Below are 57,671 nucleotides of genomic sequence, written 5' to 3'. Positions count from 1 at the left end.
CGAAGAATACAGCCATGAACTGGATCCCGACACTTGGTCCGTGGAGGAAACGAAGCATGAATAACAACACGGCGTCAATCGTAGTAGTCGTGGCCAAGAGCGATGCAAACGCCATCGTCGAGGTCTACGGCAAGCCGGACCGTAACGATGACAGCAACGTTCTTGGCTGCCGGCGGTTGGCCTATCGCGACGGTTTCGCCGACGTTGAGTCCGCGTTGAGCAAAGCGATCAAGGCTGGAGTGCCGGTTGTCGGAGACATCGCACCCATTGCACAACAGCCCGAACTCGGATTCTGCGCCGTGAATGGCCATTACTCGGAATGGCCGCACGTTCATGGAGAGCCATGTGTGCGGCTATGCCGCGACGCCGAATGGCGATTCGTCGTGGATCGGAAGAGCCTGCAGCAGGTGCGCGCCTTTCTCGAAATGCACGAGCTTGCGTTGCAGACCCTGCAGCAGCGAAGCCATCGAGCAAAGACAAGGAGGACGCCATGACCACGCGTGACCTGATGCTGGACATTGCGCGCGAAGCCATCCTGGCACGCGCCGCCAGGGACGGATACCAACCCGGCGAATACGTGCCCGAAACCGACCACGAGGGATACGTCATCTCGCTCCTCATCGCGTTGCACCATTGGTGCCATGCCTACGGTCATGATTGGACTGCGGAATTGAATCGCGCCCAGGCGCTTTTCGAGGAAGATGTCGAAGAATGCCGGGAGCAACGCACCGCAGTCTCATCAGACTGATGCCTATGTTCTTGTCAACCTGACCTGAACCTCATTCCATCAACCCCAACCAAAGGGCGGAGTCTGCCTATTCTTCGGCGGCTCCGCCCTTTCCTCTTGGAAAGGGACTTTAATGATCGCCATCGAACCCAGCCTCGGCAGAGGCAATATCAAGGTGGGGCCCATCCTCACTTTCAGTCTACCGTCGCGTTTCAGTTGCCCAGGCGCCACGCAATGGTGTCTCGACCACTGTTACGCGGCGCGCTTCGAGCGAATCCGGCCGGACTGCCGGCGGGCCTATTCGCGTAACGTCATGCTCACGTGGAACCCCCGGCGCTTTGTCCGGGCGATGCTCAAACGCATACCGAGAGATCTTCTGGTATTGCGCATCCACGTGAGCGGCGACTTCTATAGCCGGTCTTACATCCTCGCGTGGCTTCGTATCGCGAGGAAGCGTCCACGAACTCAATTCTGGGCGTACACGCGCTCCTGGACCGTGCCCTCGTTATTAGCGGCACTGGAGCAGTTTCGCATACGGCCCAACGTCCATCTGTTTGCGTCAGTCGACCCCGGCATGCCGGACCCGCCACCTGGTTGGCGTGTTGCTTACCTGGACATCGATCCGCGCGCTCACGGCGTTCCCTGCCTGCACCAGAGCGGTATCGCCAAGTCCTGTTTCGAGTGCCGCTACTGCTTTTGCGCAGGTAAGGGAAACGTCGTTTTCAAAGTTCACTGAAACGAAACCGCGACGCCCCGAAGGAGCTAGACACGCCCTTCGGGGCGTCAGCATTGGAGGATATACACGATGAAAATCAATTTGGATATCGTCCGCAGCGTGCTCAGAAACGCGCTTGGACGGGACAGTTTTGTTGGCTCGTTCGTCAAGCGGGTCGAGGAAGACCCGAACTGCGCCACAGCATGTATCACTGCCGACGGCCGAATGCAATACGCGCCGAAGTTCGTGGGCCGCTACGTGACTAGCGAGGAGGACCTGTTTTGCCTCGTGATGCACGAATTGATGCACCCGATGTTCGGCCATTTCGTTCACGGCGCCGGTGAATTGGAAAACGTTGCCGCGGACATGGTCATCAACGCGAGCATCAGCCAGTTGTTTGCTCGTGCTTCCGGCGAGGGCAGTCTTTTCAAGAAGTTCTACGAACCGCACGGCATCCATGGACTGCTCAGGCCCATGAGCCGGATGCGCGACAGCAGGTACGACTCACTTTACGATGCTTTTTACAGCTATGGGCGACGGCATGACAAGTGGCTCAGCACCGGCGAAGTCATTCAGACTTTGAAGGTTTTGACGCCTACCGTTGATGTGCACGCTGTCGTCTTGCTAGGTAGCCACGGAGCTACTGGCGGTAAGGACGGAGAAGCGAGCGCTGGAGTCAGCCTTCAAGGTCTGTCCGCAGAGGATCTCGGGCGAATGGCCGAAGACCTCAAAAAAGCAGTCAAGCGCAATCTCGGACCGAACGCCGGCTACAGCATGAACCTGTACGAACTGTTCTTTGATGCCCTGAAGACGCACCTGTCCATCAAGAAGGCGCTGCTTCAGAAGTTTGCTACACGCCAGAAGGTGGACAACTTCCGGAACACCATGCATCACGCTCGGGTGTGCGTTTCGCCCATCCCGATTCACCCCTCGAAACGTGACCTTGTTTTGCTCTCCGCCGGCATCGTGCCATTCCATTACCGGAACCGTGCGACCGGCGTCACGACGAAGAAACAAGGTCTGGCGGTGTACTTGGACGTGTCCGGGAGTGTGAACGAACACTTGCCGGAAATCATCGGTGTGCTGCAAAGCCTTCGCACGGACCTGACAACCATGTTTCTCTTCAGCAACCAAGTCGTCGAGGTCCCGTTTCATTCCCTGTTGCAGGGCGCCGTGAAGACGACGTATGGAACCGACTTCAACTGCATCGCCAACAGCATCTTCGAGCGCGCACTCGACAAGGCCGTCGTACTCACCGACGGCTACGCGTGCTTGAAACCCGAACTCCAGGATGAACTCAAGCGCCGAAAGGTTAGGATGATGACCGTGCTGTTCGGCGGCAAACAAGATTGTCCGGAATTCGAACCCATAGGGGATGTGGTCCAGCTTGAAGACGTGACGCACTAAGATGTGAGGCGTTTAGGTGGGCTAGGCGGGCGGGAGGTCATGAAGATTCCATCTCGTGGCCTCCCCTCCAGTCTTCTTGCTCAGCAATCTCACCTGGTGTCCCATACCGACACCGGCCCACGCAAGACAAGCACATTTCATGTGTTTCTACGCCTGAAATGACGAGCCTTTTCTCCTCGCATAGTTTGGGATGAGATTCGACTCCATAATCGAGCGGATCCTCCAGGGACGCGCCCTTCTTCTGCACGAACAGGGCTACTAATCGGCGATCCCTCAGAATGTCCTCGTGTTTTTCATGACGGAGTCCATCCCCAAAGAAATACGTGATTCCATACGGGTATTTCGCGCTGGACGGATAGCGAGTATTTGGATCAAGGCTAAGATACGCGCGGAGATTGGGAAGGCGATAGTCGTTCACGGCTTTCGCGATTTCCTGTTTTCGCGTGTACCACCAGAATGTGGTATTCGAGTGTTGAGTCACCAGGTTCGTGATGACAGGTATCTGCTCCGGCGCCGCGTCTCCCCAGTGTCCGATCTTGAGATATTGGAGATGTTTCAACCGCTCCGATAGGGGCTCTAGGAATCGTGGGTCACCCGTCTTCAGCGATTCCGAAGTAATCACGCCAAGGCGCAGCATGTTGTAGTCAAACGCACCGGCAAGCGGCAGGCCGTAACACCGCAGTTCGCAGAACTTGGTGGGACGGCAATCGTAATAAGCGAATCCCAACGCGAATCCCGTCATGTAATTCCGAAGTAATCCGCCGTTGGAGAACTTCGGACGCTCACTCCAGATACCGTCGAGACGGTCCCGTAAGAATCGCTGTAGACGGACCCGGTCGCCGAATACCCGCGTGTTGAGCCTGTTTTCGGCCTTGAAGCTGAGGTACTCGTGCATGACGCTCATCTTTGAAATCCCCACAGATCGTGGCCGTTCACTGCATGTGTCGCTATCCATCATAACTGGGCCGTCGCAAGTTCGTAAAGCCACTTGACCGAGCAGGACAGTTGAGCAAGGTCGAGTAGAAACCAGAAGGAGGTGAAACTATGGAATACAGAGTGACTTGGACCATCGACCTCGACGCGGACTCGCCAGAGGACGCAGCGCGTCGGGCGCTCGAGATACATCGGAACCCCGAATCCTGGGCAACGCACTTTGAAGTGCGGAACCCACAGGACCGTGTACAGGAAGTGGACCTGGGATATCCGGTCAAAACTGCCCGGGCGGAAACTGTGCACGTATTGGTCCCCATGGAGGACGGCATCGTGCGCGGCGTCCAAACGTTTCGCACCGCGGAAGCGGCGGCAAAGGCGGAGAAGAAGTGGCTGCGCGCCACTAACATCCGAGACGAAAAGGAGCGTGAGCAGAAATCTGACTGGGGCACCGGCATCGCCGTCTGGGAGTGTGACCTGAAAGGCTGACGCTGAAGAGTCAATCGACTGGCGGGAGACATCCACCTAACGGGATGTCTCCCCGCCGCTGTTTGAAAGCAACAAGAAAGGAGGTGATGAACCATGAACGTGTACGTAACCGTCGAAACCTGCCAGGGAATCGTATCGGACGCCCGGGTTTTTCGCCGAGCTGCTTCGGCGCGAAAAGCGGAGCAGGCTTGGCTGAAAGAAGCCGGTATCAAGGACAAAGATGACCGGGAAGCCAAGTCAGGCAACGGCACTGAGTTCTTAGTCTTCCAGACTGAACTCGAGCCATAGTGCTTCATAAGGTTGACTGAAAGCGTAGGCGTGGAGGCTCGGTCGCTGGATTATACGACAGGGGCACGGCAATCGTTAGCGATCAGGTCGACGCCGCACCGGAAGAAGAGCCATTCCAAGTGTTCGCTGCCACGCTCAGCGGCGTAATCTCGTTCCGCGCTTGTGATCGGGATCATCCAAAGGAAGTCGACCCGGTCGCCCTCGACCTGAAGCTCGTTAAACGAGGAATTTTCAAGGCGGGGCGGCAGAAACAGGCAGCTCGTGTACTCAGACGGCGTCTCGGTTAGCGGCACGTCATTGGTCCACGTGTGAAGCCAGTGCAGATAGTTGCCGGTTCGTGACGGATACTCGGCCAGCGCTTTGAGGACGGAAAACATCCACGGCTTAGGTTCTGTGGCGTACATGAGAAGCTCGGCGCGAGGCGCGGCAAACTCAGCGACCGGTATTGGGATGTTCTGGCGCAGGTCGCTCATTCCGCCGGTCACAAGCTTCCAGTACGGTCGTGACGCATTCGGCTCGAATTGGTAGATGTCCACGTGGACCGGTTGCTTGTCGGTCGAATGCGCGAGGGGTTTGGTCATGGGGCCAAAGTGGCGCATGTAGTGGTTCTCGCGCGCCAGTATCCGCGCCTCTGACACCATTCCGATGGTGTCGTGTTTGCCGTCGCTTCCCATTTTTGGTTCCTTCCTGGGCCTTTGCACCTGCTCGTCCCTCGTCAGTTTTTCGTCTCGCACAGGCTCGACGTCCTCAAACTGTGACTCTTAAGCGGAGTACACGAGGTCTCCGTTTCAGTTCGTGGCGAGTAGCTGGCGATAGGCAAGAGTCCGCAAGTACAGCCTCAACTCAGTGAAATCACCGTCTTAGACATTCCTCGGTTGGGATGTCTTTCAACTCACATCAACTGTTTCTGAACAGCAAGGAGGAAAGAATCATGATTCTGTCCAAACTCGGTATCTTTGGCTGGAAGGAAGCCGACGAAAATCTCGTCTTGGCCTCTCTCCTAACCGGCGATCCGTTGTTGCTCATCGGCAACGCTGGTTGCGCCAAAACACATGTGGCCAACAAGGTAGCGCAGGCCTTGGGACGCAAGTTCCTCGTCTACGACGCCTCGAAGGCCATGTTCGAAGACGTGCTGGGTTATCCAAACGTGGAAAAGCTCAAGCACGGTGTTGTCGAGTATGTCGCAAGTCCTGTGACAATTTGGGACAAGGAACTCGTGCTCATCGACGAACTTAACCGCGCGGTACCAGAACTTCAGTCCAAATGGCTCGAGATTATCCGGAGTCGCAAAATCGGAGGCTTCACGACAAGCGTGAAGTGGGTGTGGAGTGCCATGAATCCGCTCAGCTATAGCGCGACCCAGGCGCTGGACGACGCGCTCATCGGTCGCTTCGCGTTCTTCCTTTATCCGCCGGACGTACTTCAAATGGAAGAGGAAGACAGAATTCGGGTAGCGACCCATATCAACGGTGACGACGCGCCGAGCCTTGTCGAATGGACCGGCGGTGCCACTGCGGGAACTGTACCCAAAGAGGACGTGGAAGTCACCGGCTCATCAATGCGCACATTGCTCACGGCGGCTGGCGCACGTTTCCTCGGTCTCAAGCAACAGTTGCCCACATTGGCAGAGTTCCTCGCCAAGTTCGCGGACCTGCTCATGCGCGAGACCAAAGGTGAAGTGGCGCTCGACGGCCGCAGGCTCGGGTTCATCTATCGGAACCTGCTCGCCAACCGCGCCATCGAACTTGCAAAAGCGGAGGCGCATTGCGTTCCGGCTCCGGATTTCGTCGGTTCAGCACGATACGTCGTGCAGTCAAGCATACCGGTCGGACTGAACGACGCTTCGCTCAAGCGCGACGAAGCCGTGCACAAAATGGAGGTGTGCTTCGACCTGCTCAGCCACTATTTCGCCGATGGCGCCGAGTTGAATGCCGTGAACCTCATCTATGAGCTGTTCACGACAAGCGACCTGATGCGGAAAGTCGAACTGTTACTCGCACACGATCTCGGTGGGTTCGCCCTGTCCAAAGCGTGGACAGACCTCATGGCCGAAGACCGGGACATCTCACTCCTGGCCTACACAGCGCTTCAAGTCGAAGCGCGCCGGCCAGGAACGGTACCGCAGGAACTCTTGGCATCACTTTGCGCCAAGGTATCGCCGGAGACGCTGAGTACGGCCTGTGTTCCGCGGCTCGAGGACGATGCAATCGAGTACATCGAGGAGGTCGAGCGTTTGCTTGACCGCGACAGCGACCTCTCGAAGCTAATCGCATACCAGCGTGTCCGAAAGCTCATTGACTCGCAAAACGTCAACCCAAAAACTATCCGCGAAACCGGCCGCGCCATCGAAGAGGACCTTGAAACCTTCGAGCGCCTTCTTGCCGGCGCTCCGGATGCAAACAAAGGAGGTAAGGCCGCATGAGCGCGCTACAGACGTTCCGATTCCGGCTCGAACCTGATCCGGAAATTCCACGGTTCAAGCGCTTGCACTGGGAGCTAGTCGATGTACCGATTGCCGACGTGCTGACGCGAGGCGTGCATCCCTGGGACCCCGACAAGCACCCATCCATACTAGATGCTTTCGTTCAACGAATGAACTGCGAGGAAGCCAAAGTAACTGACCTCGTTCCGATGGGCCACAGTCACGACATCATCGCCGACAGCGGCTATATCTGGATAGACAAGAGTAGTAGCAAGTTCCAGAGAACGTTGAAGGCCGTCCAAGAGGGCATATACTTCGTGGTCGGCCTCTCGTACGTCGAACTGCTTGGCATTGCCAAGGAACGGTTGCGCGCCCGGTGGTCCCACGGAGTCGCCAAGACGCTCGCGGAGAAATCTCACTACGGGTTCCAAGCGTTGCGTCAGTTTCTGAAGTCCAAGGACAAGTCCATCAAGTTGTCCAGTTACGACGACATCGACGGCTACGACTTGGGCAGAATTCTCTCGCTGGAAGATTTTGAGCAGCATGACAAGTTGCTCGTCAGCGAGGGAATTCCAACGCAGAATTTCCGGTTGGCCTCGGCGCTGTCGCAATTTGCCGACAACGACGGACGGCTGCGCCTAGTCCCGGAAATTCGGGCACTGACTTTCGCGGTCATCATGAAGTCGGACAAGCCCCACGTCTGCGGCACGCACGTGCAGTGGCATGTGACACGAACAGGCAAGATGCTTACGTTTCGGCCTGATCTCGGTAATAACAGTGTCGCGAAACGGGCTGCTGCGGAGGCGTTCGCGATGCGCTATCGAGTTGACGACCGCCGATTCGTGTTCCGCACTACGGTGGACAAGCTCACAGAAATGCTCGAACGCAATGAGGGAGCTCCCACCTTTCCATCGTTGAACTACACATCAAAGCAAGGGCCTCCGACAGCGACCGCCGAGGTCGAGCCGTCTCGAGTGCGCGCCTTCCACATCGGCAAGTATCCGACAAGCAGGTGCAGCGGCGACATACTCCGGGAAGTGCTTCGTGAACACGGGGTCCCTATGACCGGGGCAAAAGACAAGCTGGTGAGCAAGCTCGCAGGGTTGATCGCGGACACTTACGCGAAGCATCAGTCCGATTTGGACCACTTCTTCGCAGAGCACCGTTTCCTGCGCATAGCGTCGGCGCCATCGAGCGCAGCCGACCTCCCGATCCTCGAAGACATGCGTTACCTGCGCAACTTGGTACTGACGGCATACGTCATCCGGCACCTTCGCGGCAACGCCATCCTCGAACCAAGCCACGAAAACGCTACGTACACTGTTGAGGAACTCGCCCTGGCGCTCCTTGAAGGCAAGCTCGCCTTCACCGGCGCCCTCCTCCGCGTCGCCTGACGCACAAAGAGAGACAACTCCCTCCGGGAGATTGCCTCTCTTTTTTTATTTCATCCGTAGTCGGGATCATCCCGACAACCTATTCTCGGCAAAGCAGTCGTGGGTTTAATCCCCGCGGGGCCTGGCCCCACCACACCGTTTCACGTGCAAGTCTCAAGCCTCGATCCATTCTTGCCCAACGTCCAGCCTTAGTACGCGACTCGCTATTACTTTGCAGCTGCCTACCAAACGGCCAGCATTACCAGCATATCTCTAGCAACCTGATCCGTCCGGCAACATCTCCCACGACAACAGTGTCCACAGCCCTTAACAGGCCAAAGGAGCGGATCGAAGCAAGCCCTTGGTAGGCGTGAAGAACCCGACCGTCTTTCAAGTCCCACAGCCTTACCGAACCGTCCATCGACGCCGATATCGCGGCGTGCCGCTCGGGCAGCGCCGCAACGCCCACGATTCGGTCCTCGTGTCCTCGCATTTCAACGAGAAGCTCACCTTTGGAAACGCTCATGACCCTCAGAATATTGTCAAATGCAGCCGACAGCCCCATAGTCTCCCCGGTTCGCTCGTCCTTCCATGCACTGAAGAGCAACGCGTCCGATTTGTGCGGGATGGAAGGATAGGGATCTTTGAAGCCATCCCAATTCACAAAACGAATCTCTCTCGGAGGTCGCTCCAGAGAGAAGATTGGCGGCCGAAGGACAAGAGTATCATTGTCCAAAAAGGCGAGACACGACCCTTCCGCTTTAATACACACCACGTTGATTCCCCGAGGAAATGTGTCGCGGCACTCATGCCCTTCGTCATTCCACAGCAGCTCCACCAGAATTGGCGGTCCCATACCGTTGAGAACGAGACGTTTGCCAGTCGGCGAAAACAGAATCGAGTCAATCCCCCCTCCAAGACCTTCGGCCCGAATCGGCTTATCCAGACTGTCGGTTCGAGACAGAAGAAGTGCTCCCACGTGCTCCATTGATATCACGGATGCCACAACAAGAACACCATCACTGCTCAACGCCGTAGCTTCAATGTACTCATCCGGGTTGCAGTGGATTGTATGTCGAATCTCACAATGGTGGTTCCCAAGGGCGTGTATTTCAACACGATCGGATGCGGTTCGAAGAAGTGTACTCCCGTCCCCGCTTAGCAAGAGGCCCTCATTGCTCCGAAATGTCCTCACTACATCCATTTACCGCTCTCCAAGGATGAAATCGATCTTCGTCATCCAGGATGACTATTGCACCTTGCCGGTTCATCAGCGCAACACGCCTTCCTGTATCCGAGGCCGCCAGATACAGTACCTCTGATCCAAGAGAAAGTGTTCCTTTCGTGCGAGTTCGCTGCGCCAGATCCCATACTCTTACAACGCCGGCTGAATCAGCAGAGATAAACTGATTTGCGTCCGTTGTAAAAGCCATCTGAACAATTGAGGCCGCATGATCGTCGAGAGTCACTACGTCCGTCGCAACAGGACAACCTGTGACAACAGCGATTCGGTTGCCTGTAAATGCGATCGCAAACCTGTCTCTACGTTCGTCAACAACGAAAGCGTATGTATCCTGGACATACTTTGGAGACCGGGCCAGGACGTGAACAGAAGCGTCGGCGCGGTCGATGCCTAAGAGGTCGCCGGAGGTTTCCATCATGACAAAGCATCCCTTAGGCGTCCAGTAGCCGAACCGATGGGGAAAGCCGCCCATAAACTCATTATCGGTTTCTAAGGACTTTTTCGCCACGTTGAAAACCAGCCAACGTAGCCGAGAAGTGTTGTCTGAAAGGATAACCGCCACCTCTGAAAACTCTGCGCCGAAACTGGCGGCTTGTACCTTTTGCCCACGCGGCGGTATGAAATGCCATTTTTCGGATTTCCGCACGAGCGAAGCCACCTGAACTGCATCAGCATCCCAAAGAAGTACATGGTTCCCCGTATGGGATACCGAGATTCGGTCCCTTGGCGAGAAGTCCGTGTATACGACCCGACTCTTAAGTTCGCTCTGGCGCCCGACGCCGCGGTACAGGACTCTTCCGCCATTAACAGACAGAAGACCCTGGCCATTCTGAAAAATGCACAACGGCTTCTCAGGAACTGGAAACGTCTTTTTCACGTAGCCCACGCCGTCGCTGGCCTTGCGCCATGCCGTAACACTGGGTTCTTCTGTGGCCACCATAAGTGTCTTCAGATCTTCGGACATCGAGAACGAGGAAACGCCAGCCTCATGAATAAGTACCTCGCTCGAAACACGAATACCATTGCGCGTCCCGCCTCGTGCCGAATACGGGACGAGACAGGGTCTTGGCGGCTGGATGAGCGAAAGTGTGCGTCCAAGCACTTTGGCGTACTTAGAGTCCTCCTCTTCAAGCAGCAACGACAACACACCCCAGATTTGGTGCGGGTCACGTATAAGGATGTGGAACGCGCCCGCGAGTGACATTCGCAGGGGCACCAATGGACGGGCGAGTTCGTGTGGAAGTCCACTAAAGTCACGCAGGAGCGACTCAACTGTGCCGAGGGTAACGCGCTTGCTGAGATAGCGAGCATCTAGCAGGAGTCCCCGCAGATCTCGGGACCAATTTGCCCCCAACAGATGATGACCAATGAAACTCCATATATAGCCGTCGTCTTCCAGTTCCCACCAGGGAAGGCGCCCACCCTTGCCAGAAATTCCACTCTTGATTGGCCATTGCCTGTCCGCGTAAGCGCGAAGGATCGTTCGGTGCGCGTACTGCGATGCCGTCGCGTCATCGTAGTACGCGCGAAGAAAAGCGTGTATGACCTCGTGAATCTGGATGAGTTGTTTGTCCCAATCTACCCCAAGCATGGCAAGGTCGTTTAGCCGCCCAATAGTCTCTCTGGTCTCGCCTGGGTCGGCTCGCCAGATCGTCTCCAATGCGGAAATGGGTATCCGGGTATTCTTGGCTGTCGCGGCCAGCAGGCGAAAGTCGCGAAACTCAGAAACACTCAGATACTCATTTATGGCGACATCCAGGACGTTGAAGAGCACGGTCTCTCCGCCTTCCTCAGCCTCATGAAGCGGCGTGAAATCCTGGAGATACTTGCGCAATCGTTTGAAGCGCCCCGACCCTGGCTTCTCGAAGCGATTTATGATTGTCCCGGCCGACTCAGGCTTCTTGTTGAGTAGACCGCCAACAATCTTGAGCGCTAAAGGAATGCCCGAACAGTGCACGGTAAGCTCATCTAATAGCTCAGTCGGCAATCTGCCGGAATCGGCCACGGAGTCCGTAAGTACGGCTCGTGCGTCATTGTCACTCATTGAAGGCAGGTGTACAAGCTGTTTCGGCAGTTCGACGTCATCGAGGACCCGGCGGTTTCGGGACGAAGCAAGTATGCAACAGTATTGGCTCAGCGACTGGAAAGGCGTCACCTGCGCGGCGGAATGCACGTCATCCAATATGACAAGCACTCTCTTCCCCTTCGTTAACTTCCGTAGATCTGCATTTGCAGTGGGGGACTGGCCTAGGAACGCAATGAGCTCGGCTTTCTTGGCAGCAATTGCGAGCGGTGTCGTTTCTTGGCCCATGGTCAGGAAGCATATTGTACTCCCGAAATGCATGCGCAATATGACTGACCGCGCCATCTTGTTCAGTAAATAGGTTTTTCCAATTCCTGGCGCCCCCCAAAGCCCGAGGAATCGGGGGGGTGTGCCCGCTTCCGATTCTCCAGCTTTTTGGCGGGGGCGTCTCGAAACCATGGAATCTTCGTCGCGACTTGGTTGCGGAAGATACGCGAGAATGCGACGCTCCAGTTCGCTACGGACCTGCTCTCGAGATAGGGTACCCCGACCGAAAGGAATCCGCCACGTCCCTTGACGCAATGGGCGGCCTTTGCGATGCAGGTGCTGCAGCGCACATCCGAAGTATTTCTCTAGAATCCTTCGTACTCCTGCGTGCTGGGATGCTCCTCTTTCCGTAGCAGACTCTTCTTTGTCGTCGAGGAAATTGATAACAAGATGCTCGGCCAGTGAAGGCTCAAACAGTGTCAGGACGTAGTGGAGATGATCTGTGGGAGAATGGAATCGGTAAACATATAGCGCCGGGAAAGGGTTGTCACGGTTTCTCAGCCACTCACTCCGAACCTTGATATTCAAGTCGGAGATCCTCCGGCGAATCATTGATGATCCGGACAGGGGGACGCCCATTAGACCCAAAAAGACCGTCTCCATGACAAGGAAGTTGCCAGTCGGCCATGCGCTATTACCGCAGATGCCTATCAGTGCTTTATGTAGTTGGCTGGACGCTCCAAATCCCAAGCGCTCTAAGCACGTTTGAAGCAGAGCGGTCTGGTCAGTACCGGGCATCTTCGTGGTCCTATGGCTGATATACAAATACGTCTTACCTGGACGGCCCTCGTTGCGTAGGCCAAGCGAAATTTTAAGGAACTGTGGCCCGGAGAATCTAACACCACGAGCAGGCTACTATTCGACGCCCCTTCTTTCCGTCCGTTCCCAAAAATCCTGTAGCGCACGAAATATGAGCCCCTCTTTCGTCCCAGCGCACGACGACGGCACGCAAACGCCTGCGTACAATTGACTTAGGACGCACACGAACTGCCAGCAAGCGGCCAATTCAAGGATTACTAAGCAGGTAAATTATCCGATGCCGGTCGAGGTGAGAGATACTGGTCAATTACCGCTGCTCTTGGGAATCCCAGAGCACCAAAAGGCGTTCGTGGGGCGCCTGTTAACGCAAGTGTGCCAAAGCGGGCCAACGCTCTCTCGCGGTCCAATTACTCGACCTTCCGCAATGGGTGATGCCTTCTCCGAACCAGGTCTGAATGAACTTGAGAATGAACCTCTGATGACCGTCGAATTTGCCCGACTCTTCGACAGTCGTTTTGTCGTAATACTACAGGAGCACCTCCTTGACAGGCGGTTCGTAAGCAAGAAGCGCACGTTGCCTCGAACGCAGGTCGGGCAGGTCATCATTCTCGACGGAACGACCGGTGACTGGCGCGCCGAAGGTCTTTCCACGATCCGCTATGTGCCCGTTTGGGCGCTCGTGCGTAAGCATATCCAGATGACCTACGACCAACTCTCCTCCCAAGGCAGGGCTGCTGCGTACTGCACAATCGATGAGCTGGAAGAAGCCTATCTGAAATTTGGACAGGGAATCTTTCAGCGCTTTGAAACTGAAGTATTTCCAGGCGACGAGTACTGTGCAACCCCAAAGCAGATCAACGAATCCCTTCAATACGTTAAATCAAAGCTGGCATCACCCTTCACCGAGGTAATCTCCGTCCCAACCCCTTACTTCATAAACGCTGCGCCAGGTCAAGTCTTTTATTGCCCAAGCCCGTCCGTGCTCGACTGACCTTTCGCTTCGGATTCATTCCGAACTTGTTCGAAAAGCTTCGGGTGACGCCGCAATGCCCCGCAAATACTCTGATAACGCTGCTTTGTAGAAGCGGCAGAAGTCATCAGCTGGTTTCAGTGGGTTGCTTCGAAGCGCCAGCATGTTGGCGTTCGGTGCGATCAAAACTCGAACTCGTGATAGATGGAGCGACGCGGTGGCTCAAAGATCAGTACGAGCTGTGAATGTAATGCGCAAAGCAAGTACAGCAAAACCGAACTCGAATAGCCGCCAGAGCTGCGGCAGTCGCCGCATTAAAGAAAGCGGTAGAAGTTACCTGGAAACTTCAGGGAACGGCGAGAGTGCGCGTCTTCCTAATAAGCTCTGCGATTCCCGGCGCAGGAGGGATAAATGAAGGATCGGACCACGATGATTCCCTCGATATACGTATGCCGGCGCATAACCCATTCTGGGGCAGAGCTGGCGACTGCGAACATGCCAGCGCGGTATGCCCCTTACATGAATCTTTGCTTGTCACGGCTGTGCGAAATGCTCGTGTGTGCCATTCCCAAACAAGATCTGATGCGTATTGGGGATGCACTCATCCTTGCTTCCAAACTTCACTCCGGCATCTTTCGCAAGACCGGTGAGCCTTATCTGGCCCACCTCCTGGATACCGTACGGCTTTCTTTTCTTGCCGGTATCCACGAGGCCGATCTTTTGATATCTGCAGTGCTCCACGACTCGCAAGAAGATGCAAGTGACCGAATGCCGGCGGACGGGTTAAACGCGTATGGGCTGCCGGATCGCGTAGTGACGTCCGTGGCCGCGCTGAGCAAAGTTGGATCGCCACATCCCACTGAATACTTTGAGCAAGTCCGTAGGTTTCGTTCAGCACGCGTGCCCAAATTAGCCGACAGGCTGAGCAACTTGCGTTCGATGCGCGGCGCGTTCTCCGTTGAGAAGATGCGCGAGTATATACGCGAAACTAGCGACGAACTGATTCCCATTTGCGGTACCAAGTCCGGCGGACTTGGCCGGTATACCGACGCCGCGCGAATCCTGGAACACCAAATAGACGAATCAATTAAGGCGGCTACCGCGTTTATCGCGGCAGGGGGTGGCCGCCATGTTTGTTAGCTGCTATTCCGATAACGCTTTCGCGTGGCGCGGTATTCGTGAGGGCCGCAAGCACGTGCTCTCGGAAAAGTCTGCCCATCTCCGCCGTAGTGGTCGCTCCGCTCCGATCTACGGGCATGCTAGTTGCATTAGAACGTTTGTACCTAAGCCTGTTCGTCGAAGCTTCAGCTACGAAGGTTCCCCCCAAACGCCGCAGCTTTCGGTTTTGGTGCTTTCTGCGTCGTTTGTTGTTATGGGCGTTGCTAGCGGTGCACGCAAGCTGAACGTATTCGCAGATGCATGCAACCGTTTTCGCGCATGCATGGTGAGTTCCCGGAGGAGCGGGCTATGAGCATGTCGACAGGTTGCAATGCCTATCGCGTCGCACTGTTCGAGTCCGAGGTACAGGCAGTTGCAGGGGACGCAGTTCATTTCGCACCACTTGAAACAGGCGGCGAACTCTATGGGTATCGCTCGCGCGGAAGCGACTTCATTATCGCGTTTGCAACGCCACCCGGCCCGCATGCCGTGCATGAGGCATGCTTTTTTCGAAAGGACCTCACTTCGTTACTTACAAGCCATAGGTGGATTGTCGACAATTTTCGTCTTGGGTTATGGGGTGCGTGGCATTCACATCACTATTTGGGCCTGAGCACTCCGAGTCAGCGCGATATCGAAAGCGCCGCCGCAATCGCAAAGAAGAATGGGATGGATGAGTTCCTTATCTTTATCCTGACTATCGGCTCGAACGAGTCGCATCGCCACGGCGGGACGAGCAAAGTCAGTTCACCGGCGGTGCGGCAGCTGCGGTCCCACGGATCGCGCGATCTTGTATGCGTCAATTCTTTTGTGTTCCATACAGATTCGGAGTTGCTGTCGCCAATATCCGTCGAATCCATCCCGTTCACCAGTCCCCACCGGCTGGCTCTTCAGGCTTCCGACGGAAACCGTGCGGACCTTCACTTCGACAGTTCCCCTCATCCAAGCGACTGCATCTGCTTCGCGACACCAGACTCTCCGCGCGCGGAGGGCTCACTTCCGAGCCAGCTCGAAGGAGACTTGCTCGCACTACCACCCCATTTGCGCGAATGCTGTGAAGTAACGGAGCAGGACGGCGAATTCTTTGTAACGATCCGCTTTGGCCCCAATTTGAAATTCCGCCTTAAGCATGAGAACAACAACGTTTCTGAGAGGATTCTGAATTTCGCCCAGTATCTATCGAGCGAGGGCTGGATCATGGCCGGTCCGCCTCTCCGCCATGGCCGTTTTACGATCGATTCGCTCATTCATGATCGCCCCGATGAGATTCGAGAACGATCCCGCACTGATCGTGTCCGCATCAATATAGACCAAGACGAGTACGAGGATGCGCCGGGAGAAAACCAACCGATGAACCGAGGAGACATATAGGCCATGTGGACAGCGCGGCAGGATAGCCGGATTCGGGCAGAGCGGGACGTCATGGACCGCCTCTTGCCGCACTTCGTGTTTTTCTTCTCCTGGAGTGCATCCTACGTAATCGGTCGGGAGTGGAGTGCAGGTTTTCGTCATTCCTATGAACTACGGCTTGAATTGGGCATTGGGTATCCGGATGAAGAGCCGTATTTGTACATCACATGTCCATCGCTGCTCTTCGATTATTACGGGGATCAGTTGGCCTGTCCATCTCACCAATTTCATACGTTGGGCCGCCGTGAGGAACTCGGCTGGACGCGGCTCTGCCACAGCAAGGACTGGGACCCCAGAAAGTCGTGTCTTGCCGTGATTCAGCGTGGTCAACTTTGGATTCACTTGTACGAGCAGCACCTTCGTACCGGTCAATCGATTGACGACATGCTTTGGGATTTGAGGAGGAGGTATACCCCATGAGTGACAACCCTAGCTCGAATACTTTTACGGACGAGATTCTCCGGGGCCTGGAAATTGCGGGAGAGGCGGAGAATCGGTTTCAGCGCGCAGGGCGGCGGTATGTGTACGACAAGGAGCGGAATCGCTTCCGCGAACCCAGTCCATCGGACAATCCCGAGTCTACGTTGAACGTGGATGTCGATGACCTGGGATGGGCGTGAACGATGACTCCCCGCGTAGTCTTGCCCCAATCTCTGCTGGACGACCTGCGCACGGCAACTGGTCCGGTCCGCTGGACGGCGCGGCACTGGGCCGGGGAAGAGGTCATTTCTCTCTTCGCATCAGAGGAATCCGCCCTCGGTAATCCGTGCGAAATCTCCGTACTATTCGGGCCTCTAGATACATTGACGGATGAGTCCTCGGTTGGTGCGATGCCGAGTATCGTCCTCTCGTGCCGGTCCGATTCCGCTCCCGCAGGGCTGCTTCCCGCCTCCCACATGGAATGTCGCATTAGGCTTCATAAGAACCAAGGATGGAAAGACGCTGCGCTCACAGTTGTCGATGATCGGGACATTTTCCATCGGATAAACGGGCTTCTTGAGACCGACGCGTTGCGCGAGGAGCACGTGGCGATTTTCGGTGTGGGCTCTCTGGGCGCCGAGGTGGCACTCGGGCTTGCAAAAGCCGGTGTTGGAGCGTTCACACTCCTCGACCACGACGTTCTGGAACCCGGAAACACATGCCGCCATCCCTCGCCCCTAAGCCACGTCGGCCGGCATAAGACCCACTCAGTAGAAGAACTCATACGAGACAAGAACCCGCGCGTACAGGTGGAGACTCACGAATCGCGTCTCACGTGGGCAAGCTCCGGGGAAGCCACGGAAATCGTGCACAGGAGTTCCTTGGTCATCGCTGGGTTGGACAACCACGAAGGCCGCGCCATCTTGAACCGCGTATGCCTTGATTCCGGGGTGGCATGCATCTTCGCAGGCCTTCGCCGGAGGGCCTACGGTGGCCAAGTCCTGATCCTGCGCCCGGGTAGCGGGCCGTGCTACAGCTGCCACGTCCATTCGCACCCGGAAATGGCCCGAAGTGAATCGTCGAGCAACGCCCCCGCCTACAGCGATCGTCCGGTGCCGATTGAACCTGGTCTTGCCACCGACATAGCGCCGGTCGCGACGATGGCGACTAAGCTCGCTATTCAACACTTGCTGCGGGACAAGAATTCGACGCTCCGCAGCCTGGATGAAGATCTCGCCGCGCCCCTCTACGTTTGGTTCAATCGCCGTGAAGAGAATACCTCCATCGCCGGGATCCCCCCAATGGGTTATAGCGTCGGCGGACTGGCCATCCTTCGTTGGTATGGATTACCTCTTGAGCGCGACCCGCACTGTCCCTCGTGCGGAGCGTACGAGCCAGCAACATGAAGAAGGAACAAATACAGACAATCCTCGGTGAAACCTACGCGGCGACTCGGTTACCTGCGTGCGGCGACGCAGGACTGCAGGAATTCTACGGTCGCCGTATCGCGGACGCTGTAGCCATGGAATTCTCGTCGCAACTCTACAGCGTAGCGTCTCAACCCGACGATTCATGCGCTATTAGCCTCCTCTGGTCCTTCTTCCCCAGTACCGCCCCGGAGTCAAAACAGAGCCGTCTGCGCCTCACAGCACGAGGCGCGGCCCATGACGCAGCTGTTGTCCAAGGGATTGATAACTGGCTATGGAAAGGAGCCTTAGCCGGTCTTTACGCGACGCAGCGCATAGATCCTGCGGAAGTTGATGTCATCGACTTCAGTGTGGCATGCGATGTCGTGCGCATGGAGCAGGCACTGACTCCAGTAACCACGACAGCCGAAAACCCGGACGTGCCATCGCTTCTGTACGAACCATTCCCGCTTATCCCCCAGACGAGCAACGGACTCCTTCTGGTGGACGAAGTGCTCAATACACTGCAGGAGCCCGTGCTCATCCACATCTGTGTTATGCCCGAGGATACTGCACCGCAGCGACACGCGCTAGCAAAACACTGTGCCTTGCTTCACGAAATTGGACGCTCGCACTGGTCGGCTGATACGTCGCATGAATGGTTTGGGGAGCCAGATCGCGGACGCGTCCGGCGGTTGCCCCTCCCGCACCGTGGAGAACCTTCCGCCGATCTCGTGATCAAGAACACTCAGCGCGTCCGAGAAAACATCCGCCGTCCATCTGTTCGATTTGACATTCGAATACTGGCGCGCAACAGGTCGACGGCATTACGCGTTGCTTCCGCTGTCGCCACGGCTGCGTTCAAAGACGGTTCGTATGCAATCGTGACGACCAATAGAGGCACGCCGGAGTTTGAAAACTTGATCCACGCAGTCTCCAAAGGGCACGTCGCATGGGTTCCGCCGTTCGAGTGCCTGGCCGCGCAAGGTACGCCTGTCTACTATCGTGATCTTGAACGTCTCCGCCAAATTGCGTCGCCGCAGGAACTTCACAATGTATTCATCTGGCCGGTTGCTGACATCAATTCTCCGTACTGCATCGAGCACAGCATGGATTCGACGGTAACTCCGTCAGAGCTGTTTATTCCCTTCGGATACCGCGTCATTGGTCCCAGAGGCGAACTGGGGCGAAAAGAGGGAGCGACGAATCCTGAGCGCTGCCTCAGCAATATTGCCTTTGGACAATCTGGAGTTGGCAAGACACTGTTTCTTGTCAATGGTGAATTCGAATTCCACAGTCACGACACTCCTTTTGTCTCGTTCGAGCCCGTCGCGGGAGAACAACCGGCGATTAAACTGCTACATGGCCATCCCGATTCCAACATTCGCCGGCTCGCCGAGAAGTTGCAGGTCTTCACGTTTGGACCAAACAGCATTTCCGAAGGAGTCTTCAATCCTTTTTGGCGTCCCAAAGGAGTGGACCTGGACAGAAAGGTGGGGCGTCTTGTCGAATGCTTCATGGGAGCGGTTCCCTCTTTTCCCGCATTCGAAGCGGCGCTCACCAACGCCATATACAAACTTTATAGAGTACATTCCGATCCCCAAGATCCACCACGTGTGGAAATGCTGATTCCCGAACTGCGCAAGCAGGTCAAGAAGTTAGGCTACTCACAAGACGTTTCGCAGGACTTGTTGTCTGCGTCGATTTCTCGCTTTGTCAAATTGTGCACCGGGGCTCTGGGCACTATCTTCCGGCCGGGTATAAACGTTCCTTCCATGGAGTACTTAATCAACGGCCATACGATAATCGAGTTGGACAGTCTCAATGAAGAGGAGCAGTCCATCTTACTTCTGTTATTTCTCCAGGCGATCGAGGAGCAACTTCTGGTTTCGCCCGACAACGGAAAATCGCCCCGTCTCGCCATCCTATTTGATGAACTCCACCTTATTGCAGGAAGTATCACGGCAGCGCCGCAGTCCGACCAATTTGTCGATACCGCAGCGAGAGTCTCCCAGCGCTACTGCCGCATGCTTCGCGAATACCGCAAGTTGCGAGTGTGCATTTACGGTGCCGACCAGAACCCCTGCAATGTGGCATACGATGCAGTAAGCCAGACTCAGACGATGGTCGCTTATCGGACGACTGATTTGAAAAGCCGTGAAATTCTGTCGGGGGCGATGCGGCTCTCTTCCTCGCAGACTGAGGCATTGGCCCAACTCAAGCCCGGTTTTGCCTATGTATCCACGCCGCACAGTCCGAGTGCGTGCCTGGTTAAGATGCGTGATTTCAGCAATGTGCCCGCCTTGCTCAGCAAGCCATCACCCGAAGTTTTGCGTGAGGCATGCCGCAATCAGCCTTGGCGGCGCGCAGCGAATGATGCCATCGCTGCCGCCCGCCTCCAGTTGCTGAGCGAAGCCACGACGGCATTCGCAACCATTCTTGTTCGGCGAAACCGCGAAGTCGAGAGAATACTGAAGGAGAAGGCGGTTTCGCTCGATACGTTGGCGCGGGTCCATGAAGAGTTCGACGACGAGTTCGAGGACTTCTATCACAATAGTTACCTCAGGTTGATTGGCGATGGTGATGGCGTCTCCCCGGGGTTGGAGGCTCGCCGCCTCCGGCTGCAAGACGAAATCGAGAATCACGCCGCGCCCCAGGCTAGAAACCTGCTCGACTTCATGAAAGGTGTTTTGAAGCGCTCGACGGATCCGGAGGACTTGTCATGAGAGATACATACTTGCCGACGCGGCAGGAAATCGATGATCAGAACGAACGGCTGTCCAAAAACATGGAGGACCATGGAGAGAAACTGAAAGTCACTGCGGATGACATCGAGACGATACGTCAATTGCGGGAAGACCTGGACCGTAGTGGCGGTACGACCGAAGGGTTGGACGCCGTGGACCGCGCGGTCGACAGCGCAGACGGGGCCGCGTCAGAAGTCTTTGATCAGCAAGACCGGGACCTCCAGGAAGTGCACGAGGAGAACGAGGAATTCCAGGAAGAACTCGACGAGGGCAAAGAGGCCGCGGACGCCAATCTTGACCGTGTCTCGGACACGCTGATTGAAACACAGGCGGCGATCGAGCACATGGAAGCGACCAGGGACGCTATCCAGGAGGACTTGAAACTGCTCAGCGAACAACTCGATGCGGCGAAGGATAGCCTCAAGCGGAGCCGGGAACTTGAGGCCGAACTACGCAGCGTGACCGACTGGAGACGTGAATAATGGGCGTACAAGGCCGGGACGAATCCCTTTCGCTGACCTACCTGCGGGAGAATTTTGACTCGCACACAAGAGAAGCGCGGTGCCGCGCGACACAATTGCGCGATGCGGTTGCGGCGCTGCCAAAAGTGGATCAGCGGGGACATTCGGAGTGCAATTTTGCAGAGGACCTCTACGCGCAGAAAGAAGAAATTGACCAACACGTGAGAACGCAACTGTCGCGATTCCAGGGGTATCGTACCTTCATCTATCGCGAACTCACTCGCCTCTCCCGGCAAGCGGGCGACGTTGGGCGAGCGGCCGGAGCGCTTCACCACGACGCACCGAAAGGCCACCTACACCAAGGTGAAGACGCCATTCTGCAAGACATTCGCTGGCTAGAGGATGTGCGCAAGACTGGGGCAACAGTTCTCGAAGGACTTGAGGCGGCCCTGGCGTTGAGCGCTACAAAACGGTGGCCCCTTGGTAAACCCCAAAAACGTTTCCGCGTTGCTCCTCAGTCTGGCCCTGCGCAGGTACCCATATTCTTGCCTCCCGAACCAAGCCTTGAAGCTGAGATAGAAGCCCTCAGCGGGAACGGCGAAAACATCGCCGACATGGGGCACGAAAGGCTATCACGATGACGAAATGTGTTCGCCCAGATTTCGCGGGGCCGCTGATTGCAGGCTCCATCGATAAGCGGGAGGTACTACTCCGGCCTGGCGGCGAGATCCCTCTGCTAAGTCTTCTGCCCGGTCACCATGTTACCAGCATCGACCGCAACCGGGGGGGCAACATGGTGGTTGCGGGTGATACATACGGGATGGTGCATTTGCTCAATCATAAGATGATGGTGCGCAGTCTGAACCAAGGGGCTGCGGTGCTGGATGTCCGCTTCACGAATGAAACTGACTTCGTTGCCGCAGACACGTCGGGGAGGGTACTCCTATGGCGTCCGCCCTACGCCCATCCGTCTGAACTTCCATTTGACGGCGATAGGCATGTCTCGGCCCAGGTCATGGCGGGCAATGATCTCATCTGTTTCCGCGCGAATGGGGGCATCGCGATGTGGAACGCCGGCGGTTTGACTGCCATCAAATGCACTTCGGACGTGATGCCGCCGATACCCTACAGTGTGGCTAAGGGTCTTTACTGGACGGCCGTGGGATTGGCGGTGTTCCCTGTTGCGGCCGGAAGACTGCTCTGTGTCAATCCGATGAACCTTGAAACGGAACTTCATTCGGTGCATGACCGAGATTTCTATGCTTTATTCGAATGGGAGGGAACACTCGCAACCGTAGCCTTTCACGAAAGCGTCCTGAAGCGTTGGCGAGCAAACCCTTTCCGCCAGGTATCCGAACTGGAAGCGCCACCCGAAGTCATTGCAGCCGGGCTGACAACGGATCTCCATGCGCCTCTGCTGCTGGTCCAGCTAGACGGCACCGCTCGCAGCTTCAGCTTCACCGAAAGTGCGCTAACACCAGTAGGCGCGCCGCTGACAGGCGAGTTTCGCGCTTTTTGCGGCGTTTCCTACCAAACCCACACAAGCGCCGCCACCCGGGCGCGGGACGCACAGGCTAAACAATGCGCTGCCGATGTGGCAAAGGCCGTCGCCGAGCAGAACCCCCGCCGTGCCGAGTCGCTGGTAAATCAACATCCTGGCGTCCTATCTGAGCCTGTCCGCTATGCACTGCTCGCGGACATTGCCGGCTTGGACGGTGATATTCGTAAGCAAGCGACACTTCGCGCGAAGTTGCTCCATACGATGCCTCAGTCACGCGCGGCCGTCGCCAGTCACTGGCGACAAGTGCATTTCCTTATGAGGCACATGCACTTCGAGGCAGCAAGCGAGGTCTTGAATGCTCTCCCCGCGACCAGCGACTCCGAGGAGGCAGCTACGATCTCGGAGGCAGTCTCGCAGCAGGCGCAGCAAATCGCATCCGGTACAGCGCTCGTCGCGATGGTTGAGGAAGAGGCGGTTGCGCACGTACACGTAGCGGCAGCGTTGGAGCGGCCGGTACGCACGCGCCTGCTTCTCAGCGAGTGGACGACCACGGATTGCTGGGGTACGTGCTTCGACGTGACAGAATGCGTTGACGCAATCGCTTCGTACCTGGACTGCCGAAGCGTCTCACTTTCCTACAAGCGTGAGCAGTTGCGCGTCATTACGCCAGACGCGATAGGGAGCGCAGAGGAAGGCGTTGTCATTGGCAGACCGCTCGGAGACGGTCACCGCTTGGAGTTGGTTTATCGGCTTAGGCAGGAGGATGGCCGGACGGATCTCATACCCGGTGTTGCGTTCACCCCGGCCCGAGAAGTCCGAGATGTGGCGGCTCACAACGATGCATGCGAACGCTTTATCCGGATGATCGCGCGCGGGGAAGACTACACGATCTGGCTGCGAACAGTTCAACAACACGTTGACCAGGCGCTAGGGAGCTTGGTCAACCAAAAACGTGCGTACTGGGATCGTCAACAATCATGAAGAACCGGACTTTCAAAGACTACATACGGGGCGGGTATGAGTTCGTCGAGCAATCGGAGCATGAAAGCTCCGTGACGGATGTGAGCAGGTACTTTCCAGGGAAGCCCGAGATGCGCCAAGCGACATACGTTGAGATACCGGCGGGTGAAGTGCTTCTCGATCGATTTACCGTGTGTGGCTGCATTGGCGATGATGCGGTCGGTCGTCTGTACCTTCTGGAAGACGCGGCCCTCGGCGAGAAAGTGACAGCCAGAATCTATGCGGGCATCGAGGAGCATGTACCCGACTGGTTTGTGGGGGTGAACCGGTTGAAGCACCGGATTCGTGATTATCGGCATGTGATATGTCCCCTGGAGTTCCATCGTGGCCGTTGGGGTGGGGGAAACCTCAGCATCCTGAGCATGGAGTTCCTCGACGGCGGCACGTTGTCCGACTGGAGTCGAGAGCCGCATCGGGAATCCCCGAATCGCCTTTGGGAAGCGCTGCGGTTCGTGCGGCAGGCGTGTTACGGGCTTGGAACGCTCGAAGACGCCGGAATCACCCACCGCGCTATCATCCCGGAGCATCTGCTCATCGCATCGGAAAATCTCAAAGTAGGCGGACTGGAGTACTGCGTCGACCTGCAAAATGCAGACGCGAACAGACTGCGCCGGATGCCTGAAAACTTCGCAACATACTTGGCGCCCGAACGGTTCGCAAGTCCTCAACAATGTGACGTCCGTGGCAGTGTCTATTCGCTGGGAGTCATCCTCTTTCAAGTGGCGCACCCGGAATTCCAACCGCCGTTCCAGGGATCGCCCAAACGGCTAGCAGTGCTGCACAACGAGGCGCCACCCCCGCCGTTACCGGGAGTACCTGACGAGATTCAGACTATTCTTCTTCGATGTCTTGAGAAAGATCCTAAGCGCCGCTTTGGCGACCACTGGTCGGTCCTGTGCGCGTTGGAGACGTGCTCTGCCTCCCATGACAACGTCCCAGAAATTGGGGACAACGCGTCTCGACCAAACAGTGTCGTACCCGGCGTTGAAGCATGGAAGCAGGCTCTCGACCACTACGAGCAAAACGACCTGAGAAAAGCTGCATCCCTGTGTCGGGAAACATTGACGGAATTCCCCGATCACGCCGGCGCTCGCGGCCTTCTCGATAAGATCGAAAACAGAGCTGCAGAGGCTGCGCGCATTTACTCCGTCATTTGCTCCGGGGAAGCGCGCGGAAGTCTTGAGGAGCAGGCGAACCTGCTCGCGCATGCCGAGGCCGTCTATCCGAACCATTACAGCCGGTCTGCCGGCCACGAAGCCTTCGTCAGGAGGTGTGAGCGCTTTCGCGACGCTGCGCGGGACACCGAAGAAGCTATGCAGCACGGACAACGCAATCTTGCACTCAACCTCCTGGAACATGCGGCGTCGCTAAGTCCCGGCAGTACGATCATCGCTGATCTGCAACTTCGCATACGGGAGGACTTGGCGCGGAAGCGGAATCGCCACGACCAGATGCACGACGCATTCATTCGCGGCGACGCGCGAACTGCCTTGCGTATGGCGGCATGCCTGGACGGACTGGCTCGACGCCGTAGAGGGGATCAACCATGAGTCAGGACGTGACGAAAGATGACAAGAAACCAATGTCTTGCACCGAAACTTGGCGATACGGCGCAGGTACGAGAGGCACGAGCCCAGACACGACGAAAGGCGCCTCCAAAACCGAATCGAAAGCGGAAGAACCCACGGGGTTTCCGAAGGAAGATCCGAAGAAGGCGAGTTCGAAATATTCCGACCCCAACGCTGGTCCGTCATCCGTATCAAAGTCGGCATCTGACGTCGAGGTCGACAGACTTTGGCAGTTGTGTGTAGGCGCGTTCGATGGTGGTGGTTTTGGCAAAGCAATGACCTTGTGCAAGGCGGTGCTGGAACGAGCGCCTACCCACAAGGGTGCCATTGAATTGCGACGTAGAATTGCGGCGCGCTACGACCAGACAAGCACCGCTTATGAGGCGATTCGCCGGGATATCGGACGCAAGAACGCGCTTGGCCTTTTCGAATTATTCAAAAAGTTTGAAGGCTTTTCCGAACACCCCCTGCGCCTGCTTGTCCTGACGGAATTGAATCAAACCTTCACGCGCGCGAAGAGGTTGACTGACGAAGCGAGTGCGGCAAGCGAGAGCGGCAATTTCAACGAGGCGCTCAATCTATACCGGCTGGCGTACAAAGTTGACCCCAACCCGGTTGTCCAATGCTCCATCGACCTGTGCAAGCAACTGATCGAGAGCAATTCGCGAATTCAGGTTCTGCGCGACTCGCTCGATCCGGATCCGAGGTAAGTCCATTCGATGCCGAAAGAACAGTACAGAACGGACGCTCCAACCGGTGCCAGCAGATACGAACGGCGTGACCCCGACTACGCCGGCATGTCCCTCTTGGCACTCTTGATGGCCATCACCTGGTTGGGAGACCGCGACGCCCTCTCGGAACTCATCCACTATCGGACGATCTTCCAGTTTGGTACCCAGCGAAGTCTCCTGTTGCTCGATTTCATTTCACGGCTGGTCGGCGACCGAATGGACCACGCAAGAAACAGGACAACGGAACTGTGGGAGCGGGCACACGATAGCACTGTCATGAAGTTCACATCGACGGTCGCCTTTTGTGAAACCGAGGAATCGAAAAAGGGCAAGAAGGAGGAGGCAGACGAAGAAGACGCCGACGTCGAGAGTAGGCCAAAGTGGCGCGTGGATTGTAGACTGTACTATAGGGCGCTCCTGAACGAGATTCTCTGCGAGAATGCTGTGACGAACGCACGGAGCGCGTTAGAGACGGAACTCGCAGCCGCCAGAGCTTTTCAGAAATTCGTTCTCCGCCAGCTCAATTTCGCCTACCTCGAGGCCTGCCGCAAAGCCGACCCCTTCGTTTCACGGTACACCTGGCATATCGATGGACGCGGTTCATTAACCGTACGGCTTCCCAAGTACCTGCATGGAAAAGATCGTAAACCGTGGCTGGAACGAAATGTCGATGACCCCGATCCCCAAAGGCCTGGGGAACGAGATCGCATTCAGGCGATCATAAGAGAGAAACTCCCTATACCACGCTTTTGTTCAATGGAGAAGAATGCCTACACCACGGTTCGATCTCAGTTGCCGGGAGCCGACGACAAACTAGAGAAAGCTATGCGACCCAACATGGTTGATTGTGTAGCGAAAAAGACCGCTGAATCGCTGGATCGCCAGCGGAACGCAATTCGCAAGCTCGGAAATCAAGATTTGGAAGCGCTCGTCAAGGCGTTGCTCGAAAACGCACTATCCGGCGAGCGAACGCTTGAATCGATCGCGGCGGAATTCGGCGTATCCAAAGCCACCCTCAGCCGATTCTTCGGACGGGACTGGAGCAAAGGTGACAAGGGCGTCGACACGAAAGTGCCCGATCTCGTTCGCATCGTCGCCGCCATAGTTAGCAGTGATGAAGTCTTTATGGAGGTGGCAGCCGAAGCTGGCGTACTTGGCGCCGCCCGTGAGATTGTGAACGGCGGCGAGCCCCTGCGACTGAAGGAGCACAACGATGAGTGAGAAGTTCTTCTTTGTTCCGCTTCTTATGAATGCACTCGCGCAGCAAGATGCCGCCGTGGCCTTGCGGGAGGCGTTTCGAACCGTCGTCTCACTGGGCCGCAATCCCAAATACCGCGAGGGTTTTGTCCGATTTCAGGAATTCATGGCGCTTGTGCAAGCAATGGCGAAAGAGCGGAAGGAAAGACCATCGGGCGCCCAGGACCATAGAGAAAAGATCGGGCTGCTAAGCGTACACGTACAGATGGACGAGGCTCACGAGTTGGCGCTTTCGCTCGCTGCTCAGTTCGACGTCGCCGAAATCGATGCGCTGCTCCGGGAACAAGAGTTCGTAATTGAACCAGGACTGGACAAGGTGGACATCTGCATTCAGCGAAATGATGGACCGCTGGAACCGGTGGTGTTCGGCGCGGGAACGGATCGCTCCACGGTGTCTCGGATTAATCCGGGCCATTATCGTCTCGTTCTCTCCACCGGTCGCGTTCTCTGGGAAGGCGATCTCAGCAAGAGCGACGTGCTCCTCGCGTACGCGTTTCCCGCCGTTCCGATGCGGCTCGCTGCTGACACTGGCGAGGACGCCGAAAGGACGACCCGCCGTTTCTCCATTCTTGGTGGCGAAGTCTCGGTGTCTTTGTATCCTGGCCGTCAGGCAGGGCGGATGGAGTTCCGGCTGTGCGAGCCAGGCGCGTAAATTCTAGAAGGCATACGCGACAGGTGGCGGTAGGCCGCGCGAAGGCAGTGCTGACTGTCGGCAGCGGTGACGATGCGGTTGCCGCAATTACGGAGATCATTGCCGTCGCCGTTCCACCTGCCGAACCGAACATGTTTCGATTCCGTGGAACCAGCAGGTTCGACGATGCCACGGCAGCGCATTACGAGTCGGTCTTGGCGCCGATCTTTCGGACCATCGCGAAGCAACTCCGCATACCTGTACCCAGCTTTGAGTTGTCTGTGTCGAACGCAGAGATAGCCGCCATGCAGGACAGGACCATTACCGTGGTGGGATACTCTGCGGATCTCCCGGTTTTCCTGGCTTGTATTTCGGCAATGCTGGGAATTCTGATCGAGGAACCTCTTCTCGCAACGGGACACATCGGCTCCCGGGGTGGCAACATCCAAATGGTGAGCAATCTTCCGGCCAAGCTGCGAGCGGCGTGTGGGTCACCTGAAGTTGAGGCGTTTGTGTACCCTGGAATCGTCACTGAGGACGCGTCCCTCACGGAAATAACTCCTGAAGAAGTGACCGCGGCAACGGATGCGATACGTTCAGCCGAAGACCATTTGTTCCTCCATGCCGCCCGGGATCTAGATGACCTGTTGCGAGCGGCCTTTTCCGACTACAGCTTGATCCTGTCCAGCCTGAAACATGGTTATTTTGATTTTGAGCATACCGTCAGTGCTGATGTGCCCGGGCTTTGCACTTTGACAAAGTCCATTGAAGGCCGATTCTGGATAACGCTGCGCAATGCTTTCCGTGACGGAGAAACCAATGTCATCAAGGAACTATTGGAAGCCCGAACTCGGTTTCACCTGCACCAACGTCGTTACTGTCCGGATTTTGGTCGTCGATTGTTTGAGCTTTTGGCTGCTTTGCCGCCAGTGACCAGAAATACGCGCGTCCCGTTTCCACTCCTGCCGAATTCCTTGTTGGCATCGCTCATCAAACTCGTCGGGCCAAACGGTGTAACCGACGTGCGATACCTGTTGGACGCCGTAGCCGGTGACCGATTCTCTACAGCCGAGATCTTTCCCCATAACGAGGTGACGCCGTCTACCCGCAGTACCGCTTCCGAACGGTTGGACGCCATCCTGGGTGAGATCGACGTCGACTACCTGTGGCGTAAAATCGGACGGTCGTACGATGAGGCGCGGCAGACGTTTCACTCCGACCAAATCATTGCGGAATCTACGTCCAACTGCATCGAGGTTGTGGGCGCATTCCTGAATCATACGAGGCTGTACACCGATACGGGCGTCAGGGAAATCGGCCGTGACGCGGTACTAGCTGAAGCGGTCAGCGTATTGGGGGAATCGTTTGCACGGCTGGGAGGCATTAATTCTGCCTACGCCGAAGCCCGAACTGCCACCCGCGGGGGACTGCGCTTTGTGCTGAATACCGTTGTCGATCACATGAAACTCAGGGAGATGGAAAAACACATCAACTACGTGTTCGCGGCCGGACTCAGTCAATTGAAGGTCGAAGAGCAGGTCGAAGTGATCGCCGAGTTCATTCAGCGATTGCAGCCCCTCCTTCCAGAAGGAACAATTACCGGGCGCCCCTCGGACTACGTGGAGAACGCCCGTGAACTGATACAGGTCTTTGCGCGCGCAAGTTCACAAGTCAAGCAACTGGTTCGGGCAATGTAGAAACAACAATCAGGAGGAAAGGACGCCATGGCAGTAATTCACGATCTAATAACCGCAACCAGCGAGATCGCAATCGCGCGAAACGTTGGGAAAAATCACGACAACGCACGGGAGTTGTACCGTCGGCGCCATGACAATATCGTCTCTTGGCAGGAATTCGAAGACGAAATTGCCCGCTATTATAGCTACCACTATGAGAAGTGCATTGTCCCTGGCGCAACAATGCCTGCTGCAATCGCTCGCGGTGAGGTGAAAGATCTTCTGGAACAGGAGATGCGCCGTCACCACAGCGATCTAGCCGGTGCCTATCGTGACGCGATCGATGGTACCAACGCCGGCATCAGGGGAGTGCTCGATCAGATCTGCGATGGCCTCAAAGCGAGAGCAATTGAACACTATGTTACAGAACAGTTTGACCGACGTGTGGTGCCTGTAGAACCGGCGGAAAGGGTGGAAATTATCCGCCAGTTTATTCAGCACTACGGAACGATTTTTAAGGACGCCATCGACCCGAACAGGGTCGAGCAGTATGCGCACCGCTATAAAGAGATCATCCGACTGTATTCGAACGGTCTCCGTGGTGCCTCCGCGTTGTTCCGCCGCATTTAGCCGAAGGGTATTGAGTTATGTCCTCTCGCCTCGCGCAATTGTTGGAGACGATCGATCCGGCGAAATCGATCGACGAAGTGCATCGCCGTGCAACGGCAGCATTGGACACATTTCAGTTTCCGAATTGTCCGCTGGCGAGCGCTGATGAATGTTGGTCTTGTTTTACGCGATTCTTCCGCCACGCAGAGAACACGATGCTTCGTGCCCGCGGTTCGTTTGCGGGTGACGCAAAAATGGATTTCAGCCGTGTCTGCTCGGCCCTCACAGAGGAATACGGGGAAAATGGACTTCGTGTAGCCACGCGGATGGCACTGTATGGAATTGAAGGCGGAATCCGTGCCGTTCTCCGTGCCATTGCAGTCCGACTCGCCAAGAGATTCAGCGACAATGAAATTAGAAACCGCATCGAGTTTCTTTGGGGCTCGCTGTCCGTTGACGAGAAGTTCGAGACGGTTCGGGAGTACCTGGCATCCGACTATAGCAACTTGCTGCCCGAGGATTTGAAGGAAGGCAGGGCGCCTGAAATCTACGCGAACCTTCCTCGATACCTCGAAAAGCACCCGGAGATTATCCGGAGGCTTCGCCGGGCCGTTCGTCAATGAGCCTCTCTCCAGAAACCTGAAACCCCATTGACCTTTCTGCCGCCTCCTGGTCGGAAAACAATAGGGAGGTCGGCTTTTGTCCCGAAACCAAGCATTAGTAGAGCAGGCGCGGCCATACTTCAGCGCCAGCCTGGCGAGGGCCTTCTTGGCCGGCGAGTCGGTCAAAGGATGCCAGCCGGACGTCGCTCCTTTCCCGGTCCAGCTCGAGCCGGTGTACTTGGACCTTTCCACGAGTACGGACTTGACTCCGCGGGGACCGTCATACGTCCGGGCGGAGCTTCCCGCCTGGAGCGACATATTGCGATATTCGGTGTGGCTGCCTCCAGGGTTTCAATGCGATTTCCTGCGTGCCGAACGCTTCCTCAAGCAATTGCAGGCTTGTTCCCACGCGTGCAGCTATGAAGTAGCCGGAAATAGAGATCGCATTGTCCTTTCGTTCTCGTGCCATCGCGACGACGCCGGATTGTTGGGGGCGGCATTCATCGGGGAGTTCTCGGACTGCCGCCTGACGCCTCAGGCGAAATCCCCATATAACGACATTCCGCTGGGCTGGTGGGACCGAATCGCCTTCCGTGACTACTATCCCGCACCCAGTTATTACGAGATCTTCACTCAACCTGCGGAGCTCGGGGTGTCGCCCATCAAATCGTTACTCAATGTGATGGCGTGCTTACCCGGCACGGCGCTCGGTGTCTATCAGGTGGTGTTTGCACCCACAAGGCAATCAGGATGGAAGCGGAATGTCGAGGTGCTCAGCGACTTATCTTACGCGCAAAAGACGTATGAAGGCATGCAGCCGTATCACCGGCAAGGGCAACTGCCCAGTTCGGATCTGACCGGGACATCACGCGAAATCGACACCAAAGCCCATAATGATCGTCCGCTCCTCTTTGCGCAGGCACGCACAGCCTTGTTTGCCGATGAATTGCTTGACGCCGAGCAAGCCTTGTCCTCCTTCTCGGGATTCATGGGCCTGATTCTCCACGGCGGGATGCCGCTCTCCTTTGTCGATCAGTCAGGATTCCGAAAGACTCATGGAACCGATGCGTTCCGGAACATGCTTGGTCTGAACGCAACGTACCGCCCTGGCTTTCTCGCGAACTCGCGCGAGCTTTGCTCCTTCATAAATCTGCCGCCACTGCCGCCTGTGGGACGCAATCGCCTTCCCATCGAATTACTCGACGGGTTTCAACCTCCCGTTCAAGACCTGTCTTTGGGAGTGTTGGTTGGCCATCGATTAGATGCCGGCACACAAGTCCCAGTGCATATACCCTGGGAGGTGTGCCACGGGCACATTCTTGGAGTCTCAGACCAAGGAAAGTCCTGGAGCATCTTGAATCAAGCTCTTCAGATCATCGCTAGTGGTCGCGGTATCGCGATAGTCGACGCGCATGGCGACTTGGCCCAACGGGTACTTGGACTTATTCCGGAATCCGAGATTGACCGAGTCGTGTATTTCGCGCTTGACGAGCCCGAATGGATACCCCTTTGGAATCCGCTTCGCCTGCACCCCGGACAAAACCCTAGCCGGGTCGGTGACGAACTGGTATCGGCTATGGCTCGCATCTCGGAGGGTTGGGGAGATCGGGTGGCGTACCTCCTCGCGCAGACTTTCGGAGGCTTGTTGCGACTTGGTGACGCCACGCTGTTCGACGCAACGATCTTGCTGGGTAAGGAATGCGCCGAAAAGGACCGGCTTCGCGAGAGAATTCTTATGGCCACGGACAATGCGTTGCATACCAAGTTTTGGGATACCGAGTATAAGGAGTATCGATCCCCTGAAAAGCAGTCGAGTCATCACAAGCTTGGGAAACTCTTGGGTAACGATCAAATCGCAAGAATGCTGGCACAAAACGTCAATTCCTTTGACTTTCGCCACCATATCATGGATGAGGGCCGAATCTTTATCGCGGATTTATCCACGGCGGGTCCCGAGGCCTGCGACGTCCTCGGCACGTTCTTCATGTCTCTTATCTTCCTCGCGGCCCTGAGCCGCCGCGACATACCGGACGAGTCCGCGCGCAAACCATTTCACGTCTACGTGGATGAAGCGCAGCGATTTGTCAGCGGAGCCATGACCGACGTCATTACGCAATGTCGGAAGTTCAAGACGTTTGCGTGCCTAGCCCACCAGGTGCTCTCGCAGTTCAAGGATGCCGATATCGATTCCCTCTGCTCGACCGGGTTTACGTCGGTTTTCAAGGTGCTGCACAAAGACGCTACGCGGCTTGTGGGGACCATCGGCGGGGATATTGACCCTAAATCGATGTCAAGCCTCAATCGGATGGAGTTGCTCCTCCGTGTAGGCAATGACTGGGTCCGAATCAAGAGCGTACTCGACGAGCGCAAACCAAACCGAGAGCTAGCCCGCAGAATCATCGATCGATGTCATGAGAAGTATTACGGGAAGTTGGCCGACTTGCCGCACGGAAAAAAGACCCTCACAAGTCTTCGAGTGAGGCCGGCATTCGAATCGGAGACAAGCAACGAGACGGAGGAGGACTATGCCTTTGATCGACTTCAGAAGAAGGGAGACAGCGGAGACGACGCTGAGCCGCGTACTGGAGCTGTCGGACCCTCTCCACATGCAGGACGTCATCGACGGGCCGCTGGACCGCGCAGCCAACGCATTCCTACGGGCGGTGAAGACTGAAGAAGGTTCACAGCTGGACGGACTGCCATTGTCCCGCGTTGCGGGGCAGATTCTACGCTGCCTTTGTTCGCACGGCATGCAGGTTCCCCGCGAGATTTCGCAGGAGCAAGCGGAGCGAGATGCGGTCGAGATCATTCAGCGACGCTATCCCGGGCCGGCAGGGGAAGAATTCGATGCGATGCTGGTGGCCTATGAAGCGCAAGGTTCGCAGGCCATCTCCTTCCTCGTCCTCTTCTTGGTTGGCGCCGTCAAGCAGTCGGAGCGCCAGAAGCATCTCCGCTGGGCTTTGAACGGCGTCATCGATCCGATGGATCGGCAAGCCCGAAAAGACATCATCTGCCTCTTGTTTGAAACCATCGGCAAACACCTGCCGCCCTCTATTACAGCGGGAAAGCCAGAGGACTTCGTCGACTCCCTGTCCCACTTGCTAAAGGACTACATCGAGATTCGCAACGAGCTCATTCGCAGTCTCCGCGGGGCCTAGCAATCGACGGAGTGAAACACCCCGTAGGGGACAACCGCTCATGTCTCTGGAGAGGAATTGTACCCTCATCCTGATAAAGGAGAAATAGCCGATGCGCATTATGCGGAATCCAGAAGACGAACGAGGAGTATTCGTAGACCGAGGCGAAGACGGCAAGGTGGACGAGTTCCAGATTTGCGAAATCGACGCCGCGATTCTCGGAATCGTCGACGAGAAAGGCGGACACTGGCTAGACTTTGAGCAGCACCTCTGCCCCAGCTGCCAACAAGACTTTCTGATTGATGCAACCATAAGTGATTTGATGGGCCGGAGTCGTCCATTCAATTCCATGATCGAGGGTCGCGTCCTGACTAACGACGAATTCGACGCAGACCCTCCTGGTCCCAACCCCGCGTTCATGAAATATTTCAATCTTGACGCTGACCTGCGTGGTCCCGACCGCGCATTCTTGCAGCATTACGATCCCTACGAGCGCCCACCTCTGGAGTAACTCCGCGATGCTTGTGCGCGATCCACGGAGTATTGAAGAAAAGGTGGCTCTGTTCCGCAAGCGGTTTTCTGGACTTCAGCACGTGTACGGGACGTACGATCGCCAATCAGGTAGGTCTTGGTCGGTTAAGGCGCCCGTCACCAACGACGTTATCCTGAATCACTTGCGGGGTCGGCAGCCTTATGGCGTTTATTTGCTGGTGGGCGACCGAACGCGTGCCGCCGTCGTCGATTTCGACTCCCATGACGCGAATCCCCCGATTGAGTTTTGTGCGGCATGCCACGCGTACGGTATGCAGGCCTACATTGAATCGAGCCGAGCGAAAGGATTCCATGTTTGGCTGTTTGGCGCCTCGATTGGTGTATTGGCGGTCAAGGTCAGGTCCGTTATCAGGCACATTCTTGACGAGATTCAGATAAAGAACGTGGAGGTATTTCCCAAGCAGGACCGAATTGACCTTCGACTCAATCAATACGGGAACTTCGTGAACACGCCGTTTGGGGGACGGGTTCATGAGGGGAGCACGGTGTTCCTCGATCCAGATAAAGGACTACGGCCGTTTCCGAATCAGTGGAAGTTGCTCGACGAAGTTCGTGTGGCGACCGAGAACGAATTTGATGAGATTATCGAACTAAACGACATCAAGCTCCCGTCAAGCAAGCCGGATACAACTGAGATCTCGCTGGGGGTGTTCCAGGCCGGATACTCGCTACCGCCCTGTGCGCAGCGGATGCTCGCAGAGGGTGTGACGCGGTATCAGCGGTTGTCCTGCTTCCGTCTGGCGGTGCACCTTAAACGCGTGGGACTCCCATTCGACGTTGTACTGGCCGCGTTGGACGTGTGGAGCCAAAAGAATCACCCTCAAGATGGCAAGACCATCATCACACCGGATGAAGTGTGGAGGCAAGTAGATGCCGCTTTCAAGGCACCGTACAAAGGGTACGGATGCGAAGAACCGGAGGTGACTCCATTCTGCGTAGGCTCGGACTGCCACGTATTTCGGGTTGTTGAAGTTCAGCGCCGCAGAAGGGTGTGAACCGCCGACTGGACTGCTGGCTAGACATCGGTGACTGGCCTCCCGTCGATACCACTGAAACGAAGGCGCTGTCAATGCCGCCTATGCAGTGAATCAACATCGGCTTTCAACACACAATTAGGAGGTCAAAATGGAAATCTTCGGCACTATGGTGGATCGGGTCGTTGTGCCCGAGGGGGAATACATCGCTGAACTCACGGCGTGCAGTGAACAAGCATCAATCCACGGCCCGGTGAACAAGTATGAGTTTCGGCTCATTGGTGAAGATGGCATCGACGGCCGGAAGGTGACCGGGCTTACCCCCACGACCATGATGGAAAACTCGAAGAAAGCGCGCTGGGGGGCTGCGCTGCTCGGACGCGTCCCAGAGATCGGCGAAAACATCAAAATGAAGGACGTGCTGAACAAACGTTGCCGCGTCGTCGTCGTCCACAAAACTGACGACAAGGGCCAAGTCTTCGCGAATGTCGCGGACGTTCTTCCGACCTCAATCCCTGACGACGAGGACTTGACCTTCTAAACCTGCCTTGAGTGCATTGGTTACTCAAGTTTTCGTGCAGCGGAAGTGTTGAGCGTGACGACAACAGGTCCGCCGGTGAAACTCCCGGCGGACCTTTTCAACGGATAAATACTCAAGGCGAATGACTCTGTAAGGACTCCGGTACGTGGCGTTTCGTTTCGAAAAAATTAAGGTATCTTTCGTGCCCTATGACGGTTCTCCCAACGCTCGAAATCCGTTTGATCACTTGTCCCAAGGAGAACGTGTCGCCCGGATACGACGCGTGCTGGCTCGTGTAGCATTGAGAAGGATGGGCGATAAACCGATGCTCGGCGTTACCGATTCTGATGCGGGTCTCCCTGAAGGCGTCGATGATGAGGAGACGTCATCGAATGCGTTCGAGACGCCCGTCACATCCGTTGGTTGCACACGCAAACCTAGCGACGCGCAGTCGTCAACGCGATATTCCTGAACGCAGCAATTTGACGAGACTTCGGCGCGATACTCACCAAGTTCCGCAACTTCCGCTCTGGAATATGCGCCGCTTGATCCGGGGGCAAGTCCAGAAGCAATTGTTGGATCTCCGGAGCTAGTTTGAGCAGATTGAGCAATTGAGTGATTCGCGCGCGTGACACGCCCATCTTGTGCGCCAGGTGCGACCGATTCCGAACCTCCCCATTTGCGATCATATCTTGAAGCGATAGTGGTTGTGAAGACCAGCGTGCGATTCACGAACTGCCTGTATACGTGCACGGGATGCCAGCCTTTGGCAAAAGTTCGCTGAGTTCGCATCACGCGGATCAAAATGATAAAACTGATTAAACGGAGATTGGTTAACATGATGTCAAGATCTCCCAGAAAGGTGCCTGTTCTTGATTTGTGGCGCGCTAGGCAAATCTATCCAGGAAAAAAGCAAGAGCCGTCGTACGATCTACGCCATTCATAATTAGGCAGTATGCAACCAGGCGATTCCTGGATCGCCTTACGGCCATCGGGCACCGGCATCATCCACATTGACAAGGAGTTAGCTGGGAACGATCTCACAGCCCAATCACGCAGAATAGTGATGGTAAATTCACTGCATTAATCTCGAGCTGAAACAGAATTTCGATCTTACAACCGAAAATCTTGTTTTCATTTAACACCAATTCCTATATTGAGTTACTACTATAGAATCTTTTTTGAAGAATCGATTTGACATTCTGCTCATCGTACGCTATAATGTGAATATACTTTCACTAAACGGGAGTTGTCATGGCCAAAGAAAAGCTAGATACCGAGGTTCGCCAGGAGCAGATCTTGGAGGCAGCGTTAGATGTGGTCTCCCGAAAGGGAATGAAGGGGCTCAATCTCGGGGCCGTTGCCAGACGCGTTGGCATAGTCCCTTCCGCGATCTACCGCCACTTCGAGAACAAGGACGGAATCATTGATGCTCTGCTTGGGCTCATCGAGTCTCGCCTGGCCGACAATGTTGCCACAGTTAGACAGGAAACGGAGGACCCATTAAGGGCCCTCGAGTTGCTGCTCAGGCGGCACGTTCGCCTGGTCCGTGAGAATGCGGGCATACCCCGAATCGTATTCTCCGAAGAGGTTTATGGTGCGAACTCTAAGCGGAAATCCCGGGTACACGAACTCTTACAGAACTATTTGGAGCGGGTGGCGGAATTCTTTAGAGAGGCACAGCAGGCTGGCCGGGTCCGCACGGACTTGAGCGCAGATGAACTCTCCGTGATGTTCCTTGGACTAGTCCAGCCTGCGGCGATCCTATGGCACGTGAGCGATGGCGGATTCGATGTGACCCGTCAGGCCGAAAAAGCCTGGGGGCTTTTCAGCGAAGCGATTGGAAACGGCAACGAAAAGGCGCTCAAGGCGGAAAGGCCGACGCCTGCAGCAAAGGAGAACTGACATGAACATGAAGAGTGGATTCACGATTGGCCTGATACTCACAGGTCTGGGGATCGTTCTTCCGTCCGGGGCGTGGGCGCACTGTGACACACTGTCCGGCCCTGTAGTCACGGACGCTCAGAAGGCCATTGAAACCCAGGACCTGGACCCTGTCCTGAAATGGATCAGGCCTGACGACGAAGCAGAGATTCGCTCCCTCTTCGGCAAGACCCTTCAGGCACGTCAGAAAGGCAAAGACGCTCAGGAGCTTGTGGACATGCACTTCTTCGAGACCCTTGTCCGGGTGCACCGTGCCGGCGAGGGCGCTCCGTACACGGGCCTGAAGCCTGCCGACACACCGGTTGAGCCGGGGATTGAGGCCGCCGAGAAGGCGCTCGAGTCCGAATCGAGTGGCGCCCTCGTTGAGGCTCTACAAGCCAAACTTGAATCGAATATTCACGAACGTCTTGAACGCACAGTTGAGGCCAAGAAGCACAAAGATGAGAGCGTGGCCGCAGGCCGGAAATATGTCGAGGCTTACGTGGACTACATCCACTATGTTGAGCGTCTTTATGTGGTGATGTCCGGGACGTCGGCGCACGGGCATGAGGCGGAGGCAAACGAACACGTAGAGGCCGCAGCGCCAGAAACCGCCAAAGCCCACCAGCATTAGACAGTGACTTGGGGTTCACGAGACCCCTGCATACAGGAGACAACGTCATGAGAGCAGCAGACATGCTCGAACACGAGCACGAAGCCGTGCTGGTTGTGATGAAGGCGGCGAGAGGCGAAGCGGAAGCGATCAAGGAAGTTGGTCAGGTGAATACCCAACGAATCGGCGAATTCGCCGACTTCTTCCGGAACTTCGTTGATCGCTGTCATCACGGCAAGGAAGAAAAGTACCTGTTCCCCAAGCTTGAGGAACGCGGTATGCCCCGAGAAGGCGGACCTATTGGCGTCATGCTCCAGGAGCATGAACTGGGACGAGCCGAAGTTCGCGCGATAGCCGAAGCGTTGACTCGGCTTGAGCAGGGAGACGGTGGTGCCGCAGAGGCCATCAAGCAGCATTTGCTTGCTTACGCGGACTTGCTCGAAGCCCACATACAAAAGGAAAACGGCATCCTGTTTCCGATGGGTGACCAGGTCCTGACACCTGAGGACCAACGGTCGCTAGTGGATGCCTTCGACGCCGTCGAGAGAGAAGAGATGGGAGAGGGCACGCACGAGCGCTACCATCAATGGATTCACGAGCTCGTTAAGGAGTAACGAAGCGGGGCGCCTTGTGCGCCCCGATTTCTTCGCACTTCATGTGAATGGACATTCACAAGAGGAAAGGCCAATGAAGACTTTAAGAAAGAAAAGACTTCTCGTGATCCCACTATTGGTGGTGGCTGTCGCGGGAGGGTATGCGTTCAGCCGAAATGGTTCGAGGAATGCCGAAGGCGCGGTTCACATATCGGGCAACATCGAGGTGACCGACGTCGAAGCCAGTTTCAAAGTGGCGGGTTGGGTGGAATCTCGTTTGGTTTCCGAAGGCGAGATTGTCAGGGTGAACCAACCGATTGCGCGTCTGGACAGCGAGGACCTTGAGCAGGAGGTAGCCATGCGGCGGGCAGAGGTAGCCGGTGCGGGTGCCAAGCTGGCCGAACTTGAAGCGGGTTCGCGGCCCGAGGAAATCGCTCGGGCCGAAGCTGCCGCAGCCCATGCCCAGGCCCGGTTGGACGAGCTTCTGGCTGGTTCCCGCACTCAGGAAATCGAGGCTGCCCGCGCGTCTGTACAAAGAGCCGAGGCCGAGAATACTCGCGCTGATGTGGATTACGCGCGCCAACGGCAACTCTACGAACAAGACGTCATATCCGCCCGGGAACGGGACAATGCCCTGGCTTCGTACGGGTCAACCAAAGCAATTCTGGCTGAAGCGCAGGAGCGTCTCCGGCTTGTGCAAGAAGGCCCCCGTCACGAACAGATTGCTCAGGCACGGGCGGCATTGGGCGAAGCCCAGGCGTGGTACGAACAGGTGGTATCCGGACCCCGCAAGGAAACCATCGAGCAGGCACGCGCGGAACGGATGCGCGCCGAGGAATCACTGCGCCTGGCGCAAACGCGATTGTCCTATGCCGCGATCGCCGCGCCACTCACCGGGATTGTTCTGTCGGATCATGTGGAACCCGGCGAGTACGTAACCCCAGGGGCGCCCATCGTCACCATCGGCGACTTGGAGAACGTCTGGTTGCGCGGGTACATCGATGAGACCGACCTTGGCCGCGTCAAGCTAGGGCAATCTGTCGCGGTGACTACGGATACCTATCCGGATAAGGCCTACGCAGGGGTCGTTTCCTTCATTTCTTCCGAGGCGGAGTTCACGCCCAAGAACGTCCAGACGGACAAGGAGCGCGTCAAGCTCGTCTATCGAGTCAAGATTGACATCCCAAACCCCGAGTTTGAACTCAAACCCGGCATGCCGGCGGACGCTGACATAGCGATCACGGGAGGGGAACGCTGATGGCTGCCATTCATGCGGAAAACCTCGTGCGCTCTTTCGGAACGCTGAGGGCGGTGGATGCGCTGAATCTCGAAGTCACGGAAGGAGAGATTTTCGGCTTAGTGGGCCCGGACGGCGCCGGCAAAACCACGGCGATGCGGCTGCTGACGGCCATTATGGCGCCCACGTCGGGTGATGCGTGGGTGGCAGGCCATCACACGGTCCGAGAGGCCGAGGCCATCAAGGAGGATATTGGCTACATGAGCCAACGCTTCGGGCTTTACCCGGACTTGACCGTCCTTGAGAACATTCATTTCTATGCCGACATCTACAGCGTGCCGCGGCGCGGCCGGGAAGCGAAGATTGAGGAACTGCTGGGATTCAGCAATCTTACGCCTTTTAAGAAGCGTCAAGCCGGCAGGCTCTCCGGAGGCATGAAACAGAAACTCGGACTCGCCTGCGCCCTGATTCATACACCGAAGGTCCTGTTTCTCGACGAGCCCACGAATGGCGTCGATCCGGTCTCCCGCCGGGACTTCTGGCGCATCCTCTACAAACTGCTACGTCAGAAGGTGACCATCTTTGTCTCCACGGCTTACTTGGACGAAGCGGAACGATGCAACCGCATTGGCTTGATTCACAAGGGCCGCTTATTGGCCGTGGGGACTCCGGACGAGGTCAAGACGCTCATGCGCGGCTCCATTCTCGAAGTACGTTGCGGGGATCCGCGTAAGGCGACCCGCACGCTCCAATTGCATTTCCCATCCGACAGCGTGGGCCTGTTCGGAGACCGGGTGCACGTGGTCACATCGACCCCACAGGAGAGTTCATCGGCCGTGAAAACGACCCTGGCGCGGGAGGGCATCGATGTAGCGTCGGTGCGAGTGATCGAACCTAGCCTCGAAGATGTCTTCGTCTCGGTCCTGGGTCATTCAGACGAAAAGGAGGCTGGCGATGTCCAGTTCAATTGAGAAAGCCGTCGTCGTACGGGACCTCGGGCGCAGATTCGGCGAGTTCCGCGCGGTCAAGGATGTGAGCTTTGAAGTGGCCAAGGGTGAGATCTTTGGTTTCTTGGGCCCCAACGGAGCCGGAAAGTCCACCACGATCCGCATGCTCTGCGGAATTCTGGCCCCAACCGATGGGGAAGGGGTTGTGGCGGGGTTCGATGTTCGGACCCAAGCCGAACAGATCAAGGCTCACATCGGATACATGAGCCAGAAGTTCTCTCTCTACGAGGATCTCACGGTTGAGGAGAACATCGATTTCTACAGCGGTATCTACCGGATACCCAATGAGAAAAAACGAGAACGGAAGGAATGGGCGCTCAAGATGGCCGGGTTGGGCGAGCACCGCCACATGCGAGCGGGCCTTCTGTCCGGTGGGTGGAAACAGCGCCTATCCCTGGGCTGCGCCATCCTGCACGAGCCTCCCGTGATCTTTCTCGATGAACCGACATCCGGGGTAGACCCCATCAGCCGGCGCCAGTTTTGGGACCTCATTTATGAACTCGCTGGCAAGGGGGTCACGGTCTTTGTAACCACCCACTATATGGATGAGGCCGAGTACTGCGACCGAATCGCGTTGATTTACCGAGGCGAACTGATCGCGATGGGTACCCCCGAATTGCTGAAGCGGGAAACAATGCAGGAAGACTTGCTCGAGGTTCATTGCCACCGCCCAAGTGAGGCCATGGAGTTGATAGAACAACTCGATAGTGTGAACGAGGCCGCGCTTTTTGGAAAGGGCCTCCATGTCGTCGTCTCGGACGCTGACGACGCCGATCGGGATATTCGCGGGGCGCTGAACGAGGCGGGGTTTGAGATCACGCACATTGAGAAAATCACGCCCTCGATGGAGGACGTGTTCGTGTCGCTCATCGAGGCCCGGGACAAACTTGAAGATACGCAGAAGGAAGTGGCGGCATGAAACCCATTCGTGTCTGGGCCATCGCTCGCAAAGAGTCCATCCATATCGTGCGCGATCCACGAAGTCTCGGCATGGCCATTGCCATACCAATGCTGCTCCTCCTTCTGTTCGGATACGCCCTCACGCTCGACGTGGACAACGTGCCGCTCATCGCCTGGGACCAGAGCGGCACACCCGCAAGCCGGGAGTTTCTAGCGTACTTCACCGGATCCCGGTATTTCGAAGTGCGCCAATTCGCTACCGATTATCGCGAGATCGAGGACGCTATCGATAGAGGCGATGCGCTCGTTGGTCTGGTCGTCCCGCGCGATTTTGCAGAAGGCGCGAAGTCTCTGACTCCGGTGCGGGTCCAGGCGATCGTGGATGGTAGCGACTCCAACACGGCCACGATCGCGATGGGGTATCTCGACGCGATTTCCATGGCGTACTCGCAAGACATCCTGATCGAACAGACCCGCCGCGTCGTGGGCAAGGCGCCCGGCGAGCCCATCGATTTCCGTCCGCGCGTCTGGTTCAACGCGGACCTAGAATCCAAGAATTACATCATCCCCGGCCTCATCGCAGTCATCATGATGGTCATCGCCGCTCTCTTGACTTCCCTGACGGTTTCGAAGGAATGGGAGCAAGGCACGATGGAGCAACTCATCTCGACACCGGTCACGGGGCCCGAACTTATTACCGGCAAGTTGTTGCCTTACTTTGCGGTCGGGATGCTGGACGTCCTTCTCGCCGTGCTCATGGGCGAGTTTCTTTTCGATGTGCCGCTGCGTGGCAACGTGCTCCTTCTGTTTGGCGTGTCGGCCGCGTTTCTGGCAGGAGCGCTGGCGCTTGGAATGGTGATCAGTATCGTAGCCAAGAGCCAACTGCTGGCCAGCCAACTCGCCATGATCCTGACATTCCTGCCGTCGTTTCTGCTGTCCGGGTTTATGTATGCCATCGGGAACATGCCGCCCCCTGTGCAGGTCATTACCTATCTCATCCCGGCGCGCTACTTTGTGGCGCTTCTGAAGGGGATATACCTCAAGGGTGTGGACCTGGAAGTTCTCGGTGTCGAGGCAGCGTTGCTCGTGGCTTTCGCGGGAGCCATGGTGTTCCTTGCCATCTCAAAGTTTCGAAAGCAGCTTGGGTAAGCAAGCTGCGCTGGAAGGTAACGCGATGTTCGAGCGAATCAAATACATGCTCATGAAGGAGTTCATTCAGATCTTTCGAGATCCGCGGATGCGGGCCGTCATATTTGTGATGCCCATTGTCCAGGTGCTCGTGTTCGGGTATGCCGTCACCACGGACGTAAAGCACGTGCCGATCGCCGTTTACGACTTGGACAACAGCATCGCCAGCCGCGAATTGACCGCCCAATTTACCGAAACGGAGTATTTCGACCTTGCCCGCCACATATCGACCGATATCGAAGCGCAGCATCTCATCGATCGTGGGGAAGTGCAGGCCGTTCTCCGCTTCGATCACGGGTTTGGAGCCGATCTGCGCAGTGGGCGGTCAACCCCGCTTCAATTACTTGTCGACGGTACCGATTCAAACACCGCGGGGATTGTCCTCGATTATGCGGCAAAGATTGTCGGGCGCTACAGCAACGACGTGCTCTTGACCCGTCTCGATCGTTTGGGTGGCGGCGCGTCTGGAACGGAACCGCTCGCCGTCGAGTCCCGGGCCTGGTTCAACGAGAATCTCGAAAGCCGGAATTTCTATGTCCCCGGCGTCATCGCCATCCTGGTTATGCTCATTACCCTCATGCTGACTAGCATGGCCGTGGTCCGGGAAAAAGAAGTCGGCACCATGGAACAAATCATGGTAACGCCGATTACGCCCGGCGAGTTCATACTCGGCAAGACAGTCCCCTTCGCCCTCATTGGCTTCGCCGATGTATTGCTGATCACCCTCGTCGCCGTGTTCTGGTTTCAGGTCCCGATTCGAGGAAACCTCTTGCTGCTGTTCGTGGCGACAGGGCTTTATATCATGACCACATTGGGGATCGGATTGCTCATTTCGACTTTGAGCAGCACTCAGCAACAGGCCATGATGAGTACCTTCTTTTTCTACTTCCCCGCTGTCCTGTTGTCCGGTTTCATGTTTCCGATTGCCAATATGCCCGTCATCGTCCAGTGGATGACCTACGGCAACCCTCTCCGTTACTTCCTCGTCATCATCAGAGGAATCTTTCTGAAAGGCGTGGGGCCGTCGGTTCTCTGGCCGCAAATGGCTGTGCTGCTCTTGATGGGGGTAGCAACGCTTTGGTTCGCCATGAGTCGCTTCAAAAAGACTACCGCGTAGTATCGAGGCGAAAAGCATGCTTCGTGAATACGATAAATCCGACATCCGGCCGCTGCCGGTACTTCTCGCCCTGGTCACGCTCTTTACGGGGTGTGCGACACCGGGCCAAATCTCCACACCGAGCGTTGACGAGTACGTACCGCTGGCGATGGGCCAGCACGTCCGGACATCTCCGGCTTCCATGGATGGCACCCTTGACCCGGACTTAGCCGCTTCATCAGGGGGGTTGTCGAAAGATGCCCTGTCATTGTCTGAGTGCCTAGAAATCGCCTTGAACCAGAATCCGGCGCAGTTCGCAGCCCGACACGGCGTGACAGTCGCTACCGAAACGGTTGGCATCGCCAAAGCGCTTTATTATCCCGAGGTCAATTTCATGTCAAGCTGGAACCGGTCCCTGCGCAGTTCGACTCTACCCGGCGGCGTTACCCAACTAGTTACACCAGATTCAAATGGCCCTACTAACGATTGGCTTGCGGGGTTTGCCGCACGCTATACGATTGCGGATGGAGGCCGCAGGGCTGCCGAGCTCAGACGAGCGCTTGCCTTAAACGGGGCCACGGAAGGAGACGTCAAACGCATACGGCAAGATATTGTCTTCGAAGTCCAAAGCAGCTTCTACCGCCCGGCCGCAGCAACGCAGGTACACAACGTCGCAGAGGAGAACCTCTCAAGGGCAAAGGCCCATCTCGATCTTGTGCAACGTCTCTATTCTGCTAACATCCTTGTAATACATGGCCACCAAATGGATGTGATCAGCCTTGTTTAACAACAAGTTATGTCATGGCCCATTGCCCCCAGGTCTGCCATTCCAATTTTACATTGTTGTGTCGTCTTTGTGAGCTCCAGTTCCAGTTGGCAGGCTTTTCGGTCGTGTTCATCGGTAATTTCTCGAGTGAGCCCGCCGTCAGATACATCGTCGAATTCCGCAGCCGCAAAACACCTTGCCTCTAGTTCGATTGGTCAATACATCGGATCTTTCTCGTCGCGGAGATACTGCTTAATTTCCTGAATCGTATCTAACTGAAGAATTCGCCTGACGAAGTCCTCGGCCTGTTGCAGGTGGGTTGAACGAATCGTGTTCTTGATCTCGAGAATCTCACTGGGACTGACACTAAGACTTCGAAATCCCAGCCCGAGCAACAGTTTTGTGTAGGCCGGGTTACCCGCCATCTCGCCGCAAACGGAAATGCTCTTGCACTTCGCTTTGGCCGCGGTCGCCAATGACGCTAGCACTTGCAGCACGGCCGGGTGTAGAGGCTCGTAATAGGACGCCACCTCGCTGCTCGTTCGGTCAGCAGTCAAGAGATACTGAACGAGATCGTTAGTGCCGATACTGAGGAAGTCAACTTCCTGGGCCAATCGCAAGATTAAGATCGCGGCAGACGGGGTCTCGATCATCGCGCCGATCGAAACGCGAGGATTAAACGGCTGGTGTTCGACTGCTAGACTTGCCTTCACGCTTTCGATGGCCGCTTTGACCGCGAGCAGTTCTTCCATGCCACCTACCATGGGAAAAAGGATGGAGACGGGGTGAGTCGCGCTCAGGCGAAAAATGGCGCGCAATTGAGTCCGCAAAATCTCAGGATAAGCCAGCAACAGCCGTATACCCCGGCACCCCAACGACGGATTGGCTTCGAGTGGAAGTGGAAAGTATTGGAGCAGCTTGTCGCTGCCAATATCCAATACTCGAATAACTACTTCGCGCGGCTTCAATCGGTCCGCAGTGCTGCGGTATATCTCGTATTGCTCTTCCTCCGACGGAAGATGATCCTGTACGAAAAAGGCGAATTCGGTCCGATAAAGCCCAATACCATCGGCATTCAACGTCGCAGCCGCCGCCGCATCGGCTGATTTGCCGATGTTGGCACACAGCTTGATCGCCACGCCGTCCCGCGTCACCGTGGGTAATTTAATCAGGCCCTGCAAATCCGTCTTATGGGCCTGAAGATCCGCTTCCAACTGATCATACTCGCGGAGAATTGCCGAAGTCGGATTGATAAATACGCGTCCCGCCAAACCATCTATGATAAGTCGGTCGCCTGTGCGGATCAGTTTGGTGGCGTCCGAAACGTGAATCAGTAACGGGATGCCTAACGCACGTGCGAGAATGGTGGCGTGGGCGGTTTGTCCGCCCTTTTCCACGACCAATCCGCGAATCTTCTGACTGTCTAACTGAGCCGTAACGGAAGGTAACAACTCGCTGGTGACAATCACACTGCCGCCAGAAAGGGTAGGAATTCCCGGCGACTGGCTTTTAGTCAGATTGTCGAGTAATCGTTTTCCGACATCTCGCACGTCTGCCGCCCGTTCGCGGAAGTAACGATCTTCAATCTGAATAAATAAGGAGGCCATTTTTTCAATAGCCTCGTCCACGGCGGTCTCAATATTAATCTTCCCAATCAGACATCGGGTACTGATCTCCTCACGGAGTGAGGGGTCGTGTAAAAGAAGAATTTGCGCCTCAAAAATCGCTGCCTCTTCCTTTCCAACTCTTTGCTGGACTTTTTTCTGCAAATCCAACAACTCCATCTCTACCTCGGAAATTGCGGCATCGAGCTTCTCCATTTCCTTTTGAGCCTCGGTCTCGCTTACCACTCGTCGCGGACCTGTCGCGTGTTCTGCGCAGGCGCACACCAGCGCAGGCCCTCGAGCCACGCCTGAAGATGCCACTTCGCCCAATATCATCGATGCAATTTGGCTGTTCTTGGTCATGTTCACCTCATTGTTTTTCCTCGATGTACACTGGAGCGATAGCGATCCTCTTGGGCGCGTAGTTTAGCGTCTTTAGCAGCCGATTCTCCTGTAAATGATTCCGGCCGACCGACAGATAGTTCGCTGCACGCCAGTAGGCGTCCATCTTGTCGAGCAGTTCCTGCGTGAGTATGTTTGTCTACACGGTTTAACCTTCTCCAGGTGTGGTCTTCGCTTTGGGCTTTGGCCGTGAGCGTTCAGCAGGCGGTTTCTTTTCCGTGTTCCCTAACGCCTCAGTCGGATATGTAATCGCGATGCCACGAACTTTGGCGAAGGGCGTGAGGGTATGAACCTGACGGCGAGTGACACTTGTGATCTCCTCGGTGCGAATCCCGCGAACGAGCAAGGCGTCTGCGATGAGTGAGCGATGACAGCGCCACGGCACCGCTTCAGCGCACATCAGGACGATTTGCTCCTTCTTCGCCAACTGGATCAATTCTTCGAGGCTCTGGGCGAATTCTGGCGTTTGCATGTAATCGGCATAACCGCGAAAGGAGGCATTGCGCCAGCCAGCGTTGATCGAATCGCGCTTCGCATAACGTAGGCCGCCGAGCCCTGGCATGTGTACGTATCCCAAACCGACCTTCTTCAACGAGCCTGGTAGCGAATCCTTGTTGAATTGCGGGTTGTGCCGGGACCGCGGCACCGTGCGAACATCCACGACGCAAGTTGCCCTGTGTGCCTCAAGAAGACGGATGAATTCCTCGATCGTGAGCGTGGAATGACCAGTCGTCATTACCAGCAGCAAAGGTCTTCCCCTCTGTCTGATTTTTCCGACGCTATTAGGGTCTCTCTTTATTCTCAGCGCGGTCATCCTGGTGTCACTCGTCTGCGCAGTCACCCTCGCTCCCGCAGATTCCAGCGGGCAGGGCCCGATTGGTCGCTAGCGTGGCTGCGCTGTCTGTTTTCGAATCCGATCGCAGGGAATCGAACGGAATACGAATCGGGTTCAGAAACTTATTGACGTCCTTGACCATTTCCGTGATGATGAAAGCGTTCGCATCGACGCTCTTGACGACCGCAAGTAGGTGGTTTACGTCCCGCCGCCGGCAGACCACAAAGAGCTGATGGACGGGCCCATGCATTCCCATACCCGCGAAGACGGTCACCGGCTGACCGGCCGCTCGAAGCTTGTCGGCCAAGGTGTTTCCTTCCTTCCTGGAGATCACTTTCAGTGAGACGTTTCCGAGTGCGAGCCTCGCCTCAACCAGGATGCCGACTACATTCCCGCTGGCGAAGCCAAACGCGTAGAACAGAATCAATGCCGGTGACTCTTTGATTTGACTCACGACAGCACTGACCACGAGAATCCAGATGATGACCTCCACGAATCCCAAAGAGAAGGCAATTAGTGTACGGCCTTGAACGGTCATCATGGTTCGAAGCGTCCCCATGGCGACGTCGAGAATTCGCGCAAAGAACACTAAAACGCCCGTTAACAAAATGCTGGTTTCCATCACGACCTTCCATGCCCTGAATAAAGGGGGGCCATAGAATCTACATTGCCCCAAAGGGGTATATCATATCCCTATGCAAATAGTGGTATGCCATCCCGTATCCAATATGCAACCGCTTGAAACCATCTACCTCTCCCGCCGAGACGCGCTGTGTGGGTCGCGAGCAGGGACGTCCTGTAGTGTTTCAAGGAGACTGGTTGTTTCGCTGTCAAACGTCCTATAGGCGTTGGCCGTGTCATCTTGGATTTCCGTTCATAGAGTCCAATGCCTTGCCGCTTCCGGCTGATAGATGATTTCCACAACTTCCAACGACCTGCGCGTCTTCCGGGTGTCCCATTCGACCACGTCGCCAATGCGGGAACCGAACAGCGCAATACCAAGAAAGGAAAGCACGGACACCCGTCCCTCCATAGGCTTGCTATCCGAGGGAAAAACAAGGTTGTAAACCCCCTCTTTCTGCGATTCGAGGTCGCGAACGCGCGCGATCGAGTTCATCGTGATCACGTCTGCAGGGATTTCCGATGGGGACAGTGTCGTCGAAGTGGTCAATTTCTCCTGAAGTCTGTCCCCCCTCGACCACTGACGTATGTCGCTTTGCGTCCTAATCGTATCGATCACCTCTCGCAGCCGCGCCCGATCGAATTCACTTATAACAGCCTCTCTTTCGCTCATACGATAACTCCTTTCGGTTGGACGACCCGATTGTCTACGAGAGACGACCATTACTACCGGATCGTCCGGCGCAATAGATTGCCGAAATCAGATAATTGGCAAAGGATTCCAGACTTTCGACGCATCCCGCACTTCTTCCACTCTGGGTCCTGGGAAATCGGAATGAGCGCGGAAGGACGGATCGAGGCACGCTGTCTAGCCTGCATCGCGGTAATGGTCGCCATTGCCATACGGCTATGTCCTCCCCGCAAGATTGTTGTGGGAAGTTCACGGTGGAATCCTGAATTCTTCCCGGGCTCGTCCGACCGCGTTCGCCAGTTGAGGCGGGAATGCCGGACGTAATTGGAGCTGCCTCAATGTGGCCGCAACGCGTTCCGGACGGCCCCAGTCGCACCACTCGACTCCATCCATGGTGACGGACTTGGTCCACGCGGTCGCCCGCTGCAGTAGGTCTCGCGAAAAGTCGTACGATCGCATTCCAATAAACACGTCATGAAGCGCATCGGCTTCCTCCCGGGAAGTCCCTGCCCCGGAGCGGACGCCTCGAAGCACCAGCCGCAGGTTGTGAATGCGCTCCATCATCTGGGGAAGCAGTTGCCAGCCGAGCTTCCAGAATGCTCTCGCCGTGCCGGCGACAATCATGGTGTTCCACAAACAGCCCATGGCAAGTAATTCCGTAGCCTCGTCATGTCCGGGTTTCTCGTGGAAATGCTTAACGGCGCGCGTCGTCCGCAGTGCACCGCCGGCGACTATCGTTCTCTTTGAACTCGAAGGTAGAATCCATCCGTAATCTGTCTCGGGCCGGGTTGCAGGTGCTCCGAACAGAATTAGGCGATCCTCATGAGCCCGAGCCAGCATGTACCCGCCCAAGGCGTGGCTGAGAAATGCTTTTTCCGGAAAGACGTAGTGATCCGAGGGTAGCACTAAGACGACAGCTTCCGGGTCTTCTGCCATGATGTAACTGAGTGGGACAAAGATCCCTACCGCTGTTCCGCAATCCTTGGGCTGTTCAATGACCTTCCCCGGCAGAGGGGGGAACTCGGTCTCGAGAAAGGAGCGGTGTCCTTTGCCTATGATCGTGATGATTTGCTCAGCTGGTACGAGTTCGGCCGCACGGTCCACCGTGTGTTTCAGCATCGAGCGGGTCCCCACGAACGTACAGTATTGTTTTGGGCGAGGTTCGCCAAGCCAATTTTCGATAAACGGGCGCATCCGGCTCCCATTTCCCCCGGCCAAGACGATCGCCCATCGGGACGCTGTTTCGCTGGGAGCGTCGATTCCCCAGGATTGCCTGCGGGTCATGTTTGCATTTCGGATCGTAGTCATGGCGTGGCTCCTCTTTACACTACCAGTACCGACATCGTGAACCTTGTTTTTGGCTTCCTAATTGATGCGCACTCCAACCTGTGCATCTACCCAAGAAAGCCTCCGCGTTTTCTCGTAGACGTTTGCGGGTAGTCATCGAACCTTGCCAGTAGCGCCGTAGACTGCCGTAAACAGTTGCATCAACGTCGTAAGCAACCAGACTTCCGGGCTTATCTTCTTCCAACGGCGGAAGGCTTCTTCGAACGTAGTAAACGTTCGTTTCCCAGCGGGAATAGGCGCCCGCACGAGCGTGCGTTTAGACGTACTGATCGCCTGCCGATTCTGGCTGGTACGTTATTGCCTCGATCAGAAATTGCGTCCGCCCTTTGGGCAAATCCACTTCGAAGGAATCCCCGGCTTTGTACCCGATCATCGCCGCGCCCAAGGGAGCGAGTACGGAAATGAGACCTTTTTCCGGGTCACGTTCCGAGGGGTACACCAAGGTGCAATCCAATAGCGCTCCGCTCGTCATGTCTCTCAGCTTGGCGCTGGAACGCATCGTGATAACGTCGGCGGGCATTTCAACTGGGTCAAGAACGACTTGGGCGCGCTTGATCTCTTTTTCAAGGTATTGAATATAGGCCAGGTCTCGCTTGTCGGGAGACTCCGAAAGAACCGATAGACAGTCCATGATACGGTGTCTGTCCAGTGCCGTAATGAAGATGTGCTTTTCCATGTGACTGCTCCTTTGACCTCTTCGCTGAATGGTTTGCCGGAAATTACAGATGGTAATCACCGGATGCCTCCGGCTGATAAAGCATCTGGGTAATCTCATACATCTGGGCATCCTCCCCCGCGTCCACGGTAAAGACATCACCCAATCGCCGGCCAAAAACTGCGGTTCCAAGTGGGCTTAGGATGGAGATGTTCTCGGGCGCTGAATCGGCGTTCCGCGGAAATACCAGGGTATAGACTCGGTCGGTACCCGTAGTGGGATTTGCGACCCGCACCTTGGAGTTCATGGTTACTACATCTGGCGGCACCTCTCGCGGACTCGTGACGCGGGCATGTTTCAGCTCATCGTCCAAGATGTCGGCGTATTTCTGATTCTCCTCTTTGCCGAAGGCACGCACTACCTTGATAAGTTCACTCAGGCGTTCCAGGTCGTAGCGGCTGATGTAAATCGCACGAGACTCCGCTACCGTATCGCTCTCCGGTTGGTCGACCGCAGGCGCTATACCGCGAAGCAGCACGGTCTTCATGTGCCGCGCGACCTTGGCGAGATTGTCCGACTGTAACGGTTCTGACCAATAGCCCATAAAGGCAGTTATCATGCCTTCGAGGCAAACCGCCATCTTCATTCCAGGAGTCCCCGTCTGCCCAGCTTTCTCGAGACATCGTCCGAAGATCTGTTCGACAAGATCCACATACTGCTGATAGAGCCGGTTGACCTCGGGTCCAAGACGCGCGGGCTCCGGCTGCAGACCCAAGTAGGCTGGAAAGCAGAAGGGCTGAAAGAACAGACGGTCATTCACGTAGTTGCACAAACGAAGCCGAATAACGTCGAGAGCCGCCGCCTCAGGATCACTGGCACGAGCTAAAGGCTCGATACGGCGGACAACAAACTCGCCAACTCGTTGAACGACTCGCCCGTAAATGTCTTCCTTGCTCTTGAAGAGGTTGTACAGCGTTCCTACCGAGATTCTCGCCTCGCGAGCCAAAGCTTCCATGGTCGTCTGCTGATATCCCTTCCATCCGAACACCTGTTCGGCAGCATCAAGAATCGCACTGTCCACGGGCTGTCGCCGCTTCTTGCCTCCCGCATTGATCTCTTGACCGGACATCATTTTTCATATCTCCGTAGAAATGAATTACAATTCATTATTGAATATGCATTCACTATACCTCAGTATCTACCCGTTGTCAAGCGCTCTCTGGCGTTTCGAATTAAGCGAAAGTATGTTCACTAAATTGCCATTTAATAAGTATATAAGGCTGAATCAAGGCATTGCTTTTGAAAAAAAGTACCGTAAATCCTTCATATTAGCAATAAATCAACTCTCCCGTGTCTAGGTCGGCCAGCTTGACAAGCTCTCCATCGCGCACCATAAACAATATAATGTGAATATAGTTTCACTAAATGATGGCGATATGACCAAAGAAAAGCTCGATACCGAGGTCCGCCCGGAGCAGATCCTGGAGGCGGCGTTAGTTGTGGTTTCCAGAAAAGGTATGAAGGGGCTGAATTTGGGCGCCGTCGCCCGACGTGTCGGCCTTCTCCCTTCCGCGCTCTACCGGCATTTCGAGCGTAAGGACGTAATCATCGATGCTCTGCTGGGGCTCATCGAGTGCCGCCGTTGGCGAGGAGCAGCTTGCCAAAGGTATAGATCATCCCCTGATCGTTAGTGACGCACGTGTTCTGTGCGTCCGGAGCTCTTGCCTGCCGGCCGATGTGGAGGGTCACCCCTTCGTCGTGGGTCTTACGCCAGATACTTTCCAAAGGCTTGCCCTTCCAGAGCCCCTTGGACAAGGGTGGGCGATTATAGGGGGATGTGACTCGGCGCAAATCACACAGATCGAGCCACTGGGGTCTACCTCGCGGATCCCGTCGATGGCGGCATCGGCAGTCATTCCGCCACCAACAATCAAATACGTGAAATGTGGCATTATTTACTCCGGTTCTTGGTTTCCGTTGAGCCCTTCGCCAACTTTAAGTCCTTACATCGGGAGCAGAGCTTGTTGATGAGACCTGTTCCGCGTTGCCAATCCTTTTTCTACCACAACTCAAAAAACATGAGGGTAAGCTGGGCTTCCTGGCCCTGGCCCAGCACAAGATTGACGTTCCTCCAGCGGCCTGGGGAACAGGATGGTCACGAGCAATGAGGAAACCTCGATCTCTGGGCATGAATGAGGTTTGTCGTCCAGTAGGTAGAGCCATCGCCGGGCATCAGGGCGTGCGGCAGGCCGCGCGGCCAGAGCCCGCCCACTATGATTCACAGGCCATCCGTCTCCGAAGGTGCTTCGTAGACGCGCTTGGCTCGGATGCAGGTACATAGCTCTGTCCAGTTCCTCTTTCGAACTCGATTGCAGGACAGGTGCGCATTGGCCTGTTGGTAGACACCGTCTTACGGGTATTGTCACCGTCATTTTCATACCAGCCCTCTCGTAAGGTTCGCCTGTGTCTTACGCCTGGGCGAGTAGTTGTTCGAGCACATACGGCAAGATGCCACCTGCCGAGAAGTAGGCGGCTTCGATCGGCGTATCAATCCGCAACAGGAGTCGCACCGACTCGCGTCGGCCGCCCCGGCGCTCGATGTGCAAGTCCGCCAGCTGGCGCGGGCGCACAGGCTCACTCAGCGCGAGGTCGAGTCGCTCGGTACCGTCGAGACCGAGGGTCTGTGCGTGCACGCCTTCCGGAAACTCGCAGGGGAGGACGCCCATCCCGATCAAATTCGATCGGTGAATCCGCTCAAACCCCCGAGCTATCACCGCGCGCACACCGAGAAGTCGGGTGCCCTTGGCAGCCCAGTCTCGTGAGCTGCCCGCGCCGTACTCCTGTCCCGCGAAGACCACCAGGGGCACGCCGTCGGCTCGGTATCGTGCCGCAGCCTCATAGAAGGTCATGCGTTTGCCGCCGGGTTGGTGGAGGGTGACGCCGCCTTCGACGCCGGGAACCATGCGGTTTCGAATACGTACGTTGGCGAAGGTGCCGCGAACCATGACTTCGTGGTTGCCTCGGCGCGCGCCGTAGCTGTTGAAGTCCTGCACGGGGACGTCGTGGTCGCGCAGGTACTCGCCGGCGGGCGTTTTGGCGCTGATCGCGCCGGCCGGGCTGATATGGTCGGTGGTGATGGAATCGTCGAAAATAGCCAGCGCGCGCGCGCCGGAGAAGGCCGCGCTGGAGGGCGCCGCCATCGAGGGATCGAAGTACGGCGGCTCGCGAATATAGAGCGACGCGGGATCCCAATCGTAGAGCAGCCCCGTCGTGATAGGTATCTGATTCCACGCGAGGTTCTGATTCGCGTAATCCGCATAGATGCGCCGGTATTCGACGGGATCGTAGGCGCTTGCAAGGAGCGCATCGATTTCCTGCATGGGTGGCCAGATGTCGCGCAGGTAGATATCGCGTCCGTCGACGGCTGTGATGGGCTCGCGCGTGAGATCGATGTCCACGCGGCCGGCAATGGCGAAGGCAACGACGAGCGGCGGACTCATGAGGAAGTTGGCCTTAACGCTTTGATGAATGCGCGCTTCGAAGTTCCGATTGCCCGACAGCACGCTTGCAGTAATGAGATCGTTTGCCGTGATGGTGTCCTCGAGTTCGCGGTCGAGGGGTCCGGAATTGCCGATGCAGGTCGTGCAGCCGAAGCCGACGACGTTGAAGCCCAGTTGATCAAGGTACGGCATAAGACCGGTCTTCGTGAGGTATTGGCTCACGGCGGGCGAACCGGGGGCGAGCGAGGTTTTCACCCATGGTTTCACGGTGAGCCCGAGCTCGACGGCCTTCTTCGCAAGGAGCCCCGCGGCAAGCATCACCGCGGGGTTCGAAGTGTTGGTGCACGAGGTAATGGCCGCGATGACGACGTCGCCATGGGCGAGTTCGACGGCCGAGGCTGGGGCTACGGCTCGGTCCGACTGTTCGAGATGGTTCGGCGTGTGGCGGTTATTCATCATCTCGCGCTCGGTCAGCGGGTTGGTTTCTTGTTCGCGCCCGTTCGGGCGCGTGTCTTCCGCTTGCTCGCCGCCGCCGGGCCGCGGCGCACCACCATTGCCGAGGTGTACTCTCACGCGGCGCGCGGCATCCGGCTTTCCGTACGCTTCGGGGCTTGCCAGCAAGGTGAGAAATCGTTCCTTCAACTGGCTGAGCGCGATCCGGTCCTGCGGACGCTTCGGTCCGGCAACGGACGGCTCGATCTCGGCGAGATTCACGTCCACCATCGTGGAATACTCACACTGGCCTTGTTCGGGGATTCCGAACATTCCCTGGGCCTGGAAATAGCGCCGAACCGTTTCGACATGATCGTCGGTGCGCCCTGTCGCTTGGAGATAGCGGCAAGTCTGCTCGTCAACAGGGAAGTAACCGACGGTCGCGCCGTATTCGGGCGACATGTTTCCGAGCGTGGCCCGGTCGGGCACGGACAGGCTCGCGGCGCCCTCGCCATGATACTCGACGAACTTGCCGACGACGTGTTCTTGCCGCAAGCGTTGCGTAATGTGCAGGACAAGGTCAGTGGCGGTCACGCCTTCGCGCAGGCGGCCGTGGAGATTCACGCCGACGACGTCGGGCAGGAGTATGTGGATCGGTTGGCCGAGCATGGCTGCTTCGGCCTCGATGCCGCCGACGCCCCAACCGAGGATCCCGAGCCCGTTAACCATGGGCGTGTGCGAATCGGTGCCGACGAGGGTGTCGGGGTACATCACTCCGTCTCTCTGGAGGACGCCTTGCGCGAGAAACTCGAGGTTCGCCTGATGGCATATGCCGAATCCGGGGGGTACGATCCGCAGGCCGTCGAATGCCTCCTTTCCCCACTTGAGAAAGCGGTAGCGCTCGCGGTTGCGGTGGAACTCCATCTCCATGTTGAGACGCAGGGCATCGTCGCGGCCGAAGTAATCGACCTGCACGGAGTGATCGATCACAAGATCGACGGGAACCAACGGCCGCACTCGCTCGACGTCAAGACCTCGGCGCGCCACCGCCGAGCGCATCGCGGCGAGATCGACGAGAAGTGGGACTCCAGTGAAATCCTGCAACAGTACGCGACCGACGACGAAAGGTACCTCCGCTGTGCGCGCGGCGCACGGCTGCCACTGGACGAGCGCTTCGACGTCCTCATCACGAATGCGGTGACCGTCCAGTCGGCGTAGCACCGATTCAAGGAGGATACGGAGGCTCACCGGTAACCGCGAGATGGTCGCGACCCCTCTTTTCTCTAACTCGTGAAGTGAGTAGTATGTGGTGGAAGCTCCAGAGGGGAGCGATAATTGCCGGCGTACATCGATCATGGTTATCCCTATTAGCGGCTATGTGTTTGAGAAGTATGCGATCTCGGTTATCGACTCCGAAGCTTGAGAATCTGCTGATCCCTCGTTTGTCGCCGTTTTCTGACTTGTAGCTTTGTTCCGCTGAAACGGCAGGGGGGCGTCGCCGGTAATTAAGCGGGCTGCACGATTCCAGGTAAAATAGTTCCATGCCCATTGGAGAAGGATCAACAAGCGGTTCTGGAACGCAACAATATACATGAGGTGGACGAAAAGCCAGGTGAGCCAAGCGTGAAACCCGGAGAGTCTCAGCGGACCGATCATTGCTACTGCCCGAGCGCGGCCGATCGTCGCCATAGTACCGTAATCGTGGTAATGAAAGGATGGCAGTGCTTTCCCCAGCAAACGACTCCGGATCACGCTGGCAACATAGTGCCCCTCCTGCATCGCCACGGGAGCTACGCCGGGAAGTGGTGCGTTAATCTGGTGCATGTAACTAGCCAGATCGCCGATCACGAAAACTTCTGGATAGCCGGGTATTGAAAGGTCCGGCATCACCGGCACCCGCCCCTGTCGATCAACAGGAATGCTCGCCGCGTCACCAAGCAACTGACCCAGCGCTGAGGCGCGCGTACCAGCGCTCCACAATATGGTTCTTGTGGAAATAGTCTCGGTTTGGCCACCCGTGCGAAAGGTGACGGCGTCCGGCCGGATGTCACTGACCAAAACACCGGTACGAACAGTTACGCACATTTTTTCCAAATGAGCTTTCGCCTTGCTGGAGAGCTTGGCCGGATAGGAGGGTAGGATCCGCTCCTGCCCCTCCAGCAATATAATCCGCGAATCACGTGGATTGATCGACCGGAATTCGTTCCG

55 protein-coding genes (2 of these 55 cut by a window edge) are annotated in these 57,671 nt (G+C 56.4%); 40 read left to right on the top strand and 15 right to left on the bottom strand.

What is annotated here, in order from left to right; genetic code table 11:
• The 5 genes from HUU46_07520 to HUU46_07500 all read left to right on the top strand — a co-directional run.
• Positions 1–64, top strand: the final stretch of a protein-coding gene (locus HUU46_07520; protein NUM53476.1) for a hypothetical protein. 506 nt of this gene lie to the left of the window's left edge; the window shows 64 of its 570 coding nt (coding positions 507–570); its start codon lies off the left edge, out of view; the stop codon is at positions 62–64.
• Positions 57–494, top strand: coding sequence for a hypothetical protein (locus HUU46_07515; GenBank protein NUM53475.1), 438 nt, complete (start codon positions 57–59; stop codon positions 492–494). The genes HUU46_07520 and HUU46_07515 overlap by 8 nt, the downstream gene beginning before the upstream one ends.
• The gene (locus tag HUU46_07510; protein NUM53474.1) at positions 491–748 is read left to right on the top strand and encodes a hypothetical protein; all 258 of its coding nucleotides are present in this window, start codon (positions 491–493) and stop codon (positions 746–748) included. The genes HUU46_07515 and HUU46_07510 overlap by 4 nt, the downstream gene beginning before the upstream one ends.
• A gap of 112 nt (positions 749–860) precedes the next feature.
• Positions 861–1,463, top strand: coding sequence for a hypothetical protein (locus HUU46_07505; GenBank protein NUM53473.1), 603 nt, complete (start codon positions 861–863; stop codon positions 1,461–1,463).
• 69 nt (positions 1,464–1,532) lie between these two features.
• On the top strand, positions 1,533–2,849 hold the full coding sequence (locus tag HUU46_07500) for a hypothetical protein (GenBank protein NUM53472.1): 1,317 nt from the start codon (positions 1,533–1,535) through the stop codon (positions 2,847–2,849).
• Positions 2,850–2,886: 37 nt separating this feature from the next.
• On the opposite strand, the gene HUU46_07495 is transcribed toward HUU46_07500, so the two are convergent.
• Positions 2,887–3,753, bottom strand: coding sequence for a hypothetical protein (locus HUU46_07495; protein NUM53471.1), 867 nt, complete (start codon positions 3,751–3,753; stop codon positions 2,887–2,889).
• A gap of 140 nt (positions 3,754–3,893) precedes the next feature.
• Between HUU46_07495 and HUU46_07490 the strand changes: the two genes are divergently transcribed.
• Complete coding sequence (locus HUU46_07490) at positions 3,894–4,268, top strand: hypothetical protein (GenBank protein NUM53470.1); 375 nt, start codon at positions 3,894–3,896, stop codon at positions 4,266–4,268.
• A gap of 93 nt (positions 4,269–4,361) precedes the next feature.
• A complete protein-coding gene (locus HUU46_07485) occupies positions 4,362–4,556 on the top strand; it encodes a hypothetical protein (GenBank protein ID NUM53469.1) in 195 nt (64 codons plus the stop codon).
• Positions 4,557–4,606: 50 nt separating this feature from the next.
• Here HUU46_07485 and HUU46_07480 read toward each other — a convergent pair whose 3' ends face one another.
• Positions 4,607–5,230, bottom strand: a complete 624-nt coding sequence (locus HUU46_07480; protein NUM53468.1) for a suppressor of fused domain protein — start codon at positions 5,228–5,230, stop codon at positions 4,607–4,609.
• 257 nt (positions 5,231–5,487) lie between these two features.
• Here HUU46_07480 and HUU46_07475 point away from each other — a divergent pair, with 257 nt between their 5' ends.
• Positions 5,488–6,978 (top strand): MoxR family ATPase, encoded by a 1,491-nt coding sequence (locus HUU46_07475; protein NUM53467.1) that lies wholly within the window; start codon positions 5,488–5,490, stop codon positions 6,976–6,978.
• Positions 6,975–8,372 carry a hypothetical protein gene (locus HUU46_07470; protein NUM53466.1) on the top strand — a complete coding sequence of 466 codons (1,398 nt, stop codon included), beginning with the start codon at positions 6,975–6,977 and terminating at the stop codon, positions 8,370–8,372. Before HUU46_07475 ends, HUU46_07470 begins: the two co-directional genes overlap by 4 nt.
• A 238-nt stretch (positions 8,373–8,610) precedes the next feature.
• On the opposite strand, the gene HUU46_07465 is transcribed toward HUU46_07470, so the two are convergent.
• Together HUU46_07465 and HUU46_07460 are read right to left on the bottom strand one after the other, a co-directional pair.
• Complete coding sequence (locus HUU46_07465; GenBank protein NUM53465.1) at positions 8,611–9,555, bottom strand: hypothetical protein; 945 nt, start codon at positions 9,553–9,555, stop codon at positions 8,611–8,613.
• On the bottom strand, positions 9,524–12,472 hold the full coding sequence (locus HUU46_07460; protein NUM53464.1) for a hypothetical protein: 2,949 nt from the start codon (positions 12,470–12,472) through the stop codon (positions 9,524–9,526). The genes HUU46_07465 and HUU46_07460 overlap by 32 nt, the downstream gene beginning before the upstream one ends.
• 508 nt (positions 12,473–12,980) lie before the next feature.
• Between HUU46_07460 and HUU46_07455 the strand changes: the two genes are divergently transcribed.
• The 21 genes from HUU46_07455 to HUU46_07355 all read left to right on the top strand — a co-directional run bounded on the left by HUU46_07455 (position 12,981) and on the right by HUU46_07355 (position 36,074).
• A complete protein-coding gene (locus tag HUU46_07455) occupies positions 12,981–13,694 on the top strand; it encodes a hypothetical protein (GenBank protein NUM53463.1) in 714 nt (237 codons plus the stop codon).
• Between the two features lie 390 nt (positions 13,695–14,084).
• Complete coding sequence (locus HUU46_07450; GenBank protein ID NUM53462.1) at positions 14,085–14,813, top strand: bifunctional (p)ppGpp synthetase/guanosine-3',5'-bis(diphosphate) 3'-pyrophosphohydrolase; 729 nt, start codon at positions 14,085–14,087, stop codon at positions 14,811–14,813.
• A gap of 327 nt (positions 14,814–15,140) precedes the next feature.
• Positions 15,141–16,202, top strand: a complete 1,062-nt coding sequence (locus HUU46_07445) for a hypothetical protein (protein NUM53461.1) — start codon at positions 15,141–15,143, stop codon at positions 16,200–16,202.
• A gap of 455 nt (positions 16,203–16,657) precedes the next feature.
• A complete protein-coding gene (locus HUU46_07440) occupies positions 16,658–16,861 on the top strand; it encodes a hypothetical protein (GenBank protein NUM53460.1) in 204 nt (67 codons plus the stop codon).
• 405 nt (positions 16,862–17,266) lie between these two features.
• Positions 17,267–18,067: a ThiF family adenylyltransferase gene (locus HUU46_07435; GenBank protein ID NUM53459.1), complete on the top strand. Its 801-nt coding sequence runs from the start codon at positions 17,267–17,269 to the stop codon at positions 18,065–18,067.
• Positions 18,064–20,793: an ATP-binding protein gene (locus tag HUU46_07430; protein NUM53458.1), complete on the top strand. Its 2,730-nt coding sequence runs from the start codon at positions 18,064–18,066 to the stop codon at positions 20,791–20,793. The genes HUU46_07435 and HUU46_07430 overlap by 4 nt, the downstream gene beginning before the upstream one ends.
• Positions 20,790–21,296, top strand: coding sequence for a hypothetical protein (locus tag HUU46_07425; GenBank protein ID NUM53457.1), 507 nt, complete (start codon positions 20,790–20,792; stop codon positions 21,294–21,296). The genes HUU46_07430 and HUU46_07425 overlap by 4 nt, the downstream gene beginning before the upstream one ends.
• Positions 21,296–21,916 carry a hypothetical protein gene (locus tag HUU46_07420; GenBank protein ID NUM53456.1) on the top strand — a complete coding sequence of 207 codons (621 nt, stop codon included), beginning with the start codon at positions 21,296–21,298 and terminating at the stop codon, positions 21,914–21,916. Before HUU46_07425 ends, HUU46_07420 begins: the two co-directional genes overlap by 1 nt.
• The gene (locus HUU46_07415; GenBank protein ID NUM53455.1) at positions 21,913–23,757 is read left to right on the top strand and encodes a hypothetical protein; all 1,845 of its coding nucleotides are present in this window, start codon (positions 21,913–21,915) and stop codon (positions 23,755–23,757) included. Before HUU46_07420 ends, HUU46_07415 begins: the two co-directional genes overlap by 4 nt.
• The gene (locus tag HUU46_07410; protein ID NUM53454.1) at positions 23,754–25,346 is read left to right on the top strand and encodes a protein kinase; all 1,593 of its coding nucleotides are present in this window, start codon (positions 23,754–23,756) and stop codon (positions 25,344–25,346) included. Before HUU46_07415 ends, HUU46_07410 begins: the two co-directional genes overlap by 4 nt.
• Positions 25,343–26,074 (top strand): hypothetical protein, encoded by a 732-nt coding sequence (locus tag HUU46_07405; protein ID NUM53453.1) that lies wholly within the window; start codon positions 25,343–25,345, stop codon positions 26,072–26,074. The genes HUU46_07410 and HUU46_07405 overlap by 4 nt, the downstream gene beginning before the upstream one ends.
• A 9-nt stretch (positions 26,075–26,083) precedes the next feature.
• Positions 26,084–27,316, top strand: a complete 1,233-nt coding sequence (locus HUU46_07400; protein ID NUM53452.1) for a hypothetical protein — start codon at positions 26,084–26,086, stop codon at positions 27,314–27,316.
• Entirely contained in the window at positions 27,309–28,004 is a 696-nt protein-coding gene (locus HUU46_07395) for a hypothetical protein (GenBank protein NUM53451.1), read from the top strand. Before HUU46_07400 ends, HUU46_07395 begins: the two co-directional genes overlap by 8 nt.
• A 23-nt stretch (positions 28,005–28,027) precedes the next feature.
• Positions 28,028–29,680 carry a hypothetical protein gene (locus HUU46_07390; protein NUM53450.1) on the top strand — a complete coding sequence of 551 codons (1,653 nt, stop codon included), beginning with the start codon at positions 28,028–28,030 and terminating at the stop codon, positions 29,678–29,680.
• Positions 29,681–29,707: 27 nt separating this feature from the next.
• Positions 29,708–30,289, top strand: coding sequence for a hypothetical protein (locus HUU46_07385; GenBank protein ID NUM53449.1), 582 nt, complete (start codon positions 29,708–29,710; stop codon positions 30,287–30,289).
• Between the two features lie 41 nt (positions 30,290–30,330).
• Positions 30,331–30,891: a hypothetical protein gene (locus tag HUU46_07380; GenBank protein ID NUM53448.1), complete on the top strand. Its 561-nt coding sequence runs from the start codon at positions 30,331–30,333 to the stop codon at positions 30,889–30,891.
• A gap of 298 nt (positions 30,892–31,189) precedes the next feature.
• Positions 31,190–33,544: a hypothetical protein gene (locus tag HUU46_07375; protein NUM53447.1), complete on the top strand. Its 2,355-nt coding sequence runs from the start codon at positions 31,190–31,192 to the stop codon at positions 33,542–33,544.
• On the top strand, positions 33,477–34,028 hold the full coding sequence (locus tag HUU46_07370; GenBank protein NUM53446.1) for a hypothetical protein: 552 nt from the start codon (positions 33,477–33,479) through the stop codon (positions 34,026–34,028). Before HUU46_07375 ends, HUU46_07370 begins: the two co-directional genes overlap by 68 nt.
• Positions 34,029–34,119: 91 nt before the next feature.
• On the top strand, positions 34,120–34,518 hold the full coding sequence (locus HUU46_07365) for a hypothetical protein (protein ID NUM53445.1): 399 nt from the start codon (positions 34,120–34,122) through the stop codon (positions 34,516–34,518).
• 7 nt (positions 34,519–34,525) lie between these two features.
• Positions 34,526–35,554, top strand: a complete 1,029-nt coding sequence (locus HUU46_07360) for a hypothetical protein (protein NUM53444.1) — start codon at positions 34,526–34,528, stop codon at positions 35,552–35,554.
• Between the two features lie 130 nt (positions 35,555–35,684).
• Positions 35,685–36,074, top strand: coding sequence for a hypothetical protein (locus HUU46_07355; protein NUM53443.1), 390 nt, complete (start codon positions 35,685–35,687; stop codon positions 36,072–36,074).
• Between the two features lie 222 nt (positions 36,075–36,296).
• Here the strand turns inward: HUU46_07355 and HUU46_07350 are convergent, their stop codons facing one another.
• The gene (locus tag HUU46_07350) at positions 36,297–36,893 is read right to left on the bottom strand and encodes a hypothetical protein (GenBank protein ID NUM53442.1); all 597 of its coding nucleotides are present in this window, start codon (positions 36,891–36,893) and stop codon (positions 36,297–36,299) included.
• A 414-nt stretch (positions 36,894–37,307) separates the two neighbouring features.
• On the opposite strand from HUU46_07350, the gene HUU46_07345 reads away from it, so the two are divergent.
• From HUU46_07345 to HUU46_07305, 9 genes are all read left to right on the top strand, one after another.
• Complete coding sequence (locus HUU46_07345; protein ID NUM53441.1) at positions 37,308–37,958, top strand: TetR/AcrR family transcriptional regulator; 651 nt, start codon at positions 37,308–37,310, stop codon at positions 37,956–37,958.
• A 1-nt stretch (position 37,959) separates the two neighbouring features.
• On the top strand, positions 37,960–38,610 hold the full coding sequence (locus HUU46_07340; protein NUM53440.1) for a hypothetical protein: 651 nt from the start codon (positions 37,960–37,962) through the stop codon (positions 38,608–38,610).
• Positions 38,611–38,657: 47 nt separating this feature from the next.
• On the top strand, positions 38,658–39,203 hold the full coding sequence (locus tag HUU46_07335; GenBank protein ID NUM53439.1) for a hemerythrin domain-containing protein: 546 nt from the start codon (positions 38,658–38,660) through the stop codon (positions 39,201–39,203).
• A 73-nt stretch (positions 39,204–39,276) separates the two neighbouring features.
• On the top strand, positions 39,277–40,440 hold the full coding sequence (locus HUU46_07330) for an efflux RND transporter periplasmic adaptor subunit (GenBank protein NUM53438.1): 1,164 nt from the start codon (positions 39,277–39,279) through the stop codon (positions 40,438–40,440).
• A complete protein-coding gene (locus HUU46_07325) occupies positions 40,440–41,390 on the top strand; it encodes an ABC transporter ATP-binding protein (GenBank protein NUM53437.1) in 951 nt (316 codons plus the stop codon). The genes HUU46_07330 and HUU46_07325 overlap by 1 nt, the downstream gene beginning before the upstream one ends.
• The gene (locus HUU46_07320) at positions 41,374–42,345 is read left to right on the top strand and encodes an ABC transporter ATP-binding protein (protein ID NUM53436.1); all 972 of its coding nucleotides are present in this window, start codon (positions 41,374–41,376) and stop codon (positions 42,343–42,345) included. Before HUU46_07325 ends, HUU46_07320 begins: the two co-directional genes overlap by 17 nt.
• Positions 42,342–43,475, top strand: coding sequence for an ABC transporter permease (locus tag HUU46_07315; GenBank protein NUM53435.1), 1,134 nt, complete (start codon positions 42,342–42,344; stop codon positions 43,473–43,475). Before HUU46_07320 ends, HUU46_07315 begins: the two co-directional genes overlap by 4 nt.
• A gap of 25 nt (positions 43,476–43,500) precedes the next feature.
• On the top strand, positions 43,501–44,631 hold the full coding sequence (locus HUU46_07310; protein ID NUM53434.1) for an ABC transporter permease: 1,131 nt from the start codon (positions 43,501–43,503) through the stop codon (positions 44,629–44,631).
• Positions 44,632–44,647: 16 nt separating this feature from the next.
• Entirely contained in the window at positions 44,648–45,397 is a 750-nt protein-coding gene (locus tag HUU46_07305; protein ID NUM53433.1) for a TolC family protein, read from the top strand.
• 194 nt (positions 45,398–45,591) lie between these two features.
• On the opposite strand, the gene ptsP is transcribed toward HUU46_07305, so the two are convergent.
• The 8 genes from ptsP to HUU46_07265 form a co-directional block, all read right to left on the bottom strand.
• Positions 45,592–47,343 carry a phosphoenolpyruvate--protein phosphotransferase gene (gene ptsP / locus HUU46_07300; protein ID NUM53432.1) on the bottom strand — a complete coding sequence of 584 codons (1,752 nt, stop codon included), beginning with the start codon at positions 47,341–47,343 and terminating at the stop codon, positions 45,592–45,594.
• 7 nt (positions 47,344–47,350) lie between these two features.
• Positions 47,351–47,488 carry a hypothetical protein gene (locus HUU46_07295; protein NUM53431.1) on the bottom strand — a complete coding sequence of 46 codons (138 nt, stop codon included), beginning with the start codon at positions 47,486–47,488 and terminating at the stop codon, positions 47,351–47,353.
• 42 nt (positions 47,489–47,530) lie between these two features.
• On the bottom strand, positions 47,531–48,196 hold the full coding sequence (locus HUU46_07290; GenBank protein NUM53430.1) for a DUF488 domain-containing protein: 666 nt from the start codon (positions 48,194–48,196) through the stop codon (positions 47,531–47,533).
• A 7-nt stretch (positions 48,197–48,203) separates the two neighbouring features.
• Complete coding sequence (locus HUU46_07285; protein NUM53429.1) at positions 48,204–48,839, bottom strand: DUF2179 domain-containing protein; 636 nt, start codon at positions 48,837–48,839, stop codon at positions 48,204–48,206.
• Positions 48,840–49,091: 252 nt separating this feature from the next.
• The gene (locus tag HUU46_07280) at positions 49,092–49,343 is read right to left on the bottom strand and encodes a GreA/GreB family elongation factor (protein NUM53428.1); all 252 of its coding nucleotides are present in this window, start codon (positions 49,341–49,343) and stop codon (positions 49,092–49,094) included.
• 435 nt (positions 49,344–49,778) lie between these two features.
• Positions 49,779–50,837 carry an NTP transferase domain-containing protein gene (locus tag HUU46_07275; GenBank protein NUM53427.1) on the bottom strand — a complete coding sequence of 353 codons (1,059 nt, stop codon included), beginning with the start codon at positions 50,835–50,837 and terminating at the stop codon, positions 49,779–49,781.
• Positions 50,838–51,132: 295 nt separating this feature from the next.
• A complete protein-coding gene (locus HUU46_07270) occupies positions 51,133–51,552 on the bottom strand; it encodes a GreA/GreB family elongation factor (protein ID NUM53426.1) in 420 nt (139 codons plus the stop codon).
• A 43-nt stretch (positions 51,553–51,595) separates the two neighbouring features.
• Positions 51,596–52,663: a GreA/GreB family elongation factor gene (locus HUU46_07265; GenBank protein ID NUM53425.1), complete on the bottom strand. Its 1,068-nt coding sequence runs from the start codon at positions 52,661–52,663 to the stop codon at positions 51,596–51,598.
• A 304-nt stretch (positions 52,664–52,967) separates the two neighbouring features.
• On the opposite strand from HUU46_07265, the gene HUU46_07260 reads away from it, so the two are divergent.
• Complete coding sequence (locus HUU46_07260; protein ID NUM53424.1) at positions 52,968–53,222, top strand: helix-turn-helix transcriptional regulator; 255 nt, start codon at positions 52,968–52,970, stop codon at positions 53,220–53,222.
• Positions 53,223–53,999: 777 nt separating this feature from the next.
• On the opposite strand, the gene HUU46_07255 is transcribed toward HUU46_07260, so the two are convergent.
• Together HUU46_07255 and HUU46_07250 are read right to left on the bottom strand one after the other, a co-directional pair.
• Entirely contained in the window at positions 54,000–56,819 is a 2,820-nt protein-coding gene (locus tag HUU46_07255) for an aconitate hydratase (GenBank protein NUM53423.1), read from the bottom strand.
• An 18-nt stretch (positions 56,820–56,837) separates the two neighbouring features.
• Positions 56,838–57,671 carry the 3' portion of an NAD(P)/FAD-dependent oxidoreductase gene (locus HUU46_07250; GenBank protein ID NUM53422.1) on the bottom strand. 549 nt of this gene lie beyond the right edge of the window, so 834 of the gene's 1,383 nt are visible here — the last part of the coding sequence; the start codon falls outside the window, past its right edge — the gene reads right to left on this strand; its stop codon occupies positions 56,838–56,840.

Source organism: Candidatus Hydrogenedentota bacterium (assembly GCA_013359265.1).
Taxonomy (GTDB): Bacteria; Hydrogenedentota; Hydrogenedentia; order Hydrogenedentales; family SLHB01; genus JABWCD01.
The sequence above is the reverse complement of the archived record's forward strand: the minus strand, read 5'-3'. Positions and strand labels throughout refer to the sequence as shown.

Bases quoted from the DNA above. Each gene is read 5' to 3' on its own strand.
- HUU46_07515 (NUM53475.1), top strand. From the start codon at position 57: ATGAATAACAACACGGCGTCAATCGTAGTAGTCGTGGCCAAGAGCGAT.
- HUU46_07510 (NUM53474.1), top strand. From the start codon at position 491: ATGACCACGCGTGACCTGATGCTGGACATTGCGCGCGAAGCCATCCTG.
- HUU46_07505 (NUM53473.1), top strand. From the start codon at position 861: ATGATCGCCATCGAACCCAGCCTCGGCAGAGGCAATATCAAGGTGGGG.
- HUU46_07500 (NUM53472.1), top strand. From the start codon at position 1,533: ATGAAAATCAATTTGGATATCGTCCGCAGCGTGCTCAGAAACGCGCTT.
- HUU46_07495 (NUM53471.1), bottom strand. From the start codon at position 3,753: ATGAGCGTCATGCACGAGTACCTCAGCTTCAAGGCCGAAAACAGGCTC.
- HUU46_07490 (NUM53470.1), top strand. From the start codon at position 3,894: ATGGAATACAGAGTGACTTGGACCATCGACCTCGACGCGGACTCGCCA.
- HUU46_07485 (NUM53469.1), top strand. From the start codon at position 4,362: ATGAACGTGTACGTAACCGTCGAAACCTGCCAGGGAATCGTATCGGAC.
- HUU46_07480 (NUM53468.1), bottom strand. From the start codon at position 5,230: ATGGGAAGCGACGGCAAACACGACACCATCGGAATGGTGTCAGAGGCG.
- HUU46_07475 (NUM53467.1), top strand. From the start codon at position 5,488: ATGATTCTGTCCAAACTCGGTATCTTTGGCTGGAAGGAAGCCGACGAA.
- HUU46_07470 (NUM53466.1), top strand. From the start codon at position 6,975: ATGAGCGCGCTACAGACGTTCCGATTCCGGCTCGAACCTGATCCGGAA.
- HUU46_07465 (NUM53465.1), bottom strand. From the start codon at position 9,555: ATGGATGTAGTGAGGACATTTCGGAGCAATGAGGGCCTCTTGCTAAGC.
- HUU46_07455 (NUM53463.1), top strand. From the start codon at position 12,981: ATGCCGGTCGAGGTGAGAGATACTGGTCAATTACCGCTGCTCTTGGGA.
- HUU46_07450 (NUM53462.1), top strand. From the start codon at position 14,085: ATGAAGGATCGGACCACGATGATTCCCTCGATATACGTATGCCGGCGC.
- HUU46_07445 (NUM53461.1), top strand. From the start codon at position 15,141: ATGAGCATGTCGACAGGTTGCAATGCCTATCGCGTCGCACTGTTCGAG.
- HUU46_07440 (NUM53460.1), top strand. From the start codon at position 16,658: ATGAGTGACAACCCTAGCTCGAATACTTTTACGGACGAGATTCTCCGG.
- HUU46_07430 (NUM53458.1), top strand. From the start codon at position 18,064: ATGAAGAAGGAACAAATACAGACAATCCTCGGTGAAACCTACGCGGCG.
- HUU46_07425 (NUM53457.1), top strand. From the start codon at position 20,790: ATGAGAGATACATACTTGCCGACGCGGCAGGAAATCGATGATCAGAAC.
- HUU46_07420 (NUM53456.1), top strand. From the start codon at position 21,296: ATGGGCGTACAAGGCCGGGACGAATCCCTTTCGCTGACCTACCTGCGG.
- HUU46_07415 (NUM53455.1), top strand. From the start codon at position 21,913: ATGACGAAATGTGTTCGCCCAGATTTCGCGGGGCCGCTGATTGCAGGC.
- HUU46_07410 (NUM53454.1), top strand. From the start codon at position 23,754: ATGAAGAACCGGACTTTCAAAGACTACATACGGGGCGGGTATGAGTTC.
- HUU46_07405 (NUM53453.1), top strand. From the start codon at position 25,343: ATGAGTCAGGACGTGACGAAAGATGACAAGAAACCAATGTCTTGCACC.
- HUU46_07400 (NUM53452.1), top strand. From the start codon at position 26,084: ATGCCGAAAGAACAGTACAGAACGGACGCTCCAACCGGTGCCAGCAGA.
- HUU46_07395 (NUM53451.1), top strand. From the start codon at position 27,309: ATGAGTGAGAAGTTCTTCTTTGTTCCGCTTCTTATGAATGCACTCGCG.
- HUU46_07385 (NUM53449.1), top strand. From the start codon at position 29,708: ATGGCAGTAATTCACGATCTAATAACCGCAACCAGCGAGATCGCAATC.
- HUU46_07370 (NUM53446.1), top strand. From the start codon at position 33,477: ATGCAGGACGTCATCGACGGGCCGCTGGACCGCGCAGCCAACGCATTC.
- HUU46_07365 (NUM53445.1), top strand. From the start codon at position 34,120: ATGCGCATTATGCGGAATCCAGAAGACGAACGAGGAGTATTCGTAGAC.
- HUU46_07360 (NUM53444.1), top strand. From the start codon at position 34,526: ATGCTTGTGCGCGATCCACGGAGTATTGAAGAAAAGGTGGCTCTGTTC.
- HUU46_07355 (NUM53443.1), top strand. From the start codon at position 35,685: ATGGAAATCTTCGGCACTATGGTGGATCGGGTCGTTGTGCCCGAGGGG.
- HUU46_07350 (NUM53442.1), bottom strand. From the start codon at position 36,893: ATGTTAACCAATCTCCGTTTAATCAGTTTTATCATTTTGATCCGCGTG.
- HUU46_07345 (NUM53441.1), top strand. From the start codon at position 37,308: ATGGCCAAAGAAAAGCTAGATACCGAGGTTCGCCAGGAGCAGATCTTG.
- HUU46_07340 (NUM53440.1), top strand. From the start codon at position 37,960: ATGAACATGAAGAGTGGATTCACGATTGGCCTGATACTCACAGGTCTG.
- HUU46_07335 (NUM53439.1), top strand. From the start codon at position 38,658: ATGAGAGCAGCAGACATGCTCGAACACGAGCACGAAGCCGTGCTGGTT.
- HUU46_07330 (NUM53438.1), top strand. From the start codon at position 39,277: ATGAAGACTTTAAGAAAGAAAAGACTTCTCGTGATCCCACTATTGGTG.
- HUU46_07325 (NUM53437.1), top strand. From the start codon at position 40,440: ATGGCTGCCATTCATGCGGAAAACCTCGTGCGCTCTTTCGGAACGCTG.
- HUU46_07320 (NUM53436.1), top strand. From the start codon at position 41,374: ATGTCCAGTTCAATTGAGAAAGCCGTCGTCGTACGGGACCTCGGGCGC.
- HUU46_07315 (NUM53435.1), top strand. From the start codon at position 42,342: ATGAAACCCATTCGTGTCTGGGCCATCGCTCGCAAAGAGTCCATCCAT.
- HUU46_07310 (NUM53434.1), top strand. From the start codon at position 43,501: ATGTTCGAGCGAATCAAATACATGCTCATGAAGGAGTTCATTCAGATC.
- HUU46_07305 (NUM53433.1), top strand. From the start codon at position 44,648: ATGCTTCGTGAATACGATAAATCCGACATCCGGCCGCTGCCGGTACTT.
- ptsP (NUM53432.1), bottom strand. From the start codon at position 47,343: ATGACCAAGAACAGCCAAATTGCATCGATGATATTGGGCGAAGTGGCA.
- HUU46_07295 (NUM53431.1), bottom strand. From the start codon at position 47,488: ATGGACGCCTACTGGCGTGCAGCGAACTATCTGTCGGTCGGCCGGAAT.
- HUU46_07290 (NUM53430.1), bottom strand. From the start codon at position 48,196: ATGACCGCGCTGAGAATAAAGAGAGACCCTAATAGCGTCGGAAAAATC.
- HUU46_07285 (NUM53429.1), bottom strand. From the start codon at position 48,839: ATGGAAACCAGCATTTTGTTAACGGGCGTTTTAGTGTTCTTTGCGCGA.
- HUU46_07275 (NUM53427.1), bottom strand. From the start codon at position 50,837: ATGACTACGATCCGAAATGCAAACATGACCCGCAGGCAATCCTGGGGA.
- HUU46_07270 (NUM53426.1), bottom strand. From the start codon at position 51,552: ATGGAAAAGCACATCTTCATTACGGCACTGGACAGACACCGTATCATG.
- HUU46_07265 (NUM53425.1), bottom strand. From the start codon at position 52,663: ATGATGTCCGGTCAAGAGATCAATGCGGGAGGCAAGAAGCGGCGACAG.
- HUU46_07260 (NUM53424.1), top strand. From the start codon at position 52,968: ATGACCAAAGAAAAGCTCGATACCGAGGTCCGCCCGGAGCAGATCCTG.
- HUU46_07255 (NUM53423.1), bottom strand. From the start codon at position 56,819: ATGATCGATGTACGCCGGCAATTATCGCTCCCCTCTGGAGCTTCCACC.